Annotated in this window: 49 protein-coding genes, 1 pseudogene and 1 riboswitch (1 of these 51 running past the window's edge); of the genes and pseudogenes, 39 read left to right on the forward strand and 11 right to left on the reverse strand. The window is 39.5% G+C overall.

Features of this window, described 5'->3' with window-relative positions; all coding sequences use genetic code 11:
- Positions 1–346: 346 nt before the first annotated feature.
- Positions 347–643 (forward strand): annotated as a pseudogene (locus ACRX5O_RS18755) (FadR/GntR family transcriptional regulator); the annotation flags it as partial.
- 178 nt (positions 644–821) lie between these two features.
- Positions 822–2,846 (forward strand): oxidoreductase, encoded by a 2,025-nt coding sequence (locus ACRX5O_RS18760; protein WP_433907351.1) that lies wholly within the window; start codon positions 822–824, stop codon positions 2,844–2,846.
- Between the two features lie 168 nt (positions 2,847–3,014).
- Here the strand turns inward: ACRX5O_RS18760 and ACRX5O_RS18765 are convergent, their stop codons facing one another.
- Entirely contained in the window at positions 3,015–3,494 is a 480-nt protein-coding gene (locus ACRX5O_RS18765; RefSeq protein ID WP_433907352.1) for a hypothetical protein, read from the reverse strand.
- 167 nt (positions 3,495–3,661) lie between these two features.
- On the opposite strand from ACRX5O_RS18765, the gene ACRX5O_RS18770 reads away from it, so the two are divergent.
- The 5 genes from ACRX5O_RS18770 to ACRX5O_RS18790 are packed head-to-tail and all read left to right on the forward strand — an operon-like array spanning position 3,662 to position 7,206.
- Complete coding sequence (locus ACRX5O_RS18770; RefSeq protein WP_433907353.1) at positions 3,662–4,030, forward strand: aminotransferase yhxA; 369 nt, start codon at positions 3,662–3,664, stop codon at positions 4,028–4,030.
- Positions 4,031–4,063: 33 nt separating this feature from the next.
- Entirely contained in the window at positions 4,064–4,462 is a 399-nt protein-coding gene (locus tag ACRX5O_RS18775; RefSeq protein WP_433907354.1) for a DUF350 domain-containing protein, read from the forward strand.
- 12 nt (positions 4,463–4,474) lie between these two features.
- The gene (locus ACRX5O_RS18780; protein ID WP_433907355.1) at positions 4,475–4,936 is read left to right on the forward strand and encodes an RNA helicase; all 462 of its coding nucleotides are present in this window, start codon (positions 4,475–4,477) and stop codon (positions 4,934–4,936) included.
- Positions 4,936–6,174: a glutathionylspermidine synthase family protein gene (locus ACRX5O_RS18785; RefSeq protein ID WP_433907356.1), complete on the forward strand. Its 1,239-nt coding sequence runs from the start codon at positions 4,936–4,938 to the stop codon at positions 6,172–6,174. Before ACRX5O_RS18780 ends, ACRX5O_RS18785 begins: the two co-directional genes overlap by 1 nt.
- A 3-nt stretch (positions 6,175–6,177) precedes the next feature.
- Positions 6,178–7,206, forward strand: coding sequence for a potassium channel family protein (locus ACRX5O_RS18790; RefSeq protein ID WP_433907357.1), 1,029 nt, complete (start codon positions 6,178–6,180; stop codon positions 7,204–7,206).
- A gap of 43 nt (positions 7,207–7,249) precedes the next feature.
- Here ACRX5O_RS18790 and ACRX5O_RS18795 read toward each other — a convergent pair whose 3' ends face one another.
- Positions 7,250–7,594, reverse strand: coding sequence for a DUF192 domain-containing protein (locus tag ACRX5O_RS18795; RefSeq protein WP_433907358.1), 345 nt, complete (start codon positions 7,592–7,594; stop codon positions 7,250–7,252).
- A gap of 235 nt (positions 7,595–7,829) precedes the next feature.
- Between ACRX5O_RS18795 and ACRX5O_RS18800 the strand changes: the two genes are divergently transcribed.
- Positions 7,830–9,899: a bifunctional aldolase/short-chain dehydrogenase gene (locus tag ACRX5O_RS18800; RefSeq protein ID WP_433907359.1), complete on the forward strand. Its 2,070-nt coding sequence runs from the start codon at positions 7,830–7,832 to the stop codon at positions 9,897–9,899.
- Positions 9,900–10,027: 128 nt separating this feature from the next.
- Here the strand turns inward: ACRX5O_RS18800 and ACRX5O_RS18805 are convergent, their stop codons facing one another.
- On the reverse strand, positions 10,028–10,225 hold the full coding sequence (locus tag ACRX5O_RS18805; RefSeq protein ID WP_433907360.1) for an aspartyl-phosphate phosphatase Spo0E family protein: 198 nt from the start codon (positions 10,223–10,225) through the stop codon (positions 10,028–10,030).
- A gap of 193 nt (positions 10,226–10,418) precedes the next feature.
- On the opposite strand from ACRX5O_RS18805, the gene ACRX5O_RS18810 reads away from it, so the two are divergent.
- From ACRX5O_RS18810 to ACRX5O_RS18890, 17 genes are all read left to right on the forward strand, one after another.
- Positions 10,419–11,921: an L-arabinose isomerase family protein gene (locus ACRX5O_RS18810; RefSeq protein WP_433907361.1), complete on the forward strand. Its 1,503-nt coding sequence runs from the start codon at positions 10,419–10,421 to the stop codon at positions 11,919–11,921.
- Positions 11,922–11,936: 15 nt separating this feature from the next.
- Positions 11,937–12,263 carry an L-rhamnose mutarotase gene (locus ACRX5O_RS18815; RefSeq protein ID WP_433907362.1) on the forward strand — a complete coding sequence of 109 codons (327 nt, stop codon included), beginning with the start codon at positions 11,937–11,939 and terminating at the stop codon, positions 12,261–12,263.
- Between the two features lie 727 nt (positions 12,264–12,990).
- Complete coding sequence (locus ACRX5O_RS18820; protein ID WP_433907363.1) at positions 12,991–14,031, forward strand: autoinducer 2 ABC transporter substrate-binding protein; 1,041 nt, start codon at positions 12,991–12,993, stop codon at positions 14,029–14,031.
- Positions 14,021–15,814 (forward strand): cache domain-containing sensor histidine kinase, encoded by a 1,794-nt coding sequence (locus tag ACRX5O_RS18825; RefSeq protein WP_433907364.1) that lies wholly within the window; start codon positions 14,021–14,023, stop codon positions 15,812–15,814. The genes ACRX5O_RS18820 and ACRX5O_RS18825 overlap by 11 nt, the downstream gene beginning before the upstream one ends.
- Positions 15,792–17,381 carry a response regulator transcription factor gene (locus ACRX5O_RS18830; RefSeq protein WP_433907365.1) on the forward strand — a complete coding sequence of 530 codons (1,590 nt, stop codon included), beginning with the start codon at positions 15,792–15,794 and terminating at the stop codon, positions 17,379–17,381. Before ACRX5O_RS18825 ends, ACRX5O_RS18830 begins: the two co-directional genes overlap by 23 nt.
- 343 nt (positions 17,382–17,724) lie before the next feature.
- The gene (locus ACRX5O_RS18835) at positions 17,725–19,257 is read left to right on the forward strand and encodes a sugar ABC transporter ATP-binding protein (protein ID WP_433907366.1); all 1,533 of its coding nucleotides are present in this window, start codon (positions 17,725–17,727) and stop codon (positions 19,255–19,257) included.
- A 12-nt stretch (positions 19,258–19,269) separates the two neighbouring features.
- Complete coding sequence (locus tag ACRX5O_RS18840) at positions 19,270–20,277, forward strand: ABC transporter permease (RefSeq protein ID WP_433907367.1); 1,008 nt, start codon at positions 19,270–19,272, stop codon at positions 20,275–20,277.
- A 2-nt stretch (positions 20,278–20,279) separates the two neighbouring features.
- Complete coding sequence (locus tag ACRX5O_RS18845; protein ID WP_433907368.1) at positions 20,280–21,290, forward strand: ABC transporter permease; 1,011 nt, start codon at positions 20,280–20,282, stop codon at positions 21,288–21,290.
- 62 nt (positions 21,291–21,352) lie between these two features.
- Positions 21,353–22,396, forward strand: a complete 1,044-nt coding sequence (gene rhaS / locus ACRX5O_RS18850) for a rhamnose ABC transporter substrate-binding protein (protein WP_433907369.1) — start codon at positions 21,353–21,355, stop codon at positions 22,394–22,396.
- 399 nt (positions 22,397–22,795) lie between these two features.
- A complete protein-coding gene (locus ACRX5O_RS18855; RefSeq protein WP_433907370.1) occupies positions 22,796–24,565 on the forward strand; it encodes a sensor histidine kinase in 1,770 nt (589 codons plus the stop codon).
- The gene (locus ACRX5O_RS18860) at positions 24,543–26,015 is read left to right on the forward strand and encodes a response regulator (protein WP_433907371.1); all 1,473 of its coding nucleotides are present in this window, start codon (positions 24,543–24,545) and stop codon (positions 26,013–26,015) included. Before ACRX5O_RS18855 ends, ACRX5O_RS18860 begins: the two co-directional genes overlap by 23 nt.
- Positions 26,016–26,446: 431 nt before the next feature.
- Positions 26,447–27,760 (forward strand): ABC transporter substrate-binding protein, encoded by a 1,314-nt coding sequence (locus ACRX5O_RS18865; RefSeq protein WP_433907372.1) that lies wholly within the window; start codon positions 26,447–26,449, stop codon positions 27,758–27,760.
- A gap of 80 nt (positions 27,761–27,840) precedes the next feature.
- A complete protein-coding gene (locus tag ACRX5O_RS18870; protein WP_433907373.1) occupies positions 27,841–28,707 on the forward strand; it encodes a carbohydrate ABC transporter permease in 867 nt (288 codons plus the stop codon).
- Positions 28,707–29,594: a carbohydrate ABC transporter permease gene (locus ACRX5O_RS18875; protein ID WP_433907374.1), complete on the forward strand. Its 888-nt coding sequence runs from the start codon at positions 28,707–28,709 to the stop codon at positions 29,592–29,594. The genes ACRX5O_RS18870 and ACRX5O_RS18875 overlap by 1 nt, the downstream gene beginning before the upstream one ends.
- A gap of 86 nt (positions 29,595–29,680) precedes the next feature.
- Positions 29,681–32,620, forward strand: a complete 2,940-nt coding sequence (locus ACRX5O_RS18880; RefSeq protein WP_433907375.1) for a family 78 glycoside hydrolase catalytic domain — start codon at positions 29,681–29,683, stop codon at positions 32,618–32,620.
- Positions 32,601–34,169: an alpha-L-rhamnosidase-related protein gene (locus ACRX5O_RS18885; protein ID WP_433907376.1), complete on the forward strand. Its 1,569-nt coding sequence runs from the start codon at positions 32,601–32,603 to the stop codon at positions 34,167–34,169. The genes ACRX5O_RS18880 and ACRX5O_RS18885 overlap by 20 nt, the downstream gene beginning before the upstream one ends.
- Before the next feature lie 25 nt (positions 34,170–34,194).
- Positions 34,195–35,076, forward strand: coding sequence for an ROK family protein (locus ACRX5O_RS18890; RefSeq protein ID WP_433907377.1), 882 nt, complete (start codon positions 34,195–34,197; stop codon positions 35,074–35,076).
- A 54-nt stretch (positions 35,077–35,130) separates the two neighbouring features.
- On the opposite strand, the gene ACRX5O_RS18895 is transcribed toward ACRX5O_RS18890, so the two are convergent.
- Positions 35,131–35,769 (reverse strand): mechanosensitive ion channel family protein, encoded by a 639-nt coding sequence (locus ACRX5O_RS18895; RefSeq protein ID WP_433907378.1) that lies wholly within the window; start codon positions 35,767–35,769, stop codon positions 35,131–35,133.
- Between the two features lie 363 nt (positions 35,770–36,132).
- Between ACRX5O_RS18895 and ACRX5O_RS18900 the strand changes: the two genes are divergently transcribed.
- A complete protein-coding gene (locus tag ACRX5O_RS18900; protein WP_433907379.1) occupies positions 36,133–36,714 on the forward strand; it encodes a DUF4256 domain-containing protein in 582 nt (193 codons plus the stop codon).
- Between the two features lie 64 nt (positions 36,715–36,778).
- On the forward strand, positions 36,779–37,168 hold the full coding sequence (locus tag ACRX5O_RS18905; RefSeq protein WP_433907380.1) for a tautomerase family protein: 390 nt from the start codon (positions 36,779–36,781) through the stop codon (positions 37,166–37,168).
- A 169-nt stretch (positions 37,169–37,337) separates the two neighbouring features.
- On the opposite strand, the gene ACRX5O_RS18910 is transcribed toward ACRX5O_RS18905, so the two are convergent.
- Positions 37,338–38,678 (reverse strand): aminotransferase-like domain-containing protein, encoded by a 1,341-nt coding sequence (locus ACRX5O_RS18910; RefSeq protein ID WP_433907381.1) that lies wholly within the window; start codon positions 38,676–38,678, stop codon positions 37,338–37,340.
- Between the two features lie 116 nt (positions 38,679–38,794).
- Between ACRX5O_RS18910 and ACRX5O_RS18915 the strand changes: the two genes are divergently transcribed.
- The 6 genes from ACRX5O_RS18915 (at position 38,795) to ACRX5O_RS18940 (ending at position 43,701) form a co-directional block, all read left to right on the forward strand.
- A complete protein-coding gene (locus tag ACRX5O_RS18915) occupies positions 38,795–39,715 on the forward strand; it encodes a DMT family transporter (protein ID WP_433907424.1) in 921 nt (306 codons plus the stop codon).
- Between the two features lie 29 nt (positions 39,716–39,744).
- Complete coding sequence (locus tag ACRX5O_RS18920) at positions 39,745–39,996, forward strand: hypothetical protein (RefSeq protein ID WP_433907382.1); 252 nt, start codon at positions 39,745–39,747, stop codon at positions 39,994–39,996.
- Positions 39,997–40,266: 270 nt separating this feature from the next.
- Positions 40,267–40,794 (forward strand): RNA polymerase sigma factor, encoded by a 528-nt coding sequence (locus tag ACRX5O_RS18925; protein ID WP_433907383.1) that lies wholly within the window; start codon positions 40,267–40,269, stop codon positions 40,792–40,794.
- Complete coding sequence (locus ACRX5O_RS18930) at positions 40,778–41,839, forward strand: hypothetical protein (protein ID WP_433907384.1); 1,062 nt, start codon at positions 40,778–40,780, stop codon at positions 41,837–41,839. Before ACRX5O_RS18925 ends, ACRX5O_RS18930 begins: the two co-directional genes overlap by 17 nt.
- Positions 41,840–42,045: 206 nt before the next feature.
- Complete coding sequence (locus ACRX5O_RS18935; RefSeq protein WP_433907385.1) at positions 42,046–42,477, forward strand: ester cyclase; 432 nt, start codon at positions 42,046–42,048, stop codon at positions 42,475–42,477.
- A 255-nt stretch (positions 42,478–42,732) separates the two neighbouring features.
- Positions 42,733–43,701 (forward strand): AraC family transcriptional regulator, encoded by a 969-nt coding sequence (locus ACRX5O_RS18940; RefSeq protein WP_433907386.1) that lies wholly within the window; start codon positions 42,733–42,735, stop codon positions 43,699–43,701.
- 502 nt (positions 43,702–44,203) lie between these two features.
- Here ACRX5O_RS18940 and ACRX5O_RS18945 read toward each other — a convergent pair.
- A complete protein-coding gene (locus ACRX5O_RS18945) occupies positions 44,204–44,416 on the reverse strand; it encodes a hypothetical protein (RefSeq protein WP_433907387.1) in 213 nt (70 codons plus the stop codon).
- Between the two features lie 184 nt (positions 44,417–44,600).
- On the opposite strand from ACRX5O_RS18945, the gene rhaB reads away from it, so the two are divergent.
- From rhaB to cobT, 5 genes are all read left to right on the forward strand, one after another.
- Positions 44,601–46,022, forward strand: a complete 1,422-nt coding sequence (gene rhaB / locus ACRX5O_RS18950) for a rhamnulokinase (RefSeq protein WP_433907388.1) — start codon at positions 44,601–44,603, stop codon at positions 46,020–46,022.
- Positions 46,023–46,040: 18 nt separating this feature from the next.
- Positions 46,041–47,294, forward strand: a complete 1,254-nt coding sequence (rhaA, locus tag ACRX5O_RS18955; RefSeq protein WP_433907389.1) for an L-rhamnose isomerase — start codon at positions 46,041–46,043, stop codon at positions 47,292–47,294.
- A 144-nt stretch (positions 47,295–47,438) separates the two neighbouring features.
- A complete protein-coding gene (locus ACRX5O_RS18960; RefSeq protein ID WP_433907390.1) occupies positions 47,439–48,203 on the forward strand; it encodes a DeoR/GlpR family DNA-binding transcription regulator in 765 nt (254 codons plus the stop codon).
- Between the two features lie 249 nt (positions 48,204–48,452).
- Entirely contained in the window at positions 48,453–49,625 is a 1,173-nt protein-coding gene (locus ACRX5O_RS18965; protein ID WP_433907391.1) for an iron-containing alcohol dehydrogenase, read from the forward strand.
- Between the two features lie 16 nt (positions 49,626–49,641).
- A riboswitch (cobalamin riboswitch) is annotated at positions 49,642–49,821 on the forward strand.
- 87 nt (positions 49,822–49,908) lie between these two features.
- A complete protein-coding gene (gene cobT, locus ACRX5O_RS18970; protein ID WP_433907392.1) occupies positions 49,909–50,958 on the forward strand; it encodes a nicotinate-nucleotide--dimethylbenzimidazole phosphoribosyltransferase in 1,050 nt (349 codons plus the stop codon).
- Positions 50,959–50,989: 31 nt separating this feature from the next.
- Here cobT and ACRX5O_RS18975 read toward each other — a convergent pair whose 3' ends face one another.
- The 4 genes from ACRX5O_RS18975 to ACRX5O_RS18990 form a co-directional block, all read right to left on the reverse strand.
- Positions 50,990–52,936, reverse strand: a complete 1,947-nt coding sequence (locus ACRX5O_RS18975) for an FtsX-like permease family protein (RefSeq protein ID WP_433907393.1) — start codon at positions 52,934–52,936, stop codon at positions 50,990–50,992.
- A complete protein-coding gene (locus ACRX5O_RS18980) occupies positions 52,926–53,687 on the reverse strand; it encodes an ABC transporter ATP-binding protein (RefSeq protein WP_433907394.1) in 762 nt (253 codons plus the stop codon). The genes ACRX5O_RS18975 and ACRX5O_RS18980 overlap by 11 nt, the downstream gene beginning before the upstream one ends.
- A gap of 100 nt (positions 53,688–53,787) precedes the next feature.
- Positions 53,788–54,792 carry a sensor histidine kinase gene (locus ACRX5O_RS18985; RefSeq protein ID WP_433907395.1) on the reverse strand — a complete coding sequence of 335 codons (1,005 nt, stop codon included), beginning with the start codon at positions 54,790–54,792 and terminating at the stop codon, positions 53,788–53,790.
- A complete protein-coding gene (locus ACRX5O_RS18990) occupies positions 54,789–55,481 on the reverse strand; it encodes a response regulator transcription factor (RefSeq protein WP_433907425.1) in 693 nt (230 codons plus the stop codon). Before ACRX5O_RS18990 ends, ACRX5O_RS18985 begins: the two co-directional genes overlap by 4 nt.
- Positions 55,482–55,690: 209 nt before the next feature.
- Here ACRX5O_RS18990 and ACRX5O_RS18995 point away from each other — a divergent pair, with 209 nt between their 5' ends.
- Positions 55,691–56,893: a GGDEF domain-containing protein gene (locus tag ACRX5O_RS18995; RefSeq protein ID WP_433907396.1), complete on the forward strand. Its 1,203-nt coding sequence runs from the start codon at positions 55,691–55,693 to the stop codon at positions 56,891–56,893.
- Positions 56,894–56,979: 86 nt separating this feature from the next.
- Here the strand turns inward: ACRX5O_RS18995 and ACRX5O_RS19000 are convergent, their stop codons facing one another.
- Positions 56,980–57,671, reverse strand: partial view of a flavin monoamine oxidase family protein gene (locus tag ACRX5O_RS19000; RefSeq protein WP_433907397.1) — the 3' portion only. Its footprint extends 637 nt past the window's final position; the window shows 692 of its 1,329 coding nt (coding positions 638–1,329); its start codon lies off the right edge, out of view; its stop codon occupies positions 56,980–56,982.

Genomic DNA, 57,671 nt, shown 5'->3' on the forward strand with positions numbered 1-57,671 from the left:
AGATCCATATTTAGGTTAAACTGTAAATGAGTCATTTTTATTCCTCTTTTCTATGTTTATCGTGGTTGTTAAACATTGTAGCCAAGAGAGAATAAAATGACTCTATTCTTTTTACACAATTATACGGACCTAATCAACAAATCTTTAAAATCGCAAATAAACACCTAAAAGGAAGGAGCTCGAAGGGAAAAACAGCCGAAAATTCGGTTAAATGGTCCTCTAGAGTACTAAAAAGTACTGTCCTTAATGTAATTCCGGTCAGTTTTATTACGATATTGTCCTTTATTTCATCTTCTTCCCTTATAGCAATAAGGTATAATAAGACTACAAAATTTTTTGTAACCAAGAGATTGAATTTAGTAAGGATAATAATTATAGCAAGGCCGATGAAGAATTCCACCGGATTATTGCCTTGAGTGCTGAAAACCCTGTTGTGGAAGGTATGATTGACTCCTTGATTATTACTCACAGAAAAATTGATAGTGAAATTAAAGTGAGACAAAGGGAATTAACGGTGGAGCATCATAAAGCCATATACCAAGCGCTTGTAAATAGAGATCCGATGGAAGCATTTCAGAAAATGTACCTGCATTTAGAGTATGTTAGAAAGAAAGTACTAAGCTACCACGGTCAAGAGCTGTAACAAGCTTTTGATCGTGGGGCTTTTTTTAATAGGTACAGCCTATTAATCCCTCCTAAAATATCAATTAGTCTTATGCTTTTGACGGGATTATAATTACTTTATAGAACTTGTGAAGTATTGAGCAACATGAGTCAAAATATGTGAATGATTGAGCAAACATTATAGGAGGGCTAAAAAAATGTCAAATTACGAAAAGCTTTTTTCACCAATAACGATTCAAAGAATGACGTTGAAAAACCGTATTGTTATGCCTCCAATGGGAACAAATTTTGCAGGGCCGAACGGAGAAATCACAGATGAACATATATCGTATTACGAGCAACGAGCAAAAGGTGGAACAGGATTAATTATTCTTGAAAATGCGTGTCTGGCGTTTCCACTCGGATCAAACGGAACGACACAGCTAAGAATTGATGAAGACCGATTTATTCCAGGCTTATATCGATTAACAGAAAGATTGCATAAGCATGGAGCATGTGTGGCGGTTCAGATCAACCATGCTGGAGCGTCTGCTGTACCTGATCGGATTGGTGGTCAGCCGGTGTCATCTTCTAATATCCCATCGAAGACAGGTGGCGCGATTCCGAGATCTCTTGAAAAGGATGAGATTTTAGAAATCGTGAATCAGTACGGGAAGGCAGCCAAGAGAGTAGTGGCAGCAGGTTTTGATGCGGTAGAAATTCATGCAGGACACTCGTATCTTCTTTGCCAATTCTTATCTCCTGTGTACAACAAGCGCACAGATGAGTTTGGGGGAAGTTATGAAAACCGTGCAAGAATCGTTCGAATGGTGATTGACCGTATTCGTGAAGAAGTGGGTCCATTTTTCCCAATCAGCTTACGATTTAGTGCGGACGAATTTGTAAAAGGTGGCAACACGTTAGAAGATACGTTAAATATCCTTGAGTACCTAAGTGAAGGAGTAGATATTTTTAATGTGTCTGCTGCGCTGAACGATACGCTTCAATTCCAAATTGACCAGATGAACCTTCCTGATGGCTGGCGTTCTTATATGGCAAAGGCAGTAAGAGACAAATTCGCTAAGCCCACGATTGCAACAGGAAATGTTCGTAATCCACAAATAGCTGAATCGATTTTACAAAATGAAGAAGCCGACCTAATCGGGATGGGACGTGGCTTAATTGCGGAGCCGAACTGGGTCAAGAAGGTTCAAGCGGGTGAGGAAGAATTTTTAAGAAAATGTATTTCTTGTAATATTGGCTGTGCAGGACATCGTATTGCTTTGAATCGTCCGATTCGCTGTACGATCAACCCGGATTTATTCCATGGTGATGACTATAAGGAAAGAGAAATCTCTAGACCGGTGAATGTAGTAGTCATCGGTGGTGGAACAGCGGGACTTGAAGCTGCTTGTACCGCAGCAGAGGTTGGCTGCACAACGATTCTTTTTGAACAGAAGCCTTATTTAGGTGGATTAGCGAGAGAAATTTCAAGACTACCAGAGAAGAAGAGAATCGAAGACTTCCCTAATTATTTGGTAAAACGAAGTGAAAGATTACCAAACTTAATTCCTTTTACAAATACAAAGGCAGATATACAGCTAATCGCAAGCTATAAGCCAGACGTAATCGTGAATGCTACTGGATCAACGCCTCTTCTTCCGCCAATCAAAGGGCTTCACGAGCATATTGATCAGCCGAATGGAAAGGTGTTCTCGATCTTTGGATTACTAAAACAGGTGGATTCTTTTAATGAGTTTATTGGCAAAAAGATAGCGGTTATCGGTGGCGGGGCTGTTGGCTTGGATGTGGTTGAGTTTTTCGCTGAAAGAGGAGCAGAAGTGACAATGGTCGAAAGAATGCCACTCGTTGGGAAAGACTTAGACCATATTACGAGAATCTCCATGATGACGATGTTAAAAGAGAGACATGTAGATGTACGAGTAGAAACTTCCCTAATGGAAGTAGCGGAAGATCATTTCAAGGTTTCGTACGAGGGTGTTGAGTCGACCATTGAATTTGATTACGGGTTTGTCTGCTTAGGAATGAAGTCAGAAAATCCAATTCTCGCCGACCTTCAATCATATTTTCCTCATATTGAGGTTCTTAATATTGGCGATAGCTGGGGAGTTCGGAAAATACTTGACGGTGTAAGAGAAGGAAGGAATATCTTAACCGCCCTTGAAAAAATCGGAGCGTTACCGACAGAGGAGATTGAAGAAAGAATCCCGGTTTTTGCATAAGAGAAATAGCATCATAAATAACACAAAAACGCTTGGGGGGCAGTTCATAACCAAGCGTTTTTTCATTATGGATATTTTCAGCTCTCTTTAGCTTAATAAAGCGTCCATTCTAGAAGTGGTTGATTTGTTAAGCATCATATATTAACGTCACTCAAATCGGGATTAGTATTACGTACTTTTAGGTTTTGAATGGAGCATCGTCTCTTGCCATTTATAATAGACATAAATAATTAGGGAAAAAAAGACAAATAGTAAAAACCGCCTCCATGGAGTAATGGTAACCAACTCATAGATATTTAAAACTTCTTGAAACAAATAATGTAAAGGAAAAACAGCAAACATGAAGTCTATGATGATGTTAGTAATAAGATATTTCCAGAACTTCCCGTATGTAAAATGAAAAACCCATAAAGCTATCACTGGAAAGGCACCAAATACACCAGAAACAAATAAGGGTTTTAACCACGGAATAATCGTTTCATGAATTACCCAATGATTTTGATTATAGGCGACCACATTATAAATAATCATTAAATATGAGGCACAAAATGCTGCAGGCATATAGCGTTTAATATTTTCCTTCTTAATTAAAAATAGTGTGAACCACGGAGCAATTAATATAGTCCATAATAATATTTTATTTAGCAAAGTAATCAACCTCTTTTATTGCATTATTTCATTCCCTCTAAGTATTATCCTTAAAGAAGAATCGGATTATACAAAGGTTCACAATAAGGGTGGACTTTTTTCTGTATATTCGAATCTTTTTTGCAGTTTCCTCGTAATACTATCAGTAAGGAAAGTGGGGTGAGTATATGTCAAAAACAAGACGAATGATGGTAGGTATTACATCAACGGCTCTTGTCCTAGGAATGGCAGGTTGTGGATCGGGTACGGAGGAGTACACGTATACAGAGGATATTCCTGATCCGCCAGAGGATTCAAGCTGTTCAGATTGGGAATGGGATGCTGAAGATGGTGTATGGGAATGTGATGATTACGATTCGAATTATTATGGGCACTATTTTTATGGCGGTCGCTATTACAAAGGAAAAAGTGCTCTTTACGCAAGTAAGGATTATACCTCATACAAAAACAGCTCTTCCTTTAAAGGAAGTACGTCAAGTGGAACCGTGAAAAATAGTACGGGATTTGGAAAGGGATCGACGAGCTCAGGAGGGTAATGCTAAGTCCGATTTTAGAAAGGGAGATTATACATGAACTTATATTTAAATTTTGCCTCTTATTTAGGAGTGGCAGTCCTTCTGATGGTTGCAGGGATCATTTTATTTATGTTTAGTACACCGAAGCTTAGGGAGTTCAAGCTAATCGCTGAAAAGAACGTATCAGCTGCCCTTTTGCTTGGAGGAAAAGTGATTGGTTTAGCGATTGTACTTGGTGCGGCCGCTGAATATTCGGTTTCTCTAGTGGATATGGTGATTTGGGGTGCCATTGGAATCATTGCTCAAATTATTGTGTTTATTTTAGCTGAGGTGATTACGATTCGATTTAGCATTGCAAAGGCGATTGAAGAAGATAATCGTGCAGTCGGAGTGATGTTATTATCCTTATCACTAGCTATAGGAATTATGGTTGCGAAATGTCTATCGTACTAAAAGGGGACAATTATGAAACGATTAACGTACTATCTTGATAAGGGAAATGACGAGTATACCCCGCTATATGAATATACGACTGCAACAGTTGGTGTGGATGAGCTATATGCTAGGCAGCTTTGCACGTACTTTATTATGCGTGGAAGACAGTATGAGCTATTTTCTACGGAAATGGATGGAGACGAAGAACAGTTAATCATCAGAGATAAGGGGAGAAATCCGCATGTCTTAGATGAGAAAGGCTACCATGGAAAAGGTCTACATATAGAGATTCGTAGATTTCGAGAGGCAGAGAACTACAAGCTCCTTACCTCGCTCCCGTGTGATAGCCATTTTGATGTGATTCGTTATTTGTTAAAGGACATTGTAGATGTACCTGGGCTAGGATATAAGCAAGTAACCTCTACGGAGATTGATGAAGATCGAGGGGTCTATGTGTTGTATGTGAAAGAGGTTGGAGAGGATTCGGAGTGATGAGGAGTTATCAGGAAAAAAGAGGCCATTTTTACAAGGGCATCAAGGATTTTTGGGCAGATTTATATGGGGAAGAGTATGCTCTTTATGACATGCATATGTTTGGAACATCAGAAGTCGATCACATTCGTCTTGTAAGTAACCGAGTGGGTCATATTTTCTTCAAGGTGTGCCGATTGTTACGTGAAGTGCCTAATGAAACCCTTCTTGAAATGGGCTTTCCCAATGAAACACTTTCCTTTCTCCGAATAAAAACGCATCAAGCTGAGAGTGTGATTTCTCGGCTTGATCTCATCCCAACAGATGATGGATACAAGTGTATTGAAATAAATGCAGATACACCGACTTTTATTAAGGAGCTATTTGCGGTCAATGGGGAGGTTTGCAGAGAGTTTTCTGTGGAAAATCCAAATGACAAGATGGAAGAACGTCTCCGTCAAGCCGTTAGAAGTAGCATTATGGAGGGGCTCGAGGGAAGAGGGCTGATTACACCGAATATCGTTTTTACTGCACATGACGACAATATTGAAGATCGTGAAACCGTAATATATCTTCAACAATTGTCAGGACTTCCTTCTAAATTCACGCCGCTTCATCAACTTCAAATACAAAAGGGAATCGGTCTCTTTGATGAAGAGGGAAGAAGAATTGATGTACTTTATCGCCAGACCTTCCCGATTGAGAACTTAATCTCTGATCTAGATGAGGAGAATAATCCGATTGGATTGTGGCTATTAGAGCTTATTGAACAGGGCAAACTCGTGTTCATCAATCCTCCCTCTGCCTTTTTACTTCAAAATAAAACGGTACAGGCCGTTATTTGGGGTCTGCATGAGGAAGAGCATCCCTTTTTTACGATAGAAGAACATGAATGGATTGAAGCGTATTTCCTTCCCACATATTTAGAAGAGGTGCCCTTTTTACAAACTCATCAATCGTATGTAAAAAAGCCTTCATTTGGAAGAGAAGGGGATACGGTTGAGATCTTTAAGAGCAGCGGGCAATTAGCACATGCAAATACCGAACGCAATTATACGAATTATGTTGCTGTTTATCAGAAGTACGTGGAGTCCCAAACCGTTAGCTTCCACAGTGAAAAAGGCATACAAAAAGGAAAGTTGTTAATTGGCAGTTTTCTACTGAATGGGAAGTCCGCTGCACTAGGTTGCCGTGTAGGAGGGGAAATTACGAATAATCTTTCGTATTATCTGCCAGTTGGGGTGAAAGGAGGAAACTAGACGTTGTGGATTTTACACCAAATATATTCGAAAATGTCTAAGTTAAGCTTAACGCATGCTGGAATACTGGCAATTCTCCTTATTATTGTAAGTAGCGTTACGATGAGAATACTAGAGCCGGAGACCTTCCCTCGATTTATTGACGCTCTTTGGTGGACAATGACCACGCTTGTCACGGTTGGCTATGGTGACTTCTTTCCGGTAACAGATGCAGGACGAATCTTTACCATGCTCTTAATCTATACCTTTGGAATTGGAGCCATGGGGATTATTATTGGGAAGATTTTCGAAAGCCTTAGCAAATACCGGAAACTGAAGGAGGAAGGGAAATTGACTTATACAGGGAAAGGTCATTACATATTAATTAGTCCTTCCAAGGAAAAGCTTGAGAAGGTGATGGGTGAGATTTTTACGAGTGAACGAACAGGAGATATCGTTATCGTGGATCATGCTGACAAGCTACCGCTCGAAGATGATCGGCTTCATTTTGTAAGTGGAAATCCAGCAGAAGAAGAGGTATTGATGAAGGCCAATATTTTAGAGGCGAAATCAGTGGCCATTTTTTCAGATGACCGAAATGACCACGCTGAGTACTCTGATGGAAAAACCCTTTTAACCGCTTCCCGAGTCGAACATATCTCTAAAAAGTTTGATCGAAATATTTATACGATTGTTGAAGTGAAAAAAGATAATCATATCAACTTATTCGAGCATGCCAAGGTCGACGAATTCATTCTATCTAATGATTCGGTTTCTCGATTAATGGCTCAAGCAGCGATCAATCATGGCTCGAGTTTATTGTTCAAACAAATGCTGAGTAATACAGATGGCGACAATATTTATGAAATACAAGCCAAGCCTGAGTGGAAGACCTATAAGGACGCGGCAATGGAGCTGTTCGATAAGGGAGCGACTCTATTATCAGATGGAAGCTCGCTTGATGTGGCGAGGCGTCATAAGGAGAATATCCCTGAGGGTTCAAAGCTGTTTATTATTTGTGATGATGAAACATACCGTAAGATAGTTCGATAAAGAAAGGCTCACTCCCAATGAATGAGGAGTGAGCCTTTTATATTTACATCCAATTCACATATTGGCCTACTTCTATATGAAACTTTGAGATCGTTCCAGGAGGGAGCTCGAGAACAGAATGTGCTTGTTTGATTGGAAGCACGAATTTCCAAGGTTTTAAGTGTTCTACTAAATGAACCACCCTATGATGTTGATCGAGGAAAACGGCGTCGATCGGAAAATGCATAAAGCACATATGAATGGAGTTACAAGGTGCAATCCACAAACCTTCCTCATGCAACGGCTGCTTTCGAAACATCAAGCCTTTTAACCTAGTACCAAATGACTGAGCTTTCCTTATAGAATAAGGAATCGTTTTGTATAGATCACTCTTTTTCACTACATACACCTACATAACCCCCTAAGAACCGACGTTAATTTAGTAGCTAATTTTATTATAGTTTCTCAGATTAGTGAAAGTTGTCGAAAAGTAGTTGATATAAATAAAACGATAGAGTTTTTATTTGTTGAAAAACCTCACATAAAACAAAAATAAACAAATTTACTATTTTTATATTCAAAAACAAACAAACATGTATTATAATGAAATCAGAAAATAACAAATAGTAAGCGGAGGTAATCGGATGGTTAAGAACAATTGGGATGTAGAAGCAGCTAGTCAGGTACAAAAAGGGGTAGAAGAGTTAGTTTATCGTTCAAATCTAATCGGATCAGATCGTGCCGTATGTAACTGGGGTGGCGGCAATACGTCTATGAAGACAGTGGAGAAGGATTTCCGTGGACGCGACGTTGAAGTGATGTGGGTAAAGGGAAGCGGGTCAGACTTAGCTACAATGAAAGCGCATAATTTTACTGGTTTAAATCTTGAGGATATTCGTCCGTTATTTGAGCGTGACGAAATGTCAGATGAAGAGATGGTTGCGTATCTTTCACATTGCATGATTGATAGCAAACATCCAAGAGCATCGATTGAAACATTATTGCACGCATTTTTACCATATAATCACGTAGATCATACGCATCCAGACTCGATCATCAGCCTTTGCTGTGCGGACAATGGGAAAGAATTAGCAGAAGAGATCTTTGGGAATCGTTTTGTTTGGGTACCTTATATCCGCCCAGGTTTCACACTTTCAAAAATGATTGCAGAAGGCGTGAGAAATAATCCAAATGCAGAGCTTGTGTTAATGGAAAAGCACGGTCTTGTTACTTGGGGTGAAACATCTGAAGAAGCTTATGCAAAGACGATTCAAATCATTAACGAAGCAGAGCAATTTATTAATGATCGTTTAAATGAAGAGACGATTTTTGGTGGAAAACAATATGAATCTCTTAGCGAAGAAGAAGCTACTAGCTTACTAGCAAAAGTAATGCCTGTGATTCGCGGGGCAGTTAGCGAAGAAAAGAAGATGCTTTTAACTTATGACCGTGGCGAGGATGTATTACAGTTTGTAAATAGCCGTGATGCGAAGGAGCTTTCTCAAGTTGGGGCTGCATGTCCTGATCACCTTGTTCATACAAAGCGTGTTCCTCTTTATATTGATTGGAATCCACAATCTGGGGATGTGGAAGCACTTATTTCAGCCATTAAAGAAGGGGTAGAAAGCTTTAAGGCTGAATACAAAGAGTATTTTGACCGTAACAAGCATGAAGGCGACAAAATGTTTGAGCCAGCACCACGTGTGATCCTGATTCCTGGGGTAGGTATGGTGAATACAGGGAAAGATGTGGCGAACTCTCGTGTAAGTGGAGCGTTATACCACCGTGCCATTTCTGTTATGAAAGGGGCAACCACACTTGGACAGTTCGTTTCATTAAGCGAGAACGAATCGTACAATGTTGAGTACTGGCCATTAGAATTATACAAACTCTCTCTTGCGCCAGCGGAAGCAGAGTTTTCTAGAAAGGTAGCATTTGTAACAGGTGGAGCAGGTGGAATCGGAAGTGAAACATGCCGTCGCTTTGTTTCTGAAGGTGCACATGTCGTTGTTGCTGACTTAAACCTTGAAGGAGCAGAAAAGGTAGCAGCCGAAATCAATGAGACATTTGGGGCAAACCGCGCACTTGCTGTGAAAATGGATGTAACCAATGAAGAGGCGGTTCAAGCTGCTTTCAATCAAACAGCATTAGCATTTGGTGGCGTGGATATTATCGTGAACAATGCAGGACTTGCTACTTCTAGCCCAATCGATGAAACAACTCTACAAGAGTGGAATTTAAACATGAATGTTCTTGGAACTGGTTATTTCCTTGTTGCTCGTGAAGCATTCAAGCAAATGAAAGATCAAGCAATTGGTGGAAGCATGGTGTTCGTTGGTTCGAAAAATTCGGTGTACGCTGGGAAAAACGCAGCAGCTTATAGCTCAGTAAAAGCGCTTGAAACACACCTTGCTCGTTGTATTGCTGCGGAAGGTGGAGAGTACGGCATTCGTGTGAACTCTGTTCTTCCAGATGCGGTGTTACAAGGATCTGCCATTTGGGGATCTAGATGGCGTGAAGAGCGTGCAGCAGCATACGGCATTGAGCCAGATCAATTAGAAGAACACTACCGCAAGCGTACGACATTACTAGTTAACATTTATCCGAAAGATATTGCAGAATCTATTTGCTTCTTCGCTTCATCTAAATCAGATAAGACAACAGGATGCATGATTACCGTAGATGGTGGAGTACCAGCTGCATTTACAAGATAATTTGAATGATATGAAAAAAGATAGTAGGGATTGAATCTCCTTACTATCTTTTTATTAGAAATTTTAGTAAAAAATTGTCGATTTAAATCAGAATAAAGTCAGGAATACTCCTGATCGAGTTCTTGGAGTCAAGAAGCACTGATGAACGTATTTCTGTCTTTTTGAGAAAAGTGTTTCATATGCAGGTTTATTAATATGTCTAACTCCTGACTACACTTTAGGGTTTGATAACTATTCATACCTGTTTCAGAAGCTACTTCAACCATTTTCTTCTTCTTTTTATCTATTTGATTTAATAGTAATAATTCAAGAGAAATATTGTTCATGGTAAGTAAACTCCTAGTCAATAAATTTAGTAATTCTTTAAAATAATTATACTAGATTTTAATCATTTTGAAATAGAATCGACAAACGTTACCAAACAAAGACAAAATTCTATGCTAGATTTTTGTTTTTTATTGTTTGTAAGCGAATACATTGGGTTGTGGAGTATTTTTAGGAGTTGAAGGGGGCATTAGTATGGAGTTTTTATCACCTATTAAAGCAGCAAAAAAAGCAAGAGTTGGATTATATACGATTGGTCTGCAGGCTTATTGGGAACAGTTTGAAGGGTTGAAAGAAAGATTGATTGAATACGGTAGCTTTATTGAAAAAAAGATGAGTGTGTACGCGGAAGTCTTTAATTTTGGGTTGGTAGATTCGGAGGGAGCAGCTAGACGTGCTGGGGAGTGGTTCAACGAGAAAAATGTTGATCTTGTGTTCTGTCATTCAGGTACTTACTCAACAAGTTCTGCCATTCTTCCTGTTCACCAAATTTGTAAGGCACCAGCCGTAATTCTTAATTTACAACCAACCGAACGAATCAATTATGAGTCGACAACTACAGGAGAATGGCTTGCTCATTGTGGTGCCTGCCCGACTCCTGAAATCGCCAATGCGTTCAACCGGAGTGGCATTCCCTTTCGACTGGTGAATGGTTTGCTTGGACTTGATTACACACCAGCGATTTCTTTGACGAATGAGAACACGAGTGAACGAAAAGAAGCGGTGGCTGCTTGGAATCAAATTACCGAATGGGTTCGAGCAGCTGCGGTTCCTCGCACATTACGACATAGTCGTTTCGGTTTTTTAGGAAACACATATAGCGGAATGCTGGATATGTATAGTGATTTTACAATGATTCAAGCACAAACGGGCCTTCATGTAGAAGTGATAGAAATGTGCGATTTGAACCGTATTCTTCAAGATGTAACTGCCAATGAGGTAAAACAGAAAATTAATGAGGTAACTACTTTCTTTGAAATCAGTGGAGATTCACCGTCCGATCCAATTGCGAAAAAACCAAATCAAGAACAGCTTGAATGGTCATGTAAGGTTGCTGTTGCTCAAGAAAAGTTAGTGAAGGAATTCGACCTCGATGCGCTCACGTATTATTATCATGGAGCACCTCATAGTGAATATGAGAAACTTCAGTCAGGTTTCATCGTTGGTCACTCATTGTTAACAGCGAAAGGGATCCCTTGTTCAGGTGAGGGTGACTTAAAGACTGCTATAGCTATGAAAATATGCGATATTCTTGGGACAGGTGGAAGCTTTTCTGAAATTGTCGTAGTGGATTATGTCGATGAAACCATTTTACTCGGACATGATGGGCCGTTCCATTTAGCTATTTCAGAGGGAAAACCGATCCTTCGTGGAATGGGACTGTACCATGGAAAGCAGGGATCGGGAGTTAGTGTGGAAGCAAAGGTCAAAACGGGAGCGATTACCACACTAAATGTCACGCAAACCGGGGACGGAAAGTTAAAGATAATTGTCAGCGAAGGAATGTCTACAAACGGTCCTATCATGCGAATCGGGAATACGCAAACACCAGTAAAATTTAAGGTGCACCCGGACGTTTACCTGGAGAGATGGTTTCAAGAAGCGCCAACTCACCACTGTGCGATGTCCATTGGAGAAAATGCCTCCATATTTAAAAAAGTCGGGGAGTTAATGGCTTGTCATACAGTCGTATTATAAAGGAGGTTATGAAACATGGAATCTAGTAAAAAATTTGCATGGACATGGGAGATTAGAGAGGAGTGTTTGGGAGAATATGTAAAAATGCACTTAGAACCATGGAAGGAGGTTCTCGAGGAACATAGCAAAGCAGGTATAACAAACTATTCCATTTTTCAAAATGGAACACAGTTTTTTTATTGCTTTGAATGTGAAGATGTAGAAGCTGCCTTTGCTTATATAGCAAAGAGTGAGGCGTGTAATCGTTGGAATGCAATTACTTCAAAAATGGTAAAAGGATCTTTCGATTTTAAAGAAGCGGAACCGATACAACCTTTACGAGAGGTATTTTATTTAAAATAGTCCGAAAGAGAGGCTGATTTGGACAGGAAAGTTGATGCGAGTGAGTTCTGAGTCCGAAAGAGAGGTGGATTCGGACAGCAAAGTTGATGCAAGTAATTTTTGAGTCCAAAAGAGGGGTAGATTCGGACAGCAAAGTTGATGCAAGAATTTTTGGAGTCCGAAAAAGGGGCTGATCCGGACAGCAGAGTTGATGCAAGTAATGTTTGAGTCCGAATGAGGGGCTGATTCGGACAGCAAAGTTGATGTAAGTAATGTTTGAGTCCGAAAAAGGGGCTGATCCGGACAGCAAAGTTGATGCAAGTAATGTTTGAGTCCGAAAAAGGGGCTGATCGGGACAGCAGAGTTGATGCAAGTAATTTTTAAGTCCGAAAAAGGGGCTGATCCAGACAGCAAAGTTGATGCAAGTAATTTTTGAGTCCGAATGAGGGGTAGATTCGGCCAGCAAAGTTGATGCAAGTAATTTTTGTGTCCGAATGAGGAACTGAATAGGACATCGAAGTTGATGCAAGTAAATTCTGAGTCCGAAAGAGAGACTGAATCGGTCAGCAAAGGCCTCGATAACCAACTCAGAGTCTAACTGACAGCCTGATTTGACAAGCAAAGAAAAAAGGTGTTCAAAATAGAGAACACCTTTTTCTTAGTAGTGTAAACAAGGATAGGCTATGCTAAAATGAAAGAAATTAGATAGAAAATTATGAATATATAGATCTCTAAGGGGGAAGAGAGAATGGCAAGAAGGACGATGACGCTTGTTGGTTTGTTTATTCTTGTCTTTGTAAGCGGTTGCACCACCAACAACAAAGGTGAATTTGAAGTGGTTTATTCTAAAGGGGATGTAAAAGGAGAGACAGAAAATATTGAGGAACGTCAGTATACGATCGCAGTTGTACCTAAGCTTGTGAATATTCCTTATTTTAATGCAGTGGAAGAAGGGGCATTAGAGGCGGGGGAAGAACTTGGTGTGAAAGTCATTTATGAAGGTCCGACAGTAGCTGATTCTGCCCAGCAAATCAAAGTAATTGAAGAACTTATCAACCAAAAAGTCGATGTGATCGCCGTTTCGGCTAATGATCCAGACAAACTGGTTCCCGTATTAAAAAGAGCTCAAAGAAAGGACATAAAGGTGATCACATGGGACTCTGACACACATTCGGACTCTAGGGAATTTTTTATTAATATGGTGAACCCGGAAACGTTGGGTCGACATCTTATGGACACGCTCGCATGGAATGTGGATGAAAAAGGGGAATTTGCGATTATTACTGGTTCAAAATCAGCTGCCAACTTAAATGTATGGCTAAATTGGATTAAGGTCCAACAAAGAGATTATTACCCAAATATGAAGCTGGTTGAAGTGGTTGCCTCTGATGATGATCCACATAAAGCGTATATGCTAGCAAAGGATCTGCTAGCGAAGTATCCGAATCTAAAGGGGATTATCGGGAATTCTTCCGTTGGCCCACCTGCAGCTGCTCAAGCAGTGAAGGAAGAAGGAAAGATGGGAGAAGTGGCCGTTGTAGGCTTGTCATCACCGAACCCAATGAACGAATACTTAAAGGTTGGTGCCGCACAAGTGGTGACTCTCTGGAGTCCGAAAAAATTAGGGTATTTAACAGTCGCCCTAGCAACGAATCTAGTCGATGGGGTCCACCCCTCTAATCAACAAGATGTACCTCAGGTAGGGAGGATACACGTCATAGAAGATACGGTGATTATGGGTGAACCAATGGATTTTACAAAGGAAAATGTGGATCAATATGACTTTTAAGTGGAGAAGCTTTAAGAACTATCGCTTAATGACCAAACTAATCTTTACGTACATGCTGCTAACGGTTCTTCCCATGAGTCTCATTGGGTATGTTGCCTACTCTCAATATACGAAGTCGATCGAGGAACAGGTGGGTGAGTATATCCCAAAGGTCCTTGATCAAGCAAATGAGAGCATTGATTACTATTTAGCTGACGTAAAACAACTTCCAGATCTTCTGTACAACTCCAATCAAGTCATCGAGGTGCTAAGAAAAGATTCCTATCAAAATAAATCATCCTTGCTGCAAGATCGCTTTATCGTAAATAGTTATTTAACACGCACCTATATTAATGGAGAGGCGGATGTGTTAGGCGCGTTTATTTTATCAAAAAATCGCTTGTTTGAAAGTTCGAAGATTCCTTATTCGGGCTTTGAAGAGGATATGCTTCCGTTCGGACAAGATTTGGAATTAAAAGGGAAACAATCCTTTCTTTTGCCAAGTCAGGTGCCATTATCATTCAAAGGAAATCCCCCTTATATTCTATTAATGAGGCAAATAACAGATACAGAGAATCGGATGAACCTCGGAACGATGTTTATTGCCGTCGACTTAAGCTTTATGAGCAATGTGGTTGAAAATCTAGAGACGGTTAATAATGCTGATTTGTCTCTTTTAAGTGAAGAAGGTCAAATGATCTATCATACCGATTCGGAAAAGATTGGTTTAATGGATGAGGAGTTTCAAAAATATCCTGAGATTAATGGAAGTTTTCGAACAACGGGAGAAGAGGAAAATCGTCTGATCAGCATTAGTCGAGCTGGGCCAGATGGCTGGGTGTTACTACATAGTGTCAAATTGAAAAATTTAACCGAACGAACGGACCTTGTCCGAAATGCGACCATCATTGTTTTTCTTGTCATTATTCTTCTTGGGACACTCATTTCTGTTTTTTTAGCATGGACAGTGTCACGTCCTATTCATCGATTAACTCATCAAATGAAGGAAGTCGAAAAAGGAAATTTCGAGGTGGATGTAACGAGTAATAGTTCCGATGAAATAGGGATGTTAGCGAAAAGCTTTCATTCCATGGTGACAAAAATTAAAGACCTGATACGGTTAAACTATCAAATCAAGCTTCAGCAGAAAGAAGCGGAGCTATATGCGCTACAATCGCAAATCAATCCACACTTTATGTACAACACATTAGAAACGATTGGAATGGCGGTAGAGGAGGGGGAAAATGAAACGGTTGTCGACATGGTATCAATTCTTGGACGAATGCTTCGTTTTTCCATTAGCAATAAAGAGAAAGTTGTTTCCATTGATCAAGAAGTACAGCATATGAAAGATTACTTGACGATACAAAAAATTCGTTTTGAGGACCGAATTGAGTTTTCTATTCAAGATCATATGGATACGAAGAGGTTTGTAACTCCGAAATTCATTCTTCAGCCGATCGTTGAAAATTGTATGAAGCATGGACTGGATCATTCTCATCATTTTAAAGTGGAAATCTTAATAGAAATAAAAGACCAAGAGGTTCATTTTACAGTAAAAGATAATGGTCCTGGAATCAATGAAAACGTAATGGCTGAATTGAATAAATATTTACAAATGGATCCAATGGGTCGAAGAGATTCGAAGTTTGGCCTTATCAATGTTCATGGTCGAATCACGATGATGTTTGGCGAACAATATGGACTTCGTGTAGAGAGTAAGGGAGGTATTGGGACGGAGGTAACGATCCGGATTCCTTTGCTTCCAATTGATTTGCTAAATGAGGGGGAGAGGGCAAATTAGAAAGATACTAACACTTGTTGTGGATGATGAAAATCGAATTCGCAGGGGAATTGAACGATTAGTTCAAAGTAATGAAGATGATTTTCACGTTGTTGGAAGTTTCTCAAGTGCGCTAGAGTTACTGAATGCATACGAAAAAGAGGCGTTTGCCTTTGATTTATTAATTACAGACATTAAAATGCCAGGAATGGATGGACTGGATTTAATTGAGACATTAAGAAAACGGGCTTCCTTTGAAGCGGTTGTGATCAGCGGATTCAATGATTTTAAATACTTACAAACGGCAATCCGTGCCGGAGCCATTGACTATTTGGTAAAACCGATAGTTAGGGAAGATTTCAAAGAGCAGTTAGGGAAGGTAAAAGCAAAAATTAAACAAAAATGGCTTGATGAAGAGAAAAACGAAGAAATCGATACAGAACTCCTCTTTCTAAAGCAAAGCCAACAGCTAAGTGAGCTAACAAAAGAAAGGGAAATAGATTTATCGGAGCTCGAGTGGACGAAGAAGTTTACGTATGGTGCTTACAATCTCTATTATCTAGCCTTGGACCAATCGCATGAAAATGGATCCTTTGAGGAATGGAAGAATGCTGTTGAGAATACGATTCACGGGGTATTCAAAAAGAAGTGTAGGTATTGGTTTTGGAAAGGAGAAGAGTCAACGTTTTGGATTCTTACAGAAGGTGATGAAGGGGAGCAGGATGTCGCAAGAGAACTACAAATTCAGTTGAAACAGTCTGTATCCTCTACGCATACTTTGGCCGTAAGTGATGAATTTCAGGATGTATCCCTCATTTCTTCCATGAAGAACCATTTACAAACGCTCATGCAACTTCGGTTATTATATGGTGGAAATAAAGTCTTTACGTTTTCTCAACTTCAGCAATTAACAGCTGTAAAGGGCAAAGAAATAAAAGGCTTGGATTTAGTCATCAGTAAAATGGTTCATTCCTTGGAAGGAGAAAGGGAAGCGGAGGCCTTTGACTTATTACAGCAGTACTTACTTGAGCTAAAAAGTCTTTCGTCTCCTCAAGATATAGAGAAGTATATACAATCTCTTTCTGTTCAACTGGTCAACGTTCTCTTAAAGGATTCTAGTAATAAAGGAGATGTTAGCCTTATCCAAGAAGCAATCCAATTCACTAGGAAGGCAACAAGCTTTTCAAGTTTACGAGATGAACTGTCTAGATGGCTGACAACAATCTTTCAAATAAGGAAAAATAGTATCCAGCAAAATGAAATTGATCCGGTTCATATCGCGAAGAAGTGGATTAAATTACATTTGGGTGTAAATATCACCATCGAAAAGATCGCTCGTGAGATCCCGATGAATCCTACGTATTTTTGTGAGTATTTTAAAAATCAAACTGGAGAGACCATTCTAGATTATGTAACCAAAACAAGGATAGAAAAGGCGAAAGAGCTCCTCGTAACAACGGACCTTAAAATCTATGATATTGCAGAGCAAGTTGGGTACGCAGATACAAAGTATTTTAGTAAGTTATTTAAAAAGTACTATGGCGAAGTCCCATCTAAATTTAAAGACAAAGTAAAAACAGAGTCGTAAAAAACCTCCTTGACGGGAGGTTTCAGATTGTAGACAATCAACGAAAACGACCTTCATCGGGTCTATGAACGTCAAAATAAGCTTCATTATTAACGAAAACGAACTTCATCAGGTTAATGAACGTCAAAATAAAAGGGATCAAAAGTGGTCTCGATACATTAAACCTCCTTAACGGGAGGTTTTTTCATTTTTACAAAAACTCCCGAAGAATATCCCCCCTACCCGAAGATTCTCTCCTTTTCGCTTAGGAGGGGAACAAGTAAGCTATATGTAAGCGTATACAAGAACACGAAGTTAAGAGGTATTGATCATAGAGAACGAATAGGGGTTAGGAGTGAACGACATGTCTGATTTTGTTCTTGAACTGAGAGGGATTACGAAGACCTTTCCAGGTGTAAAAGCACTTGATAATGTTCAATTTCAGTTAGGACCGGGAGAGATTCATGCATTAATGGGGGAAAATGGAGCGGGAAAATCGACTTTTATCAAGGTCATTACTGGCGTTCATCAGCCAGATGAAGGGCAGATGTTCCTTAATGGAAAAGAGGTCAATTTTAAAAATCCAACAGAAGCGCAAAAGGTTGGAATCGCTGCCATCTATCAGCATGTGACATGCTACCCTGACTTAAGTGTGACGGAGAATATTTTTATGGGGCACGAAAAAATACAAAAAGGAACAAGAAGAATTCGATGGAAGGAAATGCATGAAGAAGCAAACCGATTGTTAAAAGAATTAGGTGCAAGCTTTGATGCCAAAACCATTATGGGAACGCTCAGTGTTGCACAGCAGCAGATGGTTGAGATTGCAAAAGCCTTGTCCACCCATGCGAAAATTATCATTATGGATGAACCAACAGCAGCCTTGAGCCGAAACGAGAGTGAAGATCTTTATCGAATAACGGAGAAGTTAAGAGATAGTGGGTCATCGATCATCTTCATTTCGCACCGGTTCGAGGATATGTACCGATTGGCAAGCAAGGTAACCGTTTTTAGAGATTCCAAATATATCGGCTCTTGGGGTGTTCATGATATTTCCAATGAAGACTTAATTGTCGCAATGGTTGGAAGAGAAATAAAGCAGCTGTTTCCAAAGGTGGAGGCTACTATTGGACCCGAAGCCCTAAGAGTCGAGGGATTAGGGAAAGCAGGCTTTTTTGCAGATGTCTCCTTTGCGCTTCGTAAGGGGGAAATCCTTGGAATAACCGGACTAGTGGGAGCAGGACGAAGCGAGGTATGTCAAGCCATCTTCGGTGTAGAGCCTGCAGACAAAGGGAAGATTTTTGTGAAAGGGGTAGAAACAACCATTCAAACTCCGCTTCAGGCGATGAACAAAGGAATAGGATACTTGCCTGAGGATCGGCAACAGCAAGGCCTCATTCTTTCATGGGGGATTGATAAAAATATTACCTTATCCTCCTTGCCTTTAATATCAAAAAAAGGCTGGATGAATCGGAAGAAAGAAGACGAGTATGCTAATCATTTATCAAAAAAAGTGAATGTGAAAACACCTAGTGTGGCCAACTTGGTTAGCTCTCTTTCAGGGGGGAATCAGCAAAAGGTGGCTGTGGCAAAGCTACTTATGACGGGGTTGGACATTATTATCCTTGATGAGCCTACGAAAGGTGTCGATGTTGGAGCAAAGTCTGCCATCTATGAAATTATCAGCAATCTTGCTGCACAAGGATACGGTGTCATTATGGTTTCGTCGGAGATGCCAGAAGTCATCAGTATGAGTGACCGAATTCTCGTTATGAGAGAGGGAAGAATTACGGCAGAAATTCAAGCAAAGCAAGCGACACAAGAAGCGATTCTTGAAGCAGCGATGGCGAGTAAGGAATCAACAGAAGGTCAATCGCTTGAGGCATCTGGCTTATAAGGGGGGAGAAGTATGATTGCAAATAATGGACAAAAAGGAACGCTCATAGAAAATATAGCAAAGTTCCGTGAGGTCGGATTACTCGGCTTCATTATTATCCTATCGGTCGTCATTCAATGGAGAAATTCAAGCTTTTTAACATTGGAAAACATAAATGACATGATTACGAATACGGCAATCTTAAGCATTCTTGCTGTGGGAATGATGCTCGTTATTATCACAAGAGGAATTGATCTATCTATCGGGGCAACTCTTGCTTTATCTGGAATGATTGCTGCTTTAACTGTTGGAGCTTTTCCTAATTTGAACCCAATCTTGGCCATTTTATTAGGAACTTTTGTTGGGTTGGTCAGTGGGGTCATCTTAGGAGCGATTATTTCAAAGGGAGGCGTTCTTCCCATCATCGCGACGCTGGGGATGATGTATATCTTCCGTGGTCTTACCTTTATGGTGAGCGGTGGACAATGGGTGAGTGCTCATCAAATGCCAGATAGTTTTAAAGGCATAGCAACGGGTTCCTTTTTAGGAATCAATAATCTTATTTTAATAGCTGTACTCATTTATGTAGCATTCTACTATTTTATAAACCATACAAGAACGGGCAGACAAATTTATGCGGTAGGGAGCAATCCTGATTCCGCAAAAATAAGCGGTATTAACCATGATAAGATTATCTGGCTTGTTTACACGATCATGGGTGGTCTGTCTGGTTTAGCTGGAGTGTTGTGGGTATCGAAATTCGCTTCTGCTCAAGGAGATACAGCTTCAGGTTATGAGTTAACGGTGATTGCTGCATGTGTTCTTGGGGGAGTAAATATTGCGGGAGGATCGGGGAAAATCTCAGGAATTATTTTAGGCTCCGTACTAATTGGGATTATGAATAATGCCCTTCCTTTAATCAATGTTTCTCCCTTCTGGCAGACAGGAATACAAGGGTCCATTATCCTCATCGCTGTTGTATTAAATGCCCTTGTAAAACGAGGAGTAGACATGAATGCTCTCATGAGGAGGAGAATCTAACAATGGATCAGGTAAACAAAAAACCATTTTCATGGAAGGGCTTCTTCCTGCAGTGGGAATGGATGCTCATCCTATTGTTTCTAGTTGTTAATGTCATTAATACGAATCTATCACCCTTCTATTTAGATAGTGTTGGTTTACGGGATGCAACCATGACGTTCCTTGATAAGGCATTTATGGTATTTCCGATGGTTATGATTATGATTTTGCGTGATATTGATATTTCTGTTTCATCTACAGTAGCTTTGGCTTCTGTAGTAATGGCTCATTTGTATACCTTAGGTGTTCCAATGGAGTTAGCGGTTGTGATTTGCCTAGCGGTAGGAGCGATTTGTGGTCTGATTAACGGACTGCTGATTGTAAGGTTTAAGGAGCTTTCAGCTGTTATTGTTACTCTTTCAACGATGATTATCTATCGCGGAATTGCTTATATCATTTTAGAAGATCAATCAGCAGGTTCTTTCCCTGAATGGTTTGGATTCTTAGGATGGGGATATATTGGCGGCGTTCCGTTTATCTTGATTGCCTTTGTTGTGATGGCTGTGCTGTTTGGTTTATTGCTTCACAAAACGACATTTGGTAGACGAATATACGCCATTGGAAATAATCCAACAGCCAGTCGTTTCTCTGGTGTGCAAGTGGATAAAATCAAAATAATTGTTTTTACGCTTGCTGGTGTGATGGCAGCTATTACGGCTCTTTTTTTAACATCAAGAATGGGCAGTACAAGACCCAATGTGGCGCTCGGATATGAGTTAGATGTGATTGCGATGGTGGTGTTAGGTGGGATTAGTACTGCTGGTGGAAAAGGAAAAATGATTGGTGCCATTATCGCTGTTTTCCTCATCGGATTTTTACGATATGGACTGGGACTGATCAATATGCCCGCACAAGTGCTAATGATCATCATTGGACTGTTGCTCATTGTAGCAGTAATGGTTCCAAATCTGAAGCCAAAAGCGAAGGCAAAAGGGAAGCAACCGAAGAGTCAAGATCAACAGATCGCTGGATAAATACAATGCAGTCAAAGACTGTTTGTAGATAAATAACACCATATAAAAAAGGGGAGAAAAGAATGAAAAAGCTTTTACTTGTATTTACCTCTATTTTTCTAGTGTTCTCCATGCTTGCGGCTTGTTCGCAAACGTCCTCAAACGAAGGATCTAGCGATTCAGGAAGCAAGGATGGCAAGAAACGTTTCGCGATTGTATTTAAAAACACAGGTAACCCTTATGGGGAAAAACAAATGGATGGGTTTAAGCAAGCCATTGAGGCGCTTGGACATGAAGCGATTTTAAAAGCTCCAGACCAGCCAACTGCTGAAGCGCAAATTCAAATGATTGAAGAGCTAATCTCGCAAAAAGTGGATAGCATTGCGATTGTAGGAAATGATCCAGATGCTCTTCAACCGGCCTTGAAAAAAGCGATGGACCAAGGCATTAAAGTTCTTTCCCTTGACTCGGCTGTTAACGCACAAAGTCGTATGGTTCACGTAAACCAAGCAGACCCTGTTGCGATTGGTCGCGTTCAAATTGAAGCCATTTCTGAAATGATTGGCGGAAAAGGACAAATTGCTGTACTTAGCGCAACCTCTCAAGCAACGAACCAAAATGCTTGGATTGAGCAAATGAAGGAAACATTAAAGGATCCAAAATATAAAGATATTGAACTGGTAAAAGTGGCATATGGTGATGACTTAAGAGACAAGAGTGTGTCTGAAACAGAAGCCTTGTTAAAATCATACCCAGATTTAAAAGGAATCATCGCACCTACAACAGTTGGGATTGCGGCTGCTGGAAAAGTATTAACGGACAAAGGCTTAAAGGATAAGGTTCACTTAACTGGTCTTGGATTACCTAGTGAAATGGCAGAGTATATTGAAAGCGGTGTCTGTGATTGGATGTACCTATGGAATCCAATTGATGTAGGATACTTAGCAGGATACGCAGCGGATGCGCTTGTAAATGGGTCGATTTCTGGAGAAGTAGGAGACAAATTTACAGCTGGAGACCTTGGTGAGAAGGAAGTAGTGGAAGACGGAGACGGCACACAAATCATGCTTGGCGATCCGTTCAAATTTGATGCTAGCAATATTGCTGAGTGGAAAGAAGTATATTAATTTTGGTAAGGGCTTACAGGTCATGTCTGTAAGCCCTTCTTTGTTTTGGAGACGAAAAATTAATTGACTAAGGTCGTGATAGCAAAAAAACATTGGTATCAGCAAATAAATCTCTGGAATCGCAAATAAGTTTTCAGGATAGCAAATATATTTCTAGAATCGCAAATAAAATTTCAGAATCGCAAATAAACACCTAAAAAGGAGCTCGAAGGAAAACAATTTTGTTCAAAAGTGATTGAATTCGGGTTAAATGGCTCTCTAGAGCACCAAAAAATCTGTCCAAATGTAATTTCGAACAGATTTTTTATTGAAAAAAACGATAGCATTCCCAAAATCTATGTATTATAGTTACTTAAAAAAGATTCGACAAACTTCTTCGCTCAAAAGGTGATGATAAAATTGAAAGCGCTTATCAAGAAAGTTAAAAACGAAAAATATCGCTATAGAAATTTCATCTTAATTTTGGCTCTTTCCATTGGTCCTTTAATGGGCCTAGGATTTGTTTCTTTTAATATTACGAAGAATCTATTAATCGAGAATCAGACTTCCACCATTCAAAATCATTTAGAAACGTCGAGTGAGGTAGCAGACTTATTATTTCGTAACATCATTAATATGGAGCGGATCATTACATGGAATAAGGATGTCCAGAAAGAATTGAAGGAAAGTGTTACGCTTGATGTGGCTGGTGGGAGGTTAGTAGACAACGGGTCCCTTCGTCGATTACAGGATCATATTGCTAGCAGTTTTATAGATACTCAGGATATCGAATCGGTTTGTATCTTTAATGTGGAATTTCAAGGTATGTGTTATGGAAAGTCGGAAAGCTACGGGCGGTATGGAAATGGTGGCTTTCACGAATATATACAAGATACAGATTGGTATAAAGAAGTTGTAAAGAAAGATGGGAAGGCGATCTTTTACGGATATAATGTGCTCCAAGGAAATAAATCGGCTAACACGTTTTCCTCTGTCAAATTATTGAAGGATCCAGGGGAGTTTTACGATCCTGCCACTACAGGGATATTAGTGGTGAATATAAACAAATCGATTTTTTCAAGAGTATTTAAAAAGAGTGAGGATAGTGCCTTCCTTATTTTTGATCATGATCAGGGAATCATGCGTGATGTGTATCGATATTCAAGTTCCTTTCAAATAAGTGAGCAATCGGAATCTCCTTTGGAGGACTTGAAAAAGGAAGGATATATTGTCACAGACTACAAGAATCGCATTACGGGTTGGACTTTTTCACACGTGATTAATGAAAAGGAACTATTAAAGCAGTCGAACCAAATTAGAAACGTCACGATTTCCATCGCATCAGTCATCGCCATTGTTGCGTTTGTTTTCTCTTTTTTATTATCGGAAACTCTATCAAATCCTATCATGAGGTTACGAAAAATGGCAGCAGAGTGGACAAGTGGTCTCCTACAAGCATCGGAATCAGATACCCCGACAGATGAAATCGGAGCCATCGGGCAGACTTTTCAAAAAATAACGGGTGAGAATAAAGCGTTGAATGAGGAGTTAATCCGTGCGCAATTAAAGGAAAGAGAGGCAGAGCTTAGAGCCTTGCAAGCGCAAATTAAGCCGCATTTCCTTTATAACACTCTTGATTCTATGTATTGGATGGCGTCGCTAGAAAACAATCATGAAGTAGCAAAGATGGCTGTGGCCCTTTCTGAAACCTTTAAGTTAAGCTTAAATAATGGGAAGGATATGATTCCTGTCTCAAAAGAACTGGAGCATATAAAACACTACCTAACGATTCAAAACCTACGATTTAATCACCGCTTTATGTATGTGGAGGAAGTAGATCCACTTCTACTAGATAAAGAGATTCTTAAATTACTTCTTCAGCCATTAGTCGAAAATTCGATCTATCATGGCCTTGAGCCTAAGGTAGGAAAAGGAACGATTACATTAACCGGTCGCCTCGAGGACGGTTGGGTTCTTTTCACGGTTGAGGATGATGGAGTAGGAATTGAAGATCTCGATGTAACCAGAACGGGTTATGGCATGCAAAATGTGAGAGAGCGTTTATTCCTCTGTTATGGAGAAGAGAGTGAACTTACCGTTACGAGTAAAGTTAACGAAGGGACAAAAGTAGAAATTCGTTTTCGAGAGCATAAAGGGGGTCAAGAGCTTGCGGAAGGCAGTCATTTTTGATGATGAATTTATCGTACTAAAGGGTCTTGAACGAATGATTGATTGGACTGAGTATGACGTTGAGTTAGTGGGAACTGCTGCTGATGGAGAAGAGGCGCTGAAAATCTTTCACGAGCATCGACCAGATATCGTTTTTACAGATATACGAATGCCAGGAAAAGACGGATTACAAGTCATTGAAGAAATCTTAAAGGAAGCACCTGAGACGCAATGTATTGTGTTCAGTGGATTCAATGAGTTTGACTATGTGAAAAAGGCCTTAAGGCTAGGTGTAGTAGATTACTTAGAGAAGCCAATTACGATACCTATCATCAAAGAAGCCTTAGAAAAAACACTCAGCCGAATTTCTCAACAAGAAACGGTCAATTCGTTAAAAGACAACAGGCAGAAAGAAAGGCTAGAAAAGGAGACACTACATTTATTACTAGGAAAAGGTGATGCGGTACAGTGGGGAGAGCTTTTTGGTCAAGGGGGAAAAACGCTTGAAGGGGTAACCGTTCTGGCCCTTTCCTCACCAGTTCAACTGCCTGAACCGATCAATGGTCATCGAATGATACCTCTCCAAAATGGAATAGAGAATCTGTTGGTACTTTGCCATTTGGTAAAGGAGGAAGAAAGCCTTTGGGCAACCTTAAGGAAATGGTCAGAAGAGTCTGGAGTGACAGTGGGCTCGGGAAAAACGTATTTCAATCTACTAGACATCCATAAAAGTTACCATGAAGCCCTTCATGCCCTTAGATACGCGCAGTTTATGAACGAACTAGACTGGTATCGTTCTGAGGATATTGGAGAACATCCAAACTATAGCACCGACTTATCGAAACATGAACAAGCCGTCATGTTCCATATCCGAACAGGTGATAAAGAGGGATTATTGGAACAGTTGAATACTTTAATCAGTCAAATAGAAAGCAGGCGGCTTCATCCGGACGTCATTGAGCGGGATATCCTAAAGTTAGTTTATCTAGGTTTAGAGGTATTAAAAGAGACCGGGTGTGACCCAAACAAGACATGGCCTAACTATATGCCTCATCTTGATATTCGCAAGCGGCAAACAAAGGAAGACATGTTCGCTTGGGTTTTCGATCAACTGGAGAAGATCATGGACGCTTCTATTAATATTCGCTCTACTTATAAGCATGAAGCGGTTGAACGTGCTTGTTCCTTTATACAAGCGAATTTTACTAGAGATCTAACCCTCCAGGATGTTTCAGAGCATGTGGGAATGAACGCAACCTATCTTAGCCTCTTATTTAAAGAAGAGATGGGTGAGTCGTATATCAAATACTTAACACAGTTACGAATGGAAAAAGCAAAGCAGCTCTTGACGGAGGGGAAAAAAGTAGCTGAGGTAAGTGAGTTAGTTGGTTATCATAGCTATAGACATTTCTCCGAGCTTTTTAAAAAGCATGTCGGGATCAAGCCAGGTCAATTTAAGGAAATAAAATAGTCTTGTTCTATGGAACAGGACTTTTTTATGTACGAAAAATTCATACATAAAGGCTGTTTTCGGAAAGATTGTTGTTAAAATCTTAAAGCCGATTTTAACGTAGAAATAGTTATTTTGCGCTTAGAATTTAGTTTGCAGGTCGCTTTTCTTAATTAAATAATGCCATTTTCTGCTGAAACTTAGCACAATCATTAAAGTTATGTTCTAAAAGCCAACAAAGTTTAAGAAAAGAGCCTACATAAACAAAAAATACGGACGTAATCAAAAAAATGAGACAATTAAAAAATGTAATGAAAGCACTTACAATAAAGATAGATCCAAGGACAACAACCTGGGAAAACATAAAAATAGAATCTGATCTTCCTTTAAGGAAGCGAGACAGCTGTCATTGGATTTTAGGTCATCATTATATATAAGGGGGAAGTTAAAAGATGAAGGCTAAAAAGAAAATTTTTGCAGTGCTATCAAGTGCCACGTTATTCGCTGGAATTCTAGCAGGCTGCAGCAGCAACGACAGTGCTTCAGGAGACAAAGAAGAAGATTCAGGACAAGTTACGCTAACCATCCTCGTCGATAACCAAACGAATTTGGATGGGATGAAGGCGGTAACAGATACGATTGAAGAGAAATATGACATCAAAACAGAATATGAATTACGTCCAGGTGGGGGAGAAGGAGATAATCTCGTTAAGACACGTTTAGCGACTGGAGACATGACGGACTTAATGGCGTATAACTCAGGTTCTCTTTTCCAAGCATTGAACCCTGAACAGAACTTTTTAGATATTTCAGAAGAGCCTTTTGTAGAAACCATTATGGATGATGCAAAGGATGCCTTGTCTTCAAATGGGAAGGTTTATGGGATTCCATCGACAAGCTTTATGGCAGGAGGCTGGTTCTACAATAAGGAGATTTATGAAGAGCTAGGCCTATCTGTTCCGAAAACATGGGATGAGCTAATGTCCAATAATGAAAAGATAAAAGAAGCTGGAAAAACAGCGGTGATTGGTTCATACAAAGACTCTTGGACAGCACAAGTTATCGTACTTGCAGATAATTACAATGTGCTTCAACAACACCCAACGTTTGCAGAGGATTTCACAGCAAATAAAGCAAAGATTGCAGAGACTCCAGGTGCTCTTCGAAGTTTTGAAAAGTTAGCTGAAGTGTTTGATGCAGGGTACTTAAATGAAGATTTCCTCGCTACTGGTTATGAAGCTGGATTACAGAAGTTAGCTGAAGGAGAAGGGGCGCACTACCCAATGTTAAGTTTCGCTCTTCCTATGTTATCAGCGAATTATGCTGAGGAATTAGATAATATTGGATTCTTCCCTCAACCAGGTGATAGTGCAGATGAGAACGGATTAACAGTCTGGGTACCAGGTGGTGTTTATATTAACAAAAACACTGAGCATCCAGAAGAAGCAAAGAAATGGATGGAATTCTTCGTATCGCAGGAAGGTATTGATCTCTACAACGAAAAGATTAAGCCACAAGGACCTCCAGCTGTTAAAGGAGTGGAGCTTTCAGATGATGTGTATGGTGCAGTTAAAGATATGATTCCATTCTTCGAGTCTGGTAAAACAGCGCCTGCTCTTGAATTCTTAAGCCCAGTAAAAGGTCCAAACCTTCCACAAATCGCTGTTGAAGTAGGAAGTGGAATTTCAAAAGCAAAAGCTGGAGCAGAATTATATGACAAAGACGTTGAGAAGCAAGCAAAACAACTAGGCCTTGAAGGCTGGTAATCAGCTGGTTTACCTGAAAAAAGGCCCTGTCAATGCGACAGGGCTGATTTTCTAACCAGACTAGAAAAGGGGAATACATTATGACAAAGCTTACCAATCGCTCGTACACGTATTACTTCTTATTGCCCGCAGGAATTATTTACTTCGTATTTTTCCTACTGCCCACGATCATGTCGTTTTTCTTTAGTATGACATGGTGGACCCTCACGGATTGGAAGTTTATCGGTCTCGAAAATTTCATCACATTTTTAACCGAACCATCACTGAATATTGGTTTTAAAAATACCATCATATACGCGGTTGTAACCTGTTCACTGAAGGTAATATTAGGCCTTTTACTTGGTGTATTCTTAAGTCAAAAGCTAAAAACAATCGGCTTTGTAAGGTCAATGGTATTCTTTCCAACCCTTTTAAGTACGATCGCTGTAGGGATGGCGTTTGCGATGATGATGCATCCTACTCAAGGTCTAATTAATACTTCGTTAAAGATTGTAGGAATTACAGGACCAGATTGGTTAGGAGACACGACCATTGCTCTACTATCCGTTGCATTAGTAGATGTATGGAAAGGGGTAGGGATGGCAACGGTTATCTTTATCGCAGGAATTATGTCTATTCCAGAGGACTATTATGAAGCACTAGCGATTGATGGTGGGAACTCATTTCATAAGTTTTGGAATATCATTGTTCCATTAAGCAGACCAGCAATGAACTCTGTTATTATTCTAGCTTTTATCGGTGGGTTACGTTCGTTTGATTTAGTGTGGGCAATGACTAAGGGAGGCCCAGGGTTTAGTACCGACTTAATTGCTTCTATTATATATAAGCAATACCAAGGTGGCTTTTATGGTCTCTCCACAGCAGGAAACGTCATATTATTCATTGTTGTATCTGTTCTTGCCTTCCCGTTATATGCATTCTTGAATAAGAAAGAGGTGGACTTATAATGAGTGAAACGCAGATCGCAGTAAAAGCTGAGGCACCATTTCGGACCAAGCATACAAGAAAGAGAAAATCAGTAAGGAAGTTATTTAGTGAGATCTTAGCGATCATCCTTTCCTTAATTATCTTTGGAGTTCCTTTTTACTTTGTTATTGTTAATGCGAGTAAGGATACGAAAGAGTCCTCTCTCTTAAATATGGACCTTCCAAGCTCGTTTCAACTTATGGAAAATATTCAGGCGGTTATGGCTGCTCAGAATGGAATGATCGTAAGAGCTTTCTTCAATAGTATGATGATCACTGGTTTTTCGATTGCCATTCTCATCTTAGTAGGGGCCATGGCGGGATATGTGCTCCAACGTCGAACGAGCAAAATGTCACCATTCTTCAATTTCTTGATTTTAGCAGGACTTATTATTCCACCAGCCATCGTACCAACGATCTGGGTTCTTGATGGAATCGGATTATTTAAAACGATGCCGGGCATTATTTTAGTAGAGGTAGCACTTAACTTACCGTTTACCATCTTGCTTTATAAAGGATTTATGGCAACACTTCCAAAAGAACTTGATGAAGCGGCACTGATTGATGGCTGTGGAAGAATGCGCTTGTTCTTTAGCATTATCTTGCCATTGTTAAAACCGGTTTCAGCAACCGTCATCGTACTAACAGCTGTTGGAGTGTATAACGATTTTGTTAACCCGTTATACTTCTTCCCGGGTGCTGAAAATGCCACTTTACAGTTAACGCTCTATAACTTCTCAAGCATGTACAATACGCAATGGAACTTGTTATTTACAAACATTCTATTAATCTCGATTCCACCACTTATCTTGTTTATTTTCTTCAATAAGAAGATTGTAGCAGGTATGACCGCAGGAGCTGTTAAGTAGAAAGATGCTGAAAAACAAATCTAACTTATCCAACAGAATGTGACGGATTAGTGGGGTTTGTTTTTTTATAAAGAGGAGGAAAAAGAATGACAGGACTTATTGTGACAAATCTGACATGCGAGTATCGGAAAAATCCTATAGGGATAGATGTGAAAAATCCAAAATTCAGCTGGCAGCTGGAATCTGATCGGCGTGCTACGTTTCAGACGGCATATCAGGTACAAGTATCAACCACTAAAAACTTTGAAAAAAGTATTTGGGATACAGGAAAAGTAGAATCCGATCAATCCATCCAACTAATGTATACAGGTCCGATTCAGTCTCGAACCCTATACTTTACTCGAGTCAAAGTGTGGGATAACTACAATCGGGAATCGGATTGGAGTGAGGTCTCTAGTTGGGAAACGGCTTTCCTTGATCAAAATGAGTGGGAAGCTAGCTGGATTACTCCAGACGAAACGAAGATGGACCCTCAATCAGAGGAGATTTTTCAACTAAGAAAAGCATTTACCTTGGAAAAAGATATTGCATCCGCACGAGTGTATGCGACAGCCGCTGGATTATATGAGGCGTATATTAATGGAAAGAAAATGACCGAAGACCTTCTCACACCTGGCTGGACGAGTTACAAAACCCGCTTACAGTATCAAACGTATGATGTAACCAAGCTATTTTCAGAAGGAGAAAATGTGGTTGGTGTGCTGCTAGCGGATGGCTGGTATAAAGGAAATTTAGGCTGGAGTAATAAAAGAGACATCTTTGGAGACCGACGGGCACTGTTACTGCAGCTTCATGTCCGTTATGTGGATGGGTCAGAAGAAGTCATCGGTACGGACTCCTCTTGGAAGGCTTCCACAGGACCGATTTTGTCTTCTGAGTTGTATCATGGTGAGACGTATGATGCACGGTTAGAAGATCAGGGCTGGTTCCAGTCAGGATTTAATGATACGGGTTGGGAGAACTGCACATGCTTAGACCTCTCTTTTTCTCACCTAATTGCGCAAGAAAACTGGCCAACTAGAGTAACTGAAACGATTCGTCCAGTGGAGGTGTTTGTCACACCTGCAGGAGACACCGTACTAGATATGGGCCAAAACATGGTCGGGCGTATTCGCTTCACCGTGGAAGCCCAGAAAGGAACGGTCATTACATTAGAACATGCAGAGGTTTTAGATAAGAACGGCAATATTTACTTCGGGAATTTACGAAAAGCAAAGCAGAGGGTGACCTATATGGCAAAAGGCGAAGGAGTGGAAACTTATGCCCCACACTTCACTTTCCAAGGCTTTCGTTATGTGAAAGTTCAAGGTTATCCGAATCAAGAAAATGGGTTGAATCTAGACCATTTCATCGGAGAGGTCATTCACTCGGATATGCCAGCAACGGGCGAATTTACTTGTTCCGATCCACTCGTGAATCAACTTCAGAAAAATATAGTCTGGGGACAAAGAGGGAATTTTGTTGATGTTCCGACTGATTGCCCGCAAAGGGACGAAAGATTAGGCTGGACGGGGGATGCCCAAGTCTTTATACGAACAGCACTTTATAACTACCAAGGGGCTCCATTTTTCAAAAAATGGTTAAGAGATCTGAAGGCAGATCAGCTAGAGGATGGAGGTGTTCCGTTTGTCATTCCGGATTTGCCAAACTTAATGGGTGGAAATTCCTCTTCCGCTGCTTGGGGAGATGCGGCGACCGTTTGTCCTTGGACCGTGTATAAGGTGTATGGCGATAAGAGCGTGCTTAAAGATCAATACGACAGCATGAAAGCGTGGGTCGAATACATTCGTAAACAAGGGGAGAACGAATTCTTATGGAATACGGGCTTTCACTTTGGAGACTGGCTTGGCTTGGATGCAAAGGAAAACAGCTATGTCGGGGCCACTCCGAGAGACTTCATCGCAACCGCTTTTTATGCCCACTCGACAAGGATTTTAAGAGACAGTGCCATTGTATTGGAAAAGTATGAGGACGCAGCTGAATATAGCAGTCTATTAAAAAAGATAAAAGAGACGTTTGTCCGAGAGTTTATCTCTCCAACTGGACGACTCGCCTCTCCTACTCAAACCGCACATGTACTTGCTCTTGCCTTTGACTTAGTAGAGGGTGAAACGAGGAAACGAGTGGCTTCAGATTTAAATAATCTAGTCATCGAAAATGACTACCATTTAACAACAGGGTTTGTTGGCACGCCATATCTATGCTTTGCCTTATCTGAAAATGGATACCATGATACCGCTATGAAACTATTACTTCAAGATAACTATCCATCATGGCTTTACTCAGTGAAAAAAGGGGCGACCACCATTTGGGAGCACTGGGATAGCATCAAGCCTGATGGTAGCTTTTGGAGTGATGATATGAACTCTTTTAATCACTATGCATATGGAGCCATTGGTGATTGGATGTACCGTAGAGTAGCCGGACTAGATATGGATGAAAGTGATGTGGCCTATAAAAAGATTCTGATTCGTCCTCAATTTGCGGGTGGGAAGTTGACGCATGCTAGAGCTGAGCACCAGTCCATGTATGGGAAAATCGTCTCTTCATGGGAATGGAATAAGGAGAAAATAAGCGTTCAAGTAGAAATTCCTGCGAATACGACTGCGACCATTGTGTTACCGAATGTTCATAGTGAGGATCTAGCGGAAAATAACGTGGAAGTCGTCTATAAGGAGGGAGTAGTACAGGTTGAAAATCAGGACGGGAATGTTCGAATAGAAGTCCGTTCTGGCGTATATACCTTTACGTATCCAAACCAAATGGGAAGCTTAGATCTATTTACGAAGGATTCAAGAGTGCTAGACCTACTTTCCTCTTCAAAAGCAATGGAAGTACTAGAGAAGCACAGTCCTGGAATCTCAGAAAAAATTGGACCTTTTTCACATATGAAGGCCTATACTCTAACTCGTTTTTCCAAGGAACCAACTATTCAACTAAAAGATGTAGATTTAATCATTCAAGAAATCAATGAAGCTAGTTTAGCCGGAAAAAAGGAGAGTAATCATGAGTACTCAAAAGCTTAAGAATCATGTCGTTGTAAAAAATGAAGCCTTTATTGAAGAAGCTCACCGATTGAAGCCATTATTAAAAAGCAGTGTGGTAAAGCCGACGGCGCTCGTTCATGTGGTTCCTGATCGAGATGTCATGCATGGATGGAAGGTGGAGCATGCATCTTCCATTGATGAATTACAACAACAAGAATACAAGAAAGGTGATTCCTTTATCGTTGATTTTAAGGACCATCAAGTGGGGTATCTAACCTTTCGTGTTCGTCCTGAGGGAAGCCCTCCGGATGCCCCGCTAAAACTGAAGCTAACGATTGGAGAAATGCCAGTAGAAATGGGCGAACCATTTGAAAATTATGATGGCTGGTTAAGTAGTGCTTGGCTACAGGAGGAGACCGTTTTTGTAGATGTCTTGCCAGCAACGATTGCTCTTCCACGCAGATATGCTTTTAGATACGTGAAGTTTGAGGTCCAAGCCACCTCGCAAAAATACCAAGTTATGTTCGAAGATATTGAATGTAGGGCCGTCACGTCGGCTGATTTGGATGCGGTGGAAGTGTTAGGTCATTCAGACTCTATGCTACAAAAAATTGATGAAGTAAGTATTAAAACACTAGCCGATTGTATGCAGGATGTGTTTGAAGATGGACCGAAGCGTGACCGCCGTCTTTGGTTAGGAGATTTACGTTTGCAGGCTCTAGCAAACTATGAAACGTTTGGGACGAATGAGTTAGTAAAAAGATGTTTATATCTTTTTGCCGGTGTGCCGAATGATCAGGGAAAGGTGTCAGCCAATGTATTTATTGAGCCGCAGTTGATTGCAGATGATACCTTTTTGTTTGACTACTCTCTTTTCTTCTTATCATCATTGCACGATTACTATCTGGCAACAAGAGACAAAGAAACGTTAAAAGAATTATGGCCTACTGCGTACCGTCAAGTGGAACTGGCTCTTGAAAGATTAGATGAAAATGATATTTTAGTAGATTCTTCAGAGTGGTGGTCCTTTATCGATTGGCAGCAAGGCTTAAATAAGCAAACTCCTTCTCAAGCCATTTTAATTTATACGTTGAAACAAGCCATCTTTTTAGCGGAAGAACTGAATGTGTCGGAAAAGGAAATTGTTGCTACCCGTTTAGAGGAGATTGTTCATGCAACGAAGAAGTATTTATGGGATGAAGAACAACAGTTTTTTGTTAGTGGGCAAGATCGACAAGTATCATGGGCAAGTCAAATCTGGATGGTATTAGCTGGTGTCGTAACAGAGGAAGAAAGCAAGCAATTGATGAAGCACTTGTTGGAGGTGAAACCAGAGATAGGAATCGCCACTCCATATATGTATCATCACTTTATTGAAGCGTTACTGATTGCTGGAGAAAAAGAGCTAGCCATCTCTGAGATGAAAACCTACTGGGGTGGAATGATCGAAGATGGTGCAGATACCTTTTGGGAGCTTTATGACCCGAACGACAAGGAATTTTCACCATACGGAAGTCATTTGATCAACAGTTATTGCCATGCTTGGAGCTGCACACCAACATACTTAATTCGAAAATACCATCTATAAGTTCGTTGGCTGAAGGAGAATAAGAATGAAAAAGTATATTGCTTTTGACGTCGGTGGAACAAAGGTAAAGCACGGTATTGTTCTGGAGGACGGAACGATTGTTACAAAAGGGAGCTACTCGACTACCTGTGATGACCTAGAGGTTTTTTTGGTCGATATGGTCAAAACGATTATGGAATATAAAGAGACTTATGAAGTGGAAGGTGTCGCCATTAGCCTTCCGGGCTTCATTAATCCAAGCACCGGTTTTGCTGAGAGAGCAGGAGCCATTACAGCTTTGGACCAAAAAAATCTAAAGGAGCTCCTTGAAGCTAGGGTTCCTTTACGAGTGGAGATTGAGAATGATGGAAATTGCTCAGCGTTAGCGGAAAGATGGAGTGGAAATGCCGTGGGCTGTAATGACTTCATTTGCTATACGATCGGCACAGGAATTGGCGGGGGGATCATGGTGAATGGAAAGATCGTCCACGGTCATACGTTCCGCGGTGGTGAATTTGGCTTTATGCTAACGAAAGCAGATGAAAAGGGGAAGGAAATGCTTCATACCAACTCTTCTACCGCTAGTCTGATCAAAAGGTATAGAGAGTATAAGGGCTTGGAAGCGGATGTAAAGGTTGAGGGAGAGTCCATTTTTTCCGAGGCTGCTGAAAATAAAGAGGTAGACCAATTAATTCATGACTGGTTGGAGCATATTAGTTACGGACTCTTTAATTTGGCAGTGACTCTAAATCCACAGAAGATCCTAATTGGTGGGGGAGTAAGTGCAAGAGAAGGGCTGATTGAACAAATCCAAGAAAAGCTAGAAGAACTTGAGTGGTGGAAGTTTTTAAAAGTGGAAATTGCTCCATGCAAACATAGAAATGATGCCGGGATGATTGGTGCGGTGTATCATTTTATGAACAAATAAATGGAACAAGAAGGGACATATGCATGAGCATACGTCCCATTTTTTAAGTGATTATTAGTGGCCCGTGTCAAAGTTCTCTGCCATCTCTAAGTTGTTCATATAGGCAGCCATGGCCAATTCATACCTCACCTTTTTGCTTGCTTCAACGAGATCCTCTTCCTTCACAAGTCCGGATATGGAGTACCTGTGACCCCTGTAATCAACGTTTAGTTCGGTGATTTGGTTAAATTTGAAGCTCTCCACAGGAACACCTTGCTCATCCTTCAATAAGAATTCTCCGTATTTCTCGTTGCAGGTTTGTGCCACTTCCTCCATGACTTTAAAAGCGTCGTCCGGATTTTGATTGTAGCTGAGAACAAGGCTTTCGTTCACCCGGCGCCTTCCCCTGCTCCCGTTATGTAGTTCATTGATGTTGCTATAGGAAACCGAATAAAGGTAACCATCAAACTGGCGAATCTTCAGGTGGCGCATGCTGATTTCCTCGATTTTCCCCTGATGATTTCCATTGATGATCACATAATCCCCGTGATGAATCTGACGTTCAAACAAGTAAGTCAGCCCCATAATATAATCCCGGATGATATGCTGGAAAATCAATGCCAGGGCACCGGCCACCACTACCGAACCAGTAATAAGCCTAGTCAGGTTAAAGAAAGGGCTGAGCACATAAATAAAGAAGAACAACAGTCCCATTAACTTTGTTACCTAGTTCGCGAAATGCATCAATGTCTCTTCTCGCTTTTCATCCAAGAAGCTCGTTTTGTCAAAGAAAAGCTTGATGGATTTACGAATCAAATAGACGGTGAGTATAATCAGCAAGGCCACTATTAAAATCCTTACGGGCAATTGCTTGAACAGTTCTAAGGAAAACATTTTATCAATCCTCCACTTCTTTTACTATACCAAAGGAATGTGGAAAAGGAGAAAAAATACCTTTCCCAAATGGATGGGAATCATATCGTATTTCTCCAAGTAGTTTTTGAAAACGATTTATTTTTAAACTAAAATGCATATATACTTAAACCATTAGAGTAATAACAATTAGGGGGAATGAATATGACAAAGGGAAATGCCATCAGTAATAATAAGGAATTGTCACTAGAACAACGTGAAGACTTATTAAAAGTATTGAAAGCCCGTTTTGAAAAAAACATAAACCGCCACGAAGGTCTCGAATGGTATAAAATCCAAGCAAAGCTAGAAGTGAATACGGAAAAACTGTGGTCGCTTAATGAAATGGAAAGAACCGGCGGTGAACCGGATGTTGTTGGTTATGATAAGGAGAAGGACGAATACATTTTTTATGATTGTTCAGCGGAAAGTCCTAAAGGTCGCAGAAGTGTTTGTTACGACCTTGAAGCATTGGAGTCAAGGAAAAATCATAAACCTGAAAATAACGCATCCGATATGGCATCTGCCATGGGCATTGAACTATTAACAGAGGAACAATATCGAGAGTTGCAGAAGCTTGGAAATTTTGATTTGAAAACATCGAGTTGGGTACAAACACCCTCTGCTATTAGAGAACTAGGTGGGGCCCTTTTTTGCGACTGTCGCTTCGGTCATGTTTTCCTGTATCATAACGGTGCCGAATCTTACTATGCTGCCAGAGGATTCCGCGGCTCGCTGAGAGTCTAAATTTTGCACAGAATATTGTTTAGTGTTAGTGGAGTTTAGTTGAGAAGAGAAAGGTGAGATGAGAGTGGGACAAATTAAAATTTACGGTGTAAAGACAAGGTTACATCCAATTAAGGAAACATTATCGAATGTTATTCATTCGTGTATGGTAGAAGCACTTGAGCTTCCTTTGGATAAGAAATTTCACCGTTTTTTTCCTATGGACAAAGAAGATTTTTATTTTTCAAACGGAAGAACGGATGCATATACCATAATTGAGGTTAGTATGTTTGAGGGGCGAACGGTAGAAGCTAAAAAACAGCTGATCAATCTGCTTTTTGAACGCATAAACAGCCAATTGAATATCTCTCCTCAAGATGTCGAGATAACCATTTTTGAAACACCGAAACATAACTGGGGAATAAGAGGGCTACCTGGCGATGAGTTAGCGTTAAATTATAAAGTGAATGTATGAGAGAAGAAGTGGTCTATTATTGGCCACTTTTTCTTATTCGATAAACGGTGCAGTTGAATAATCACCTTCAGCCCTTATTAAGTAATCGGGCCATTTAATGGAATAAGAGTTTATAATAATAACCCTTTATGCTTTCGAACAAGGATAGTTTTGCCTTGTTCGAAAGCATTTACAAAAAGTAGTTTTGAGGATTTTTTAATGCACTTGCAATTTTCCTAATTCCTTCTTCAATTCGATGGGCGTCAACATTTGAAACATTCAACTTCAAAATCCGTTCGTGGTAAAAGTCATCTAGATAATTTCTTTCAACTGAATCCAGATATATGCCTTCTTCATGCAAATGATAAACAAATGATTTCAAATTCACGTGCTTGGGCAACTTAATATGACTATGCATTACTATTTCTGATGATGATTCGTACGTAGATAAATGATCTTGTTTTGATTGTTGCAGAATTTTCGCACGTGCATGATAGATGTTACTGACTTTCATTTTATTATGTTCAAACATACCATTTTTCAAATAGAGATATAATGCGGCTTGTGAAATCATAGAGCTGTCGATATCCGTTGTCATTTTGTATTTTTGAAAAATATCAATAATTGAAGAAGGAAGAACAGCCAATCCAACTCTTAACCCAGGAAACATAATTTTTGAAAAACTTTTTAAATAGATGACTTTATCGTGGTAATCATCAGCAAAAAGAGGATCGTTCTTCGGGTTGTATTCAAAATCTGCTAAATAGTCATCTTCTACAATGTATACATTATATTGGTCTGCTAACTGTAAAATAGCCTCTTTTTCTTTTTTACTGTATGAAGATCCTAAAGGATTATGGAAGCGTGGCATTGTATAAAAGAATTTAATATCTTCTTCATGAAATATTTGTTCTAGTCGACCTAAATCAATACCTTTCGCGGTACGTTCAATTCCTATTGCTGGCAGCCGTAAGGTTTTCAGCAGTTCCATATATAAATGATAGCTAGGTTGTTCAACTAGAATGGTGGAACGATTATTTGGAAAGGGCATCATACTTACTAAAGAAAGAGCCTGTTGAACACCCGTAGTGATGAATATCTGTTCGTTATGCGTGAATACTTGGTAAGATTCTAACAGTTTTTTAGCTTCTGCTATGAGTGGCGGCCAACCTTTTGGCGTTCCGTAGAGAAATAGTTCTTCTTGATAGGTATCAATTGCTTTATTTATGCAGTGTTGAAATTCTTTATAAGGAAATGCATGCCAAGTAGGAGATGCGCTGGCAAAGTCAATTATGTCAGTGGACAATGGTGTTTTGAAGACCTGATTATCCACAACATAATAACCACTTTTCTGTAGGGCATATATAATATGTTGCTCCTCCAATTTTTTTAAAGCGGTCAATACCGTGGTTTTACTACAAGAATATTGTTTTGTTAAATTTCGAATGGATGGTAATTTTGCACCGGTCGAAAATTCACCAGACTGAATTTGCAACATAAGTGATTGATAGATTGATTCATATTTAAGCATCATAAACCTCTTTGCACATCTGTATCGGTACAGATGTGTATTTTTTATATCGTAAAGGTTATTAGTATCTCTTACTATAATGGTACCGGCTGGATCAATATAAGGGGGTAATCAAAATAATTGAAAATAGAAATGCATATTTCGCAGCAACCATCTATGCAATCATTATCGGATTGTCATTTATGTTTGTTAAAGTGACATTAACAGTTGCAACACCATTAGATACATTGGCTCATCGGTTTACCATTGCATGGATCGCTGCCACAGTGTTGTTCGTGTTAAAAAAAGAATCGATCAAAGTAACAAAAAAGGATGTACTACGGATTGCATTGTTAGCTATCTTATATCCGACACTCTTTTTTGCTTTTCAAGTATTTGGGTTAGTGCATACATCTTCGTCGGAAGCTGGTATTATTCAAGCAACAATACCAATTTTTACGTTAATTTTTGCAAGTATCATTTTAAAGGAAACATCTACACGTAGTCAAAAAATAGCGATTGGTTTATCTGTACTCGGTGTGATGTATATTATGTATATGAACGGGGCAGGGAGCACAAATACAAGTCTCCTTGGGAGTGGTTTCATTTTACTTTCAGCACTTACCGCCTCACTATACAACGTATTTGCCAGAAAGTTAACACAACGCTATTCGTTATTCACTATCACATATTTCATGACCTTGTTTGGGTTTATAGCTTTTAATGGACTGGCACTGACAAACCGTATAATGAATGGAACAGTCCATCAATTTATGCAACCTTTTGGACACTGGGATTTTGTTCTTGCCATTTTATATTTAGGTATCCTATCGTCTTTAGGAACGTCCTATCTTTCCAACTATGCTTTATCAAAAATAGCCGCATCGAAAATGAGTGTTTTCAGTAATTTTGCTACGCTCATTACCATTTTAGCAGGGGTCATTGTTTTAAAAGAGGAATTTCATTTATACCACATAACAGGATCAATTATCATTATCATCGGTGTTGTGGGTACAAACTATTTTGGTGCAAGGGGCAAATCAAATGAAAAAATATAGGGTCGTTTAGTAAGGAAAACCTGATTGAATTGTTAAAGAGTGTGGTAAATAAAACAAATGAATATACTCATCAACAGATCTGTAATTGGTGTGATATGTATTATATGAATGGATATAGACTAGATGATGAGAAGCTATACGGCATTTTAGAGGATATTTCAGCACAATGGGATTTATATTTAGCTAACACTTTCTCGCTTATGAAACTACAACAGATGAATTTTTCTAAAGTAAAACTCCCCATTGAATGGTTCGAGGTATGGTTAAAAGAATTAACTTAAATACTTTTTGATTGTACTCCGGCTAAAGGGGGGGCATTGATCCAAGAGGGATTCATGCTATTTAGTATGGAAGTTCTTATTGTAGAAAAGGGAGGTTAGTGTAAGAATGGTTTCAAAGAAGAGAAAATTAATGAGCAAAGAGCATTAATCTGATAAGGGTTAGTGTTTTTTCTATTTATAAAAAAGTTCTCCAAAAAATTAATAATAAGTAAAACTTTTGGTAGAGTTATACGTCTAAATACTGTATTTAAAGAAAAAGGAGGTTAATCTGTGGAAAGTGACAAAAGTAAGGTTGTCCAAGATTGGTACGATACATATAATGAACCTATTTTTAAGTTTATATTTATGATGATTCAAGACTACCAGCAAGCCGAAGATTTGAGACACGAGACATTTATAAAGGCGTTTGTTAACTATGATTCTTTTAAACATCATTCTAGTCCTAAAACATGGTTATATAGTATTGCGCATAATGTAACAGTTGATTTCATACGGAAAAGGAAACCTTTGACCATGATAAAAGAAGTTCTCTTGTTAAAAAAGGATGAAGCACCTATGCCTTGTGAGCTAGTTCAGATTAGGGAAACTTCTATAGAGTTATACAGAGTCTTGGGGACTTTGAAGGAGTCTTATAGGAAGGTGATCATTCTTCGAAAGGTAAAGGGTTTTTCGATTTATGAGACGGCAATGATACTAGGATGGTCGGAAAGCAAAGTAAAATCAACTCTGTTTCGAGCAATTCAGGCTTTTGAGAAAGAAATGCTTAAGGAGGGATTGTTGAATGAAAAAACAGTATGATAGTAGTCAATTTGATTTTGCACTAAAACGACTAGAATCAGATATGAACTGGAAGAAAGCTAATGACCATATTTTAAAACAGAAGCTTATTAGGGATCTTAATAAAAGGAAAGCTAATGCAAAATTCAAAAAAACTTTGGGTACTTTCTATAGAGGAAGTATTGTAATAGTTGTTTCGTTAATTGTATTCATAATGTTAAATCAGGAGACAGTACTAAATCAAAAATCTTCTTCAGAAATGACCGACTCTTCTATTGATAAGGGTTATAAAAGAGATAAAGAGAGTACGACAGGGGAATCGCAGGAACAATCCGATGTTTCTGTTCAAACCGTGGTAGAAAATATGGTGGGGACACCAGAGCAGGCAAAGGCTAATTTAGGAATGGATAAAGAAGAATATGAGAGACTTCGAAACGAAGTGGCAGTGGCGAAAAAATTTCTAACAAAAGAGGAGTTTGAGAACCAGTATATCCCACTAACAAGCAAAATTGTCGCTCTAGATGGAAAAGCAAATGTTTACAGAGATCCAGAATATCCGCATAGTCTAGATTTACTTACTGCAGAGGAAAAGGTAGAGGTAAAAGAAGCTGCTAAAGCAATCACACCAACAAGAGAAAAGTTTTATTCTCTTTTTGTATACACACAGGAAAAGGCTCAGAGCTTAGTTGAATTCCCTATCAAAAAACCTACTTATACACCTGAAGGCTATCAACTAGTGAATGAAGATCACAGAGCTGAGATTACTACCGGAAAACCGGAACCAGTTATAAGTTGGCAATATACTGCAGAGGATGAGGGTGTGTATTATGTTTATTTAGCGGCAGCTTCAGTTGAGCACCCTGCACTGTCCTCTAAGGGCTATAATTTGGAGGCCTATATGCTCGAAGGGAAGGAAGTGTTCTTCGGTCATTTTACTGGATCCAATACAAAGATGATGAAGATGACCGTTCCTGCAAAAGACGGTAATGAAGCTTATCAGATTGTTATACAAGATAGTATGTTAAACAAAGAGGAATTAGAAAAAATTTTGCTATCAATGTTGTAATAATAAAAGGTCTTAAGATAGTAGTTCTTCTTGGGACCTTTTATGTATATTTTTAAGTTTGTGAAGATATTTACTTAAAGAAAAGGGCATTAATCCTAAAAGGAGTGATGCCTATTTACGTAAAAATCACTATTGTATAATAGAAGCAGGTTAATAAAATCACCTATAATTATGATAGTATTAGATTAAAAAATAGGGGGGGTATTATGACACCAGAACAAATTGTTAGAGAATTTTTTGAAGAAGTACGATCAGGTAATAATCCTGATTATTCAAATCAATTAATGGCAGAACAAGTATTAGCACATCAAATTGAATCTGAAGAAGAACAAACAGTGTTGAGGACACCTAAAGATTATGCTAAACACGTAAGAGAAATGATTGAAGCATATGGTAATTTTTCTTTAGAAATTCAAGAATTTTTAGTAGACGGAAATAAAGTATATGTACGATGGAAACAAAAAGGTACACACGTAGGAGAAATCGATGGCTACCAACCTACAGGACTCCCAGTAATACAAATGGCAAGTGCGGTGTATAGAATAGAAAATGGAAGAATTTCAGAGTATTGGATTCAGATTGATAGGTTAGGAATTCAAAAACAATTAGAGTTCAATAGAAATATTAAAATTGTTTAATTTTCAATGTAATTGTTAATAAACTCTTGTTAAACTAAAGGCGGCTTTAGTGAAATAAGGTTTAGGTATTCCTAATAAAGAAACTCGCCACTTATGGCGAGTTTTGCCTTTTATATACCAATAACGATGTCAGAACCACTAACATTTCGGCACTTATTTGTAGAAAAGCACCTCAAAACGGAACCCTTTATGTTTATCCCTGCAAGCTTTTATATTACACTAAAGACAACACAAATCACGTTCATGAGGTGTAATATGGGAAATGATCTTCTTGCAACCTTGATGGAAATTACAGAAGAAGAACAGATGATTCTCGAGCAAAGTAGTGAAATAAAGAAGGACCTTTATACGAATCAAACGTCTTTTATTATTGAAAGTGAAAAGTTCTTGAATCCAAACGAGATGATTATGCTTAGAAAGCATACACGATTTATTGATTTTCCCAAGCATCGGCACAATTATATCGAAATTAATTATGTGTTTCATGGTGAGTTAAAGCAGAAGGTTGGAACGGAGAATGTCCACTTAAAGCAGGGCGAGCTTTTATTTTTGAACCAACATATTGAACATGAGATTGAAGCTTGTGCAAAAGAGGATATTATCATTAATTTTATTATTCAGCCGAAATTCTTTGATTTTATATTTTCCTATTTATCCTCAACCAATTTAATGAGTAACTTCATTATAAACAGTCTTTATAATCACACTCAGAATGGACAATACTTATACTTTGCTGTTACACATGTGGAGGCTATTCAAGAGTTAATTAAGAAGATGATGGATGAAATCATGGAACCATCGTTATTTTCAGAGTCTACCTTGAAGCTTTATATGGGGCTTTTAATGATAGAGCTATTAAAGCACACGGATAAATTAAAGCAAAATGAACTAAGCACCGAACATCACTATATCCTTGTCGAGACGATGAAGTATATTGATGAGCATTATCAAAATGCTTCTCTTTATGAGTTAGCTGAGCAATTGAACCAGCCCCACTACGCAGTGAGTAAGCAAATCAAGCAAGCGACGAAGTATACTTTTAAGGAGCTTTTACAGGAAAAGAGACTTACGAAAGCAAGGGAGTTTCTAGAAAGAACCGAAATGCCCATTACAAAAATCATTGATGAAGTGGGCTACGATAATATGAGCTACTTCTACCGGATTTTTAAAAGCAAATACGGAAAAACTCCAAAGGACTATCGAGTGGAGCTGAAAGGCAGATGAACTTTGTGTTCAGCTGTTTTTTTTATTGGATTTTGGAGATTGAGGACAAAGGCCATAAAAGGTCGAGATAGCAAATAAACTTTGGTAATCGCAAATAAGGATGATGAATCGCAAATAAATTTCTGGGATCGCAAATAAATTTGTAGGATCGCAAATAATTTCCTAGAATCGCAAATAAAATCTGGGAATAGCAAATATATCCTAGAAATCGCAAATAAACACCGGAAAAATAGCTTGAAGGGTGACCATATTGTTCAAATTTGGTTTTATAGCCCTCTAGAGCAACAAAAAAGCACTGGCCGAATGTAATTTCGGCCAATTTTTTTATGTTTTTAATGAAAAATTGGCCTTTCTATTCATTTTAAGCTTATGCCTGTCGCCCCTGAACAAGCTGCCTCCGCTTTTCGTTGTCCAGCTCCAGTGCCCAGCGACTAGTGTACTTCGCTCTTTTCCCTACGATAAGTCAACATCGAATCGCTACGCTCTTCGTGTTTCCTTTATCTCAGTCAAAGCGCTCCAGTCCATACGTCGCTAAACGGGCCCTTCCGCTTTTCGTTGTCCAGCTCCAGCAGCTAGGGGCTCGGGTCATAAGCCAACTCGCTCCAGAAGGCAGGCCTTCCTGCGCGATTCGTCTTATGCCTGTCGCCCCTGACCAAGCTGCTTCCGCTTTTCGTTGTCCAGCTCCAGCAGCTAGCTCCTCGGGGTCATAAGCCAAAGCCCTACAGAGGTCAGGACCTCTTTCGGTCTTCGTCTTATGCCTGTCGGAGCTGACCAAGCTGCTTCCGCTTTTCCTTTTGCAAATAAGGTCAATAAATTAAATGAATCCCGTTATAGGATATTTCTCTGAATCTAGTATGATAGTAGTATCGTAAGCGGTTACACCAAAAGGAGCGTTGAGGATGAACAAGTACAGTATTGCTGTTGATATTGGTGCTTCAAGCGGAAGATTAATGTTAGGTCATAGAGAAAATGGACAATTACAGTTGCGTGAATTATATCGATTTGAAAATAAGATCGTGCAAAAAGGGAATAACTTTTGCTGGGAGATCGATCGACTGTTTGATGAAATCAAAACAGGATTAAAAAAGTGTAATGAACTAGGTATTACACCAGATAGCATCGGGATTGACACCTGGGCGGTTGATTTTGTCTTACTAGATGAAAATGACCAGCCACTAACGGAGGCTGTGTCCTACCGTGATCCACGGACGGATGGCATGATGGAAGAGGTATTTGAGCTCATCTCCAAGGAGCGACTTTACCTTGAAACAGGTATTCAATTTCAAAAGTTCAACACGATTTACCAGCTCTATTCTTTGAAAAAGAACTATCCTGACATCTTAGCGAAAGCAAAATCCTTTTTAATGGTACCGGATTATTTGAACTTTTTACTAACAGGGAAAAAATCAAACGAATATACAAATGCAACGTCCACACAGCTGGTCAATGCTTTTACGAAAAAATGGGACTACGAGCTGTTAGATATTTTAGGAATTAATAAGGACATGTTCCATGAGATTCAGCTGCCAAAGACTATTCTAGGGAACTTGAAGGAAGAGCTAGTATCAGAACTTGGCTTTGATATGAACGTCATTCTCCCTGCCACACATGATACCGGATCGGCGGTCATCTCTGTACCAGAAGAGGATAGTACCATTTATATTAGCTCAGGAACATGGTCGTTAATGGGGACGGAAAATCATTTCCCTATCTGTGTCACAAAAGCACTAGATTACAATTTTACAAATGAAGGCGGTATCGACTATCGCTTCCGTTTCTTGAAAAATATTATGGGGCTTTGGATGATTCAAGAGGTAAAGCGAAACTACGATCATGAATACTCCTTCGCTAGACTTGTAGAACTGGCGGAAGAGGCAGGAGACTTCCGTGCGATCGTAAACGTCAATGATGATCGATTCTTAAAGCCGGACAATATGGTGCAGGAAATTATGAACTATTTGCTAGAGACGGGACAAAGTGTTCCAAGTACACCAGGGGAAGTTGCAAAATGCGTGTATGATAGTTTAGCCGCAAGTTATAAAGAAACCATCGGAGAAATAGAAAGTATATTTGAAAAGTCATTTGATAAGATCAATGTCATCGGTGGTGGCTGTCAAAATGAAATGCTGAATCAGCTTGTCGCGGACGTAACCAATAAGGAAGTGCTGGCTGGTCCGATTGAAGCAACAGCCATTGGCAATATCGTTGCTCAATTGATGGCATTAGGAGAATTTACGGATTTACAGGAAGCACGTTCTGTCATCAAACAATCTTTTGAAGTGAAAAAATACGAACCTACTAAATCAGTAGCAAACTCATAATCGGAGAGGAAGAATATCATGACTATTAAGGAAAACTTTGAACTAGCTAAGCAAGCATACTCAAAATGGGGAATCGATGTAGAAGACGTATTACAAAAGCTAAAGTCAGTGCCTATTTCTATCCACTGCTGGCAAGGCGATGATGTGGGAGGATTTGAAGTCAATCCAAGTGAGCTATCTGGAGGAATTGATGTAACAGGAAACTACCCTGGAAAGGCAACGACACCTGAGCAATTACGTAGCGACCTAGAAAAAGCACTTTCTCTAATCCCAGGAAAACATCGTGTAAACCTTCATGCCATCTACGCAGAAACAAACGGCGAAGTAGTAGAACGTGATCAGCTAGAGCCGAAGCATTTTGAAAATTGGGTAGCTTGGGCGAAGGAACAAGGATTAGGGCTAGATTATAACCCAACCCTTTTCTCACATCCAAAAGCATCAGATGGATTAACCCTTTCACATCCAGATGAAGAGATCCGTGAGTTTTGGATTAATCACTGTATTGGTAGTAGAAAAATCGGGGAGTATTTCGGAAAAGAACTAGGAACACCAGCATTAACAAATATTTGGATTCCAGATGGCTATAAAGATATTCCGAGTGACAGATTGACTCCAAGACAACGCTTAAAGGACTCTTTAGATAAAATTTTCGCTGTACCCGTTGATGAGTCATACAATCTTGATGCGGTAGAAAGCAAGGTATTTGGAATTGGTTCTGAATCTTATGTGGTTGGTTCTCACGAATTCTACTTAGGCTATGCATTAAAGAACGATAAAATCTGCTTGCTTGATACAGGACACTATCATCCAACAGAAACGGTATCCAACAAAATTTCTTCGATGCTTTTATATAGTGACAAGGTAGCTCTTCACGTATCAAGACCTGTCCGCTGGGATAGTGACCATGTCGTGATTTTAGATGATGAACTAAAAGAAATTGCCCTTGAAATTGTTCGTAACGATGCACTGAATCGAGTGATTATCGGTCTTGATTTCTTTGATGCAAGTATCAACCGTGTAGCGGCTTGGACAATCGGTACAAGAAACATGGTGAAGGCACTATTATACGCAATGCTTGTGCCAAACGAAAAATTAAAACAGCTTCAAGAAGAAGGCAATTTTACAGAAAGATTGGCATTAATGGAGGAATTTAAAACCTATCCGTTTGGAGCAATTTGGGATTACTATTGTGAACAAATGGGTGTGCCTGTAAAAGAAGCTTGGTTAGAAGAAGTAAAGGCATACGAAAACGAAGTACTATCAAAAAGATAACAAAAAGATAAGTAGATCTTCCTTTGTGGGGGTCTACTATCTTTTTGTTTTTCAAAGAATATGCTATAATTCAACATGAAATTAACATAAAAATAAAAATAATCAAATATAAATCAACGTTCAATCGGGGAAGGGTGACCGTTCGTGCTTGTAGCTGAAAGGCAGAGGAAAATTGTTGATCTAGTCAATGAACGTTTAAGTATAAGAGTGTCCGAACTGAGCAAAATATTTTCAGTGACGGAAGAAACCATTCGAAGAGATCTTGAAAAATTAGAAAAGGATGGTTTGCTGGAAAGAAGTCATGGTGGTGCCGTAAGTATTGAAAAGGAAGACAATGAAGTTTCTTATTTGGAAAGAGAAATTACAAGAGCGGCTGAGAAGCGTGCCATCGCGTTAGAAGCGGTAAAAATGGTGGAGCCGGGGGACCAAATCGTTCTTGATGCGAGCACAACCGCTTGGTATATGGCCAAAGAGCTGCCAGACATGCCGTTAACGGTATTAACGAATTCGATTAAAGTGGCTTTAGAGCTAAGTAAAAAGGAACAAATCCGTGTCATCTCAACGGGTGGAAACCTTATGTCGATTTCTCTTTCGTATGTTGGTCCTCTAGCAGAACGTTCATTGAAAATGTACCATGTGAACAAAATGTTCTTTTCATGTAAGGCGATTCATCCAGATGGTGGACTTAGTGATACGAATGAATTGCAAGCGTTATTAAAAAAGGATATGATTCAGATTGCTGATAAAGTGATCTTAATGGCGGATTCAAGCAAGTTTGGAAAAAGAGCCTTCTCTCAAATAAACTCATTATCAGCAGTGCACAGCATTATTACCGATTCAAACATGGATGATCGGACAAGAGAGAGGCTTGAAGAAAAGGAAGTCAAATTAATATTTGTAAATATATAAGATGAAAACAGACCAAGATAGGTCTGTTTTTTATTATGGTAACAGAATTAAACAAAATACCTTTGTGTCCAAAATGTTAAAAATCAAAAATAAACAAAGATATTAACCTGTATTTTTGTTGATTGTATGAAGGTAGGGGAGTAAGATATTAGTATAGGAAGTATAAAGGAAAGGTGTTTTGAAAACCCTTTCGTATTTTTTGAAATTCATTTGTGAAAAAGTGAACAATTGTTGGAGGAGGAAGAAAAGATGAGCAATGCACGTGTGTATTATGTACCAAGCACAAACCTAATGGGCAGAGGCTGTTTAAAAGAACTGCCAGCACTTGTAAAAGAACTGGGTCAGAAAAAGGCATTAGTTGTCACGGATAAGTTCTTGAATCAATCAGGTTTAGCAGGAAAAGTCCTGGCGGAACTAGATACGATTGATCTAGAATATGTCATCTTTGACGATGTAAAACCCAATCCTACTGTCCAAAATGTGTATGAAGGGGTTGAAGTGTTTAAGGAAAATGCTTGTGACTTCATCGTATCTATTGGTGGAGGATCTCCTCAGGATGCTGCAAAGGCAATTGGACTTTATGTAACAAATGGAGGAGATTTACGAGACTATGAAGGTGTTGGAAAGACTAAGAACAAATCGGTTCCGATTGTTGCTGTCAACACTACCGCTGGTACATCCAGTGAATTTACCATTAACTATGTAATTACAGATACGGAACGAGAAGTGAAAATGGTTATGGTAGATAAAAACAGCTTAGTAACTATCTCAGTAAATGACCCAGAACTTATGGTTGATAAACCAGCTGATTTGACCGCTGCGACTGGGGTAGATGCACTAACCCACGCAATTGAAGCGATCGTGACTCCAGGTGCCTTCCCTGTTACAGATGCAACAGCATTAGCTGCTGTTGAAATCATCTTTAACTACTTGCCTCGTGCCGTAAAAGACGGTCATGATATTGAAGCTCGTGAACAAATGACATACGTGATGTTCTTAGCGGGTATTGCATTTAACAATGCAGGACTAGGCTTTGTCCATGCGATGGCGCATCAGCTTGGAGGCGTGTACGATCTTCCACACGGAGTATGTAACGCGATGCTTCTACCGATTGTTGAAAGAGAAAATGCGAAACGTGATCCGAAGAAATTCCGTTTAATTGCAAAAGCAGCAGGTATTCAAGTGGAAGGAAAAACAGATGAGCAATGCGCTGATGAAGTGATTGAAGCGATTAAAGCTCTTTGTAAGGAAGTAGGAATTCCAAGTACCCTTGCAGAGTTGGGTGTAACGGATGTGGATTTAGATAAACTAGCCACGAATGCATTAGCGGATGCTTGTGCACCGGGTAATCCATTCCAGCCAACAAAAGAAGAAGTGATTGAAATGTTTAAAGAGATTGCATCTCCTGTAGTAATGAGCTAATCTGGAATTAATAAATGTAATAATAAAGCAATAAGGTGCCCACATGGGAGAATAGGGAATGAAGTGAAAGTCTTCAGCGGTCCCACCACTGTAAAGGGGAGCTTCAAAGATATGCCACTGGATGAAAGGAATGTCCGGGAAGGCCTTTGAAGCCATGAACCAGAGCCAGGAGACCTGCCTTATTGCTATAAGAATACTAGATGATGGAAAAGTCTGTAGTTTATTCAGCTTGTCTGAATAAACTATGGGCTTTTTTTATTTTTAAAAATAAGGAGAGAGAAACATGGAATTATTACAACAGACGATTGAAAAAATTACGGGGCTTGACCAGGAGATGATGGATGCTGCAAGAGTGAGGGTGGACAACTTAATAAAGCCAGCGAGAAGTTTAGGGAGATTAGAAGATTTAGCTGTACAGCTCGTTGGGATTACTAGAAAACCCATTCCTAGTGTTGATCAAAAAGCAATCATTCTTATGTCGGCCGATCATGGAGTGTACGAGGAGGGAATCACTAATTTTCCTCAAGGAGTCACACTTGCTCAGACACTGAATTTTCCTAAGGGTTTAACCGGTGTTTGCGTAATTGGCAAAGTATCCGGAGCCAAGATTGTAACTGTTGATATAGGCGTGAACGGGGATATTCCAGCAGATGCCGGGGTTATTTTAAAAAAAATCAAATACGGTACCGATAATATAGCCAAAGGACCAGCGATGACAAGAGAAGAGGCCATTCGATCAATAGAGGTAGGAATTGAAATAGCCAATGAGGAAATCGCAAAGGGTGTGCAATTACTTGGAACCGGAGAAATGGGCATTTGTAATACCACTCCGAGCACGGCCATACTATCCGTCATTGGTGGCTTCAAACCAGAAGAAATTACCGGTAGAGGTGCAGGTGTTGGAGATGGAGGCATTAAGCACAAGATAGACGTTATTAAACAAGCAATAAAGGTGAATCAACCGAATCGTGAGGATGGAATTGATGTATTGGCAAAGGTAGGAGGACTTGAAATAGGTGGGATGGCAGGTGTCATGCTTGCGGCAGCGGCCAATAGAGTCCCTGTTGTTGTCGATGGGTATATATCAACGGCGGCAGCGGTCATCGCTGCAACACTTGAACCAAGGGTGAGAGAATACTTAATTCCATCTCATGCATCTGCGGAACCGGGAGGGAAAAGAGGAAGTGAACTTCTAGGGATAAAACCGATCATTCATATGGATTTGTGTTTAGGTGAAGGTTCAGGTGCAGCACTTGCTTTTCCAATCGTCGAGGCAGCATGTAGCATGATGAAACATATGCCCACCTTTGCGGAAGCAGGGATGACCATATAAAAGAAAAAACTCCAGCCTAGATGGGCTGGAGTTAAAGTGCATTTTTGATCACTTTTTTGTAATTAAGCACGGACAGAAATCCGAAGATGGAGTATAAGCCTGTGTATAGAATCATCACTAGTGCCATGGGCGTCCAAAGCTCAGCCCCGAAAAAGAACCAGCCTGATTGAACAGCAAAATAGCTATGGGAAAGACCAATGACTAAAGGAATTCCAAAATTGAATACTTGTTTCAGGCCGATCCCTTTTGTTAAGTCTCCTTGAGTAAAACCGAGCTTACGTAGGATGGTATAATTAGATTTCTCATCTTCGCTTTCGTCCATTTGCTTGAAGTAAAGAATACACCCGGATGTAATAAGAAAGGTAAGTCCAAGGAAACCAACGATGAACATCATGAGCCCCATGAGCATTTTTTGATCAGTGCTCAGTTCCAGCTGTGAATCATTCCCAACCTTTTCTCCTAAATGTAATTGATTAAAAAGATCACTCGCTTGTTGAATCGTCTCTTCTTTCTTCATCTCAATCCCGATAAAGACAGAAGAGTCCCTTTGTACCTCTGGATCTAAGTCTTGTTGAAGTTTAGAAAACAAGGTGTCATCAACAATCGCAACAGGCTGACCACCGTTTGTAAAATACCATGAAACAATAAACTCATCTCTTAACCCAATATAATCAAGAGGAATCGATTCGGATTTACTGTGTAATTCAATTTTTCCGGAGTCATCAAGAGCCATGAATTTGGATAGCATATCACTATATCCGGTAAACAACGTTTCTTTTGGAGACACATCCATTTCAGGAACAGATTTTTCACTAACGACTGGCATTTCCAACTTATTGAGTTCAATATTTAATCCTTCTGTTTCCATATCAATAATTGATTCCAGATTCGCATTGACCATCACTACATCGATAACCGTCTCGTTAAATGTTAGCCCTTCACTTTTTAGAGCATCTTTAAATGTTTGTGCATCTTCTTTGCTAACAAAGGCGAAATCATTAATCACATTATCTTCAGCTGTTTTCTCGGCTGAGTAATAAGAGATATAACTTAACGATAACAAACCGATGGCGAGTGCGGATACCGTTGTGACAATGGTTAATAGTAACGAATTCGACTTCATTCGAAACATGATAGAGGATAAGGAGAGAACTTCCCTTATATTTAAGTACCCATCCTTCTTTTTGCGAATTAGATTAAAGATAAAGCTTACCGATCCTTTGTAAAAGAAATAGGTTCCGATAATAACTGATGCTAAAATAACAATCATGGCAGTGAATAGCTCGGTCATTTCTGTAAAATCACCACTAAACAGCTTGGTGGAAACAAAATATCCAAAGGCAATGAGTGCAAAACCGGCAATCCCCATGAACATTTCCCATACAGACAGCTTTTGTACCTTTGCCTCTGCAGATGAGGTCACTCGAAATAAGGATAAAATCGTCTGTTTTCTTATAAAAAGAGCATTCATCCCAAGAATTAATAAGAAAATGAGCGTAAACACAATGAGTGTTTGAACAAATGCTTGGCTTGAAAAATGTAAGGTAGTGACGGCATTTACTCCTGTAATTTTTAGCAGGATCATCATGATTAATTTAGAAATTGAAAATCCTAGGAAAATACCAAGGCCTAGTGACAAAAAGTAGAGAAGAGCATTTTCCACTCCAAGAATGCGGAAAATCTTTCGTTTCGTCATGCCAATCAAATGAAAGAGTCCAATCTCTTTGCTGCGTCTTTTAATAAATATCATATTGGCATATACGAGAAAGACGGTAACAATCCCAACAAGAAGGACGGAAGCGGCTCGTATCGAAGCTCCGCCTTTAATACCCCCTTTTACGGTGTCCATAGCAGGGTCATATTGCAAGGTAACAAACGCAAAATAGAGAGAGACACTAAAAATCAAGGCAAATACATATAGATAATAGTTTTTTATATTCTTTTTAAAGGATCGAAGGATGAGTTGATTAATGGTCATCTTGCACCCCTCCTAATACTCCTTGTGTTTTCATAATATCTTGGAAAAAGGCTTGCCTTGTTTCTGAACCTCGGTTTAATTGGGTATAAATTTGACCGTCTCGAAGGAAGATTACTCTTGAGCAATAGCTAGCTGCTACAGGATCATGAGTAACCATCACAATGGTGGATTTTCGCTTTTGATTCAGTTGGCTAAGCTTATTTAATAAGTCGGACGCAGCCTTTGAATCGAGTGCACCCGTTGGCTCGTCAGCAAAGATCAGGCTCGGCTCATGAATGAACGCACGGGCAGCGGATGTTCGTTGTTTTTGCCCTCCGGAAATTTCATTGGGATATTTATTTTGAAGCTCAAGAATCCCTAGCTCATTGGCTACTTCCGTAAACTTTTGGTCGGCTTCCTTTTTTGGTGTTTTTGTAATGGATAAAGGAAGCAAAATGTTTTCTTTGACTGTCAGTGTATCTAATAGATTGTAATCCTGAAAAATAAATCCTAAGTTCTTTTGACGAAAAAGGGCGAGTTCTTTATCACGCATCTGTGTAATCTCTTTCCCTTCCACAAAAATAGAGCCTTGGCTAACATGGTCAATAGAGGAAAGCACATTTAACAGAGTGGTTTTTCCTGATCCAGAGGCTCCCATGATACTGACGAATTCTCCTTGTTCAATGAACATATTGATGCCTTTTAGTACCTCTTGTTTATTAAATTTATTTCCGTAGCTTTTGTGTAATTGTTTTGCTTCTAGAATATTCAATCTGATCCTCTCCTTCCTTCAATGACTTGATTATAAATGAGGATGGGAGCTCCCATCCTTCGATTCAGCTAACATTTGAAACAGGCATGTGACATCTTTGTCACATGCCTGTTATTTTGACGAACTCATTTCGATTAGGGAGGATGAGAGAAAAGGTTGTCCCGACTCCCAGTGTGGACTGAACAAATAGTTGAATGAACAGGGACTCGGCTGCTTTTTTAGCTAAATATAATCCCATTCCAGTGGCAGAGTGATCTTGATGGGTTGAAGTAGACGTAAACCCTTTTTCAAATATCCGTGTCATATCACGTGGATCAATCCCACGCCCGAAATCTTGTATTTCTATGACGATATGATCGTCTTTCTTTAAGCTTCTTATGTAAATGTCTGACTGGCTGCTGTATTTAACGGCATTGGTTAACAGTTGACGTAGGATAAAAGCGAGCCATTTCGCATCAGTAAGGATCTCTCGTTCTTGAAGAGTAACCTCTATGCCAATGCCTTTTTGGATACACCAAGATTGTAAGGTTTTGATTTCTGGAATAACCAGAGTGTGAAGATCTACTTTTTCTATAAAAAGGTCATTCTCAATAAAGTAAAGACGTTTCTGATGAAGCTGTTGGTCGAGTAATAAGTGAACTCGTAGCCACTCATGAGTGAGACTTGCCTTTGTTTTTTCATCGGGAATACGGTCAATAATGAGATGAATAGCTGTTAAAGGAGTCTTTACCTCATGAATCCAGGCCAACAACTGGTCTTTCTCATCCTCTAATGATAGTTGATGGTGATTGAACTGATTTTTTAGCAATTCGGTTTGTTTATAGACACTTTTTTCAATGATTTCCTCAAAGGGACTTTCTGCTTGTGGGATCTGAGACAAATCTAGGTTATTCTCCCATTCATCAAACCCTTTGAAAAAACGAGTCTCCTTTTGATATCTGATGAAAAGAAAGATCGAGAATAGGAGAAAGGATAAAAATACAATGTATAGAATGGGTTTAAGCGAGATCGCTGAATCGAGAAAAGCCACAAATACAATTAAGAGATGGATGAAGAAATAAAAGAGAATCCAACTACGGCGTTCCTTTACGAATTCTTTGATCATGAAAGAGATCCCTCTTCGATGGCTATATAACCCTGACCTACTTTGGTTTCTATATAGTGGCCAAGCTGTAACTCATCTAGTTTTTTTCGTAATCGATTGACATTGACCGTTAGTGTATTATCACTGACAAACCGTTCATCATCCCAAAGGCTTTTAATGATCGTCTCGCGGCTCACAATGGCGTTCTTTTTTTCGATTAATATTTTTAAAATGTACATTTCATTTTTCGTCAGCTCTATGGATCCGTTGTTGTTCGTTACTGTATTTTTCTCGTAATCCACTGTAGCACCGCACCATGATTTCAACTCGACTGTATGATTGCTATAGTTGTAGACTCTGCGAAGAATGGCCTGTATTTTCGCAATTAACACGTCAAAATGGAAGGGCTTTTGAACAAAATCGTCTGCTCCTAGTTGCATGCTCATCACCATATCTGTCGGATGATCACGTGAAGAGAGAAAGATGATCGGCACATTGGAATGGGCTCTGATCAGGCGGCACCAGTGAAAACCATCGTATTTTGGAAGTTGAATATCAATGATGACTAGATCAGGCTTTACCTTCGTAAACTCCTCAAGAACGAGGGCAAAGTCTTGGATACCGTGAACTTCATAAGACCACTGTGTCAGTCGGTCTTTTATTTCATGAAAAAGACTAGAATCATCTTCAATTAGAAGAATCTTAAACATACTTGTCACCAACTTTCCTCATCATTGTAACGAAACCTCAAACAAAAGAAAATTGTTTCTATGTAAAAAAATAACAAATAAAGAGTGTTCATATTAAGTGTCCACCCCACACGGACAAAACCACTAATTTTGTCCACGAAGGGTGTCAGACACCATAAAGTGTAGTAGTATATAACGGTATATTATTTGTTCAGGTGCGTGATACATAAATGGGCTTCTCTCTTGATATGAAAACGATATTTGTTATTTTGGTTACGGGTCATGTTTTTACTGTGTTTTTAATTAGTGCTTATTGGCGGGACCATCGAACAGATAAGACGGTTACTACTTTTTTCTTCGCGAAATGTGTTCAGGCCCTTGCCTGGACATTATTAACTTTACGGGGTGGCATTTCGGATGTGTTTACCATCTCGGTTGCCAACACTTTATTGTTTTTAGGGACTTCGTTTGAAATGATTGCGATTCTAAGACTCTTGAACGTGTTAACAAAACGTATAAAAATAGCGTATTTAATTATGACCTTCATAAACATACTTGCTTTTCATTTAGCTATTCTATTTTTTAATATAGAAAGCAACCGGATTGCCATTGCTTCATTTGGCTCCGCTATGCTTATGATTCTACCTGTCTATTATTTAGTATATAAGCGTAAACCCTCTCGATTAAGAAGGATATTAGGTTTGTTTTATTTGTTTTTAGCTTTGGCCTTGTGTGGTAGAGGGATCGTTACGCTAATCTCTACATATACATGGAGCTTTTTTACGCCGGGATTTTTCCAAACTCTTTCTTTCATAGGACTTTATCTTGTGATGCTAATTGGAAACACAGGATTTATCCTCATATTAAAAGAACAAGCGGACCAAGAGCTTATTCGATTAGCCAGTTATGATGACTTAACAGGAGCGTTGAATCGAAGAGTATTTTTTTCAGAAGCGAAAAGGTGCTTATTGGCCTGTTCTAAGAATAAGAAACCCATATCTCTTATTTTGTTTGATATTGATTATTTTAAGAAGATTAATGATAAATATGGACATGATGTAGGAGATCATGTGCTGCGTGAATTGAGCAAGAAGATTCGGGAGTATATCAGCAAAGAGCATTATTTTAGTCGTTTTGGTGGCGACGAATTTGCGATTCTTCTACCAGAAACAGATGAGGAACAATCCATGAAGTTAGCACGGGAAATTTGTAAAGGGATAGAGAGGGAGTCTTTGACTGACTGGGAGCTTTCATACACGGTTAGTATGGGTATACTAACCATTATCCCTACCGAAGAGACAGAACTAGAAACGATGTATGTTGCCTGTGATCAAGCTCTCTATGAGGCAAAAAGAAATGGAAGAAATGGTGTCAGTCGAGGCTTTTTATCTACAGAAGGGTTTGAAGATAACAGGCTTAGTCAAATGTATTAATCAAAATATAGAAAAGGGGAATGTTTGTCCACCCCACGCGGACAAAACAGGCAAAAGTGTCCACGAAGGGTGACAGACACCCATTTTTATTTAAGGGTTTCTTTTGCGGCGCGTTCTCCTGATTCAATGGCACCCTCCATGTAAAGGCGCCATTCATTAGCCGTTTCAGTCCCAGCCCAATGAATAGGTCCAACCGGGTACGTTAAAGCAGTCCCATATTCAGAGATCACTCCGGTCGCAAAATGGGCAGCGTAGCCTCCTCTTGCCCAAGAATCCTCTGCCCAATCCTTTTCATAAACACTGATGGGCTCAAGTGCTTTGCTTCCGAATAAATGGGCAATACAAGCTATAATCTCTTTCCTGCGTGCTTCTTTTGTCAATCGACCCAAACTTCTTGCATATTTTCCCCCGATCAATGCGGTTAGAACTCCATGAGGCTGACCTGGAGTGGTGCTATCCATCGTAGCTCGAATCGGTCCGCAATCGTAGTAAGAGCTGCCAGATAATCCATCTTCTCTCCAAAAGGGCGTGTTATATACGATGACTGATTTTATGATCGATCCTTGACCAACCCGCTGACAAAGCTGTTCTCGAAGTGCAGGCAGTGGGGGATTGTATTGTATTTTTGCGCTGAAAGCAGGAGGGATTGCAACGATGACTTTTTTGCTAGTCCAACACTCGGAGTCGGTGTGGACGGTTGCACCGCTGCCTCTCCACTCAATTTTTCTTACAGGCTGGTTTAAGTAGATATGATCCTGCATAATCTTAGCCATTCGTA

It is taken from the genome of Robertmurraya mesotrionivorans (genome assembly GCF_050971805.1).
Classification (GTDB): domain Bacteria; phylum Bacillota; class Bacilli; order Bacillales; family Cytobacillaceae; genus Robertmurraya_A.

What these genes read in the sequence shown, in the direction of transcription:
- ACRX5O_RS18760 (WP_433907351.1), top strand. Translation starts at nt 822, where the DNA reads ATGTCAAATTACGAAAAGCTTTTTTCACCAATAACGATTCAAAGAATG.
- ACRX5O_RS18770 (WP_433907353.1), top strand. Translation starts at nt 3,662, where the DNA reads ATGTCAAAAACAAGACGAATGATGGTAGGTATTACATCAACGGCTCTT.
- ACRX5O_RS18775 (WP_433907354.1), top strand. Translation starts at nt 4,064, where the DNA reads ATGAACTTATATTTAAATTTTGCCTCTTATTTAGGAGTGGCAGTCCTT.
- ACRX5O_RS18780 (WP_433907355.1), top strand. Translation starts at nt 4,475, where the DNA reads ATGAAACGATTAACGTACTATCTTGATAAGGGAAATGACGAGTATACC.
- ACRX5O_RS18785 (WP_433907356.1), top strand. Translation starts at nt 4,936, where the DNA reads ATGAGGAGTTATCAGGAAAAAAGAGGCCATTTTTACAAGGGCATCAAG.
- ACRX5O_RS18800 (WP_433907359.1), top strand. Translation starts at nt 7,830, where the DNA reads ATGGTTAAGAACAATTGGGATGTAGAAGCAGCTAGTCAGGTACAAAAA.
- ACRX5O_RS18805 (WP_433907360.1), bottom strand. Translation starts at nt 10,225, where the DNA reads ATGAACAATATTTCTCTTGAATTATTACTATTAAATCAAATAGATAAA.
- ACRX5O_RS18810 (WP_433907361.1), top strand. Translation starts at nt 10,419, where the DNA reads ATGGAGTTTTTATCACCTATTAAAGCAGCAAAAAAAGCAAGAGTTGGA.
- ACRX5O_RS18815 (WP_433907362.1), top strand. Translation starts at nt 11,937, where the DNA reads ATGGAATCTAGTAAAAAATTTGCATGGACATGGGAGATTAGAGAGGAG.
- ACRX5O_RS18820 (WP_433907363.1), top strand. Translation starts at nt 12,991, where the DNA reads ATGGCAAGAAGGACGATGACGCTTGTTGGTTTGTTTATTCTTGTCTTT.
- ACRX5O_RS18825 (WP_433907364.1), top strand. Translation starts at nt 14,021, where the DNA reads ATGACTTTTAAGTGGAGAAGCTTTAAGAACTATCGCTTAATGACCAAA.
- ACRX5O_RS18830 (WP_433907365.1), top strand. Translation starts at nt 15,792, where the DNA reads ATGAGGGGGAGAGGGCAAATTAGAAAGATACTAACACTTGTTGTGGAT.
- ACRX5O_RS18835 (WP_433907366.1), top strand. Translation starts at nt 17,725, where the DNA reads ATGTCTGATTTTGTTCTTGAACTGAGAGGGATTACGAAGACCTTTCCA.
- ACRX5O_RS18840 (WP_433907367.1), top strand. Translation starts at nt 19,270, where the DNA reads ATGATTGCAAATAATGGACAAAAAGGAACGCTCATAGAAAATATAGCA.
- ACRX5O_RS18845 (WP_433907368.1), top strand. Translation starts at nt 20,280, where the DNA reads ATGGATCAGGTAAACAAAAAACCATTTTCATGGAAGGGCTTCTTCCTG.
- rhaS (WP_433907369.1), top strand. Translation starts at nt 21,353, where the DNA reads ATGAAAAAGCTTTTACTTGTATTTACCTCTATTTTTCTAGTGTTCTCC.
- ACRX5O_RS18865 (WP_433907372.1), top strand. Translation starts at nt 26,447, where the DNA reads ATGAAGGCTAAAAAGAAAATTTTTGCAGTGCTATCAAGTGCCACGTTA.
- ACRX5O_RS18870 (WP_433907373.1), top strand. Translation starts at nt 27,841, where the DNA reads ATGACAAAGCTTACCAATCGCTCGTACACGTATTACTTCTTATTGCCC.
- ACRX5O_RS18875 (WP_433907374.1), top strand. Translation starts at nt 28,707, where the DNA reads ATGAGTGAAACGCAGATCGCAGTAAAAGCTGAGGCACCATTTCGGACC.
- ACRX5O_RS18880 (WP_433907375.1), top strand. Translation starts at nt 29,681, where the DNA reads ATGACAGGACTTATTGTGACAAATCTGACATGCGAGTATCGGAAAAAT.
- ACRX5O_RS18885 (WP_433907376.1), top strand. Translation starts at nt 32,601, where the DNA reads ATGAGTACTCAAAAGCTTAAGAATCATGTCGTTGTAAAAAATGAAGCC.
- ACRX5O_RS18890 (WP_433907377.1), top strand. Translation starts at nt 34,195, where the DNA reads ATGAAAAAGTATATTGCTTTTGACGTCGGTGGAACAAAGGTAAAGCAC.
- ACRX5O_RS18895 (WP_433907378.1), bottom strand. Translation starts at nt 35,769, where the DNA reads ATGGGACTGTTGTTCTTCTTTATTTATGTGCTCAGCCCTTTCTTTAAC.
- ACRX5O_RS18900 (WP_433907379.1), top strand. Translation starts at nt 36,133, where the DNA reads ATGACAAAGGGAAATGCCATCAGTAATAATAAGGAATTGTCACTAGAA.
- ACRX5O_RS18910 (WP_433907381.1), bottom strand. Translation starts at nt 38,678, where the DNA reads ATGCTTAAATATGAATCAATCTATCAATCACTTATGTTGCAAATTCAG.
- ACRX5O_RS18930 (WP_433907384.1), top strand. Translation starts at nt 40,778, where the DNA reads ATGAAAAAACAGTATGATAGTAGTCAATTTGATTTTGCACTAAAACGA.
- ACRX5O_RS18935 (WP_433907385.1), top strand. Translation starts at nt 42,046, where the DNA reads ATGACACCAGAACAAATTGTTAGAGAATTTTTTGAAGAAGTACGATCA.
- ACRX5O_RS18940 (WP_433907386.1), top strand. Translation starts at nt 42,733, where the DNA reads ATGGGAAATGATCTTCTTGCAACCTTGATGGAAATTACAGAAGAAGAA.
- rhaB (WP_433907388.1), top strand. Translation starts at nt 44,601, where the DNA reads ATGAACAAGTACAGTATTGCTGTTGATATTGGTGCTTCAAGCGGAAGA.
- rhaA (WP_433907389.1), top strand. Translation starts at nt 46,041, where the DNA reads ATGACTATTAAGGAAAACTTTGAACTAGCTAAGCAAGCATACTCAAAA.
- ACRX5O_RS18965 (WP_433907391.1), top strand. Translation starts at nt 48,453, where the DNA reads ATGAGCAATGCACGTGTGTATTATGTACCAAGCACAAACCTAATGGGC.
- cobT (WP_433907392.1), top strand. Translation starts at nt 49,909, where the DNA reads ATGGAATTATTACAACAGACGATTGAAAAAATTACGGGGCTTGACCAG.
- ACRX5O_RS18975 (WP_433907393.1), bottom strand. Translation starts at nt 52,936, where the DNA reads ATGACCATTAATCAACTCATCCTTCGATCCTTTAAAAAGAATATAAAA.
- ACRX5O_RS18985 (WP_433907395.1), bottom strand. Translation starts at nt 54,792, where the DNA reads ATGATCAAAGAATTCGTAAAGGAACGCCGTAGTTGGATTCTCTTTTAT.
- ACRX5O_RS18990 (WP_433907425.1), bottom strand. Translation starts at nt 55,481, where the DNA reads ATGTTTAAGATTCTTCTAATTGAAGATGATTCTAGTCTTTTTCATGAA.
- ACRX5O_RS18995 (WP_433907396.1), top strand. Translation starts at nt 55,691, where the DNA reads ATGGGCTTCTCTCTTGATATGAAAACGATATTTGTTATTTTGGTTACG.